The 56396-nt window shown below is 62.7% G+C and carries 58 protein-coding genes and 1 tRNA gene (2 of these 59 only partly in view); 29 read left to right on the top strand and 30 right to left on the bottom strand.

Features of this window, described 5'->3' with window-relative positions; translation table 11 throughout:
• Positions 1 to 632: the end of an excinuclease ABC subunit UvrB gene (gene uvrB / locus AB433_RS04070; protein ID WP_047820035.1), read on the top strand. Its footprint begins 1555 nt before the window's first position; only the last 632 of its 2187 coding nucleotides appear in the window; the start codon falls outside the window, past its left edge; the stop codon is at positions 630 to 632.
• A 62-nt stretch (positions 633 to 694) separates the two neighbouring features.
• On the top strand, positions 695 to 1282 hold the full coding sequence (locus AB433_RS04065) for a hypothetical protein (protein WP_156170664.1): 588 nt from the start codon (positions 695 to 697) through the stop codon (positions 1280 to 1282).
• Between the two features lie 8 nt (positions 1283 to 1290).
• On the opposite strand, the gene AB433_RS04060 is transcribed toward AB433_RS04065, so the two are convergent.
• The 6 genes from AB433_RS04060 to tsaD all read right to left on the bottom strand — a co-directional run bounded on the left by AB433_RS04060 (position 1291) and on the right by tsaD (position 6498).
• The gene (locus AB433_RS04060; RefSeq protein ID WP_047820033.1) at positions 1291 to 1908 is read right to left on the bottom strand and encodes a hypothetical protein; all 618 of its coding nucleotides are present in this window, start codon (positions 1906 to 1908) and stop codon (positions 1291 to 1293) included.
• Positions 1909 to 1910: 2 nt separating this feature from the next.
• A complete protein-coding gene (locus AB433_RS20345) occupies positions 1911 to 2075 on the bottom strand; it encodes a hypothetical protein (RefSeq protein ID WP_156170663.1) in 165 nt (54 codons plus the stop codon).
• A gap of 11 nt (positions 2076 to 2086) precedes the next feature.
• Positions 2087 to 2815 carry an OmpA family protein gene (locus tag AB433_RS04055; protein WP_245626576.1) on the bottom strand — a complete coding sequence of 243 codons (729 nt, stop codon included), beginning with the start codon at positions 2813 to 2815 and terminating at the stop codon, positions 2087 to 2089.
• A 43-nt stretch (positions 2816 to 2858) separates the two neighbouring features.
• Entirely contained in the window at positions 2859 to 4343 is a 1485-nt protein-coding gene (locus tag AB433_RS04050) for a lipopolysaccharide biosynthesis protein (protein ID WP_047823266.1), read from the bottom strand.
• A 68-nt stretch (positions 4344 to 4411) separates the two neighbouring features.
• Positions 4412 to 5434, bottom strand: coding sequence for an NAD(P)H-dependent glycerol-3-phosphate dehydrogenase (locus AB433_RS04045; RefSeq protein WP_047820031.1), 1023 nt, complete (start codon positions 5432 to 5434; stop codon positions 4412 to 4414).
• Entirely contained in the window at positions 5431 to 6498 is a 1068-nt protein-coding gene (tsaD, locus tag AB433_RS04040) for a tRNA (adenosine(37)-N6)-threonylcarbamoyltransferase complex transferase subunit TsaD (protein ID WP_047820030.1), read from the bottom strand. The genes AB433_RS04045 and tsaD overlap by 4 nt, the downstream gene beginning before the upstream one ends.
• Positions 6499 to 6550: 52 nt before the next feature.
• Between tsaD and hemC the strand changes: the two genes are divergently transcribed.
• From hemC to AB433_RS04025, 3 genes are read left to right on the top strand one after another with little or no spacing between them, the layout of a single operon-like run.
• On the top strand, positions 6551 to 7495 hold the full coding sequence (gene hemC, locus AB433_RS04035; protein ID WP_082134782.1) for a hydroxymethylbilane synthase: 945 nt from the start codon (positions 6551 to 6553) through the stop codon (positions 7493 to 7495).
• A complete protein-coding gene (locus AB433_RS04030) occupies positions 7492 to 8175 on the top strand; it encodes a uroporphyrinogen-III synthase (RefSeq protein ID WP_047820028.1) in 684 nt (227 codons plus the stop codon). The genes hemC and AB433_RS04030 overlap by 4 nt, the downstream gene beginning before the upstream one ends.
• An 11-nt stretch (positions 8176 to 8186) precedes the next feature.
• Positions 8187 to 9149 (top strand): hypothetical protein, encoded by a 963-nt coding sequence (locus AB433_RS04025; RefSeq protein ID WP_047823264.1) that lies wholly within the window; start codon positions 8187 to 8189, stop codon positions 9147 to 9149.
• On the opposite strand, the gene AB433_RS04020 is transcribed toward AB433_RS04025, so the two are convergent.
• The gene (locus tag AB433_RS04020; protein WP_047820027.1) at positions 9146 to 10372 is read right to left on the bottom strand and encodes a UbiH/UbiF/VisC/COQ6 family ubiquinone biosynthesis hydroxylase; all 1227 of its coding nucleotides are present in this window, start codon (positions 10370 to 10372) and stop codon (positions 9146 to 9148) included. The two genes, AB433_RS04025 and AB433_RS04020, sit on opposite strands and share 4 nt — an antisense overlap.
• 176 nt (positions 10373 to 10548) lie before the next feature.
• Between AB433_RS04020 and AB433_RS04015 the strand changes: the two genes are divergently transcribed.
• The 3 genes from AB433_RS04015 (at position 10549) to aroQ (ending at position 13657) form a co-directional block, all read left to right on the top strand.
• Positions 10549 to 12609 carry a protein-disulfide reductase DsbD family protein gene (locus tag AB433_RS04015; protein WP_047820026.1) on the top strand — a complete coding sequence of 687 codons (2061 nt, stop codon included), beginning with the start codon at positions 10549 to 10551 and terminating at the stop codon, positions 12607 to 12609.
• Positions 12610 to 12753: 144 nt separating this feature from the next.
• Complete coding sequence (locus AB433_RS04010; RefSeq protein WP_047820025.1) at positions 12754 to 13155, top strand: response regulator; 402 nt, start codon at positions 12754 to 12756, stop codon at positions 13153 to 13155.
• A gap of 70 nt (positions 13156 to 13225) precedes the next feature.
• Positions 13226 to 13657: a type II 3-dehydroquinate dehydratase gene (gene aroQ, locus AB433_RS04005; RefSeq protein ID WP_047820024.1), complete on the top strand. Its 432-nt coding sequence runs from the start codon at positions 13226 to 13228 to the stop codon at positions 13655 to 13657.
• On the opposite strand, the gene AB433_RS04000 is transcribed toward aroQ, so the two are convergent.
• From AB433_RS04000 to cysD, 3 genes are read right to left on the bottom strand one after another with little or no spacing between them, the layout of a single operon-like run.
• Entirely contained in the window at positions 13654 to 14400 is a 747-nt protein-coding gene (locus tag AB433_RS04000; RefSeq protein ID WP_047820023.1) for a 3'(2'),5'-bisphosphate nucleotidase CysQ, read from the bottom strand. The genes aroQ and AB433_RS04000 overlap by 4 nt on opposite strands.
• 2 nt (positions 14401 to 14402) lie before the next feature.
• Positions 14403 to 16331 (bottom strand): sulfate adenylyltransferase subunit CysN, encoded by a 1929-nt coding sequence (cysN, locus tag AB433_RS03995; protein ID WP_047820022.1) that lies wholly within the window; start codon positions 16329 to 16331, stop codon positions 14403 to 14405.
• Entirely contained in the window at positions 16331 to 17272 is a 942-nt protein-coding gene (gene cysD, locus AB433_RS03990; RefSeq protein ID WP_375782396.1) for a sulfate adenylyltransferase subunit CysD, read from the bottom strand. Before cysD ends, cysN begins: the two co-directional genes overlap by 1 nt.
• A gap of 202 nt (positions 17273 to 17474) precedes the next feature.
• Here cysD and AB433_RS03985 point away from each other — a divergent pair, with 202 nt between their 5' ends.
• The 4 genes from AB433_RS03985 to AB433_RS19315 are packed head-to-tail and all read left to right on the top strand — an operon-like array spanning position 17475 to position 23737.
• Positions 17475 to 19313 (top strand): hypothetical protein, encoded by a 1839-nt coding sequence (locus tag AB433_RS03985; RefSeq protein ID WP_047820020.1) that lies wholly within the window; start codon positions 17475 to 17477, stop codon positions 19311 to 19313.
• Complete coding sequence (locus AB433_RS03980; protein WP_047820019.1) at positions 19306 to 21219, top strand: glycosyltransferase; 1914 nt, start codon at positions 19306 to 19308, stop codon at positions 21217 to 21219. Before AB433_RS03985 ends, AB433_RS03980 begins: the two co-directional genes overlap by 8 nt.
• On the top strand, positions 21216 to 22733 hold the full coding sequence (locus AB433_RS03975) for a hypothetical protein (protein WP_047820018.1): 1518 nt from the start codon (positions 21216 to 21218) through the stop codon (positions 22731 to 22733). The genes AB433_RS03980 and AB433_RS03975 overlap by 4 nt, the downstream gene beginning before the upstream one ends.
• Positions 22730 to 23737 (top strand): response regulator, encoded by a 1008-nt coding sequence (locus AB433_RS19315; RefSeq protein ID WP_053058969.1) that lies wholly within the window; start codon positions 22730 to 22732, stop codon positions 23735 to 23737. The genes AB433_RS03975 and AB433_RS19315 overlap by 4 nt, the downstream gene beginning before the upstream one ends.
• 44 nt (positions 23738 to 23781) lie before the next feature.
• Here AB433_RS19315 and AB433_RS03965 read toward each other — a convergent pair whose 3' ends face one another.
• Complete coding sequence (locus tag AB433_RS03965) at positions 23782 to 24768, bottom strand: aldo/keto reductase (protein WP_047820017.1); 987 nt, start codon at positions 24766 to 24768, stop codon at positions 23782 to 23784.
• 496 nt (positions 24769 to 25264) lie between these two features.
• Between AB433_RS03965 and AB433_RS03960 the strand changes: the two genes are divergently transcribed.
• Both AB433_RS03960 and AB433_RS03955 read left to right on the top strand, forming a co-directional pair.
• Complete coding sequence (locus AB433_RS03960) at positions 25265 to 25705, top strand: hypothetical protein (RefSeq protein ID WP_047820016.1); 441 nt, start codon at positions 25265 to 25267, stop codon at positions 25703 to 25705.
• Between the two features lie 629 nt (positions 25706 to 26334).
• On the top strand, positions 26335 to 27450 hold the full coding sequence (locus AB433_RS03955) for a Gfo/Idh/MocA family protein (RefSeq protein WP_047820015.1): 1116 nt from the start codon (positions 26335 to 26337) through the stop codon (positions 27448 to 27450).
• 467 nt (positions 27451 to 27917) lie between these two features.
• Here the strand turns inward: AB433_RS03955 and AB433_RS03950 are convergent, their stop codons facing one another.
• The 4 genes from AB433_RS03950 to AB433_RS03935 form a co-directional block, all read right to left on the bottom strand.
• On the bottom strand, positions 27918 to 28379 hold the full coding sequence (locus AB433_RS03950) for a DUF411 domain-containing protein (RefSeq protein WP_047823262.1): 462 nt from the start codon (positions 28377 to 28379) through the stop codon (positions 27918 to 27920).
• 64 nt (positions 28380 to 28443) lie between these two features.
• Positions 28444 to 28869 carry a MerR family transcriptional regulator gene (locus tag AB433_RS03945; RefSeq protein ID WP_047820014.1) on the bottom strand — a complete coding sequence of 142 codons (426 nt, stop codon included), beginning with the start codon at positions 28867 to 28869 and terminating at the stop codon, positions 28444 to 28446.
• Entirely contained in the window at positions 28866 to 31199 is a 2334-nt protein-coding gene (locus AB433_RS03940) for a heavy metal translocating P-type ATPase (protein WP_047823260.1), read from the bottom strand. Before AB433_RS03940 ends, AB433_RS03945 begins: the two co-directional genes overlap by 4 nt.
• 783 nt (positions 31200 to 31982) lie before the next feature.
• Positions 31983 to 35591 carry a hydantoinase B/oxoprolinase family protein gene (locus AB433_RS03935; RefSeq protein WP_047820013.1) on the bottom strand — a complete coding sequence of 1203 codons (3609 nt, stop codon included), beginning with the start codon at positions 35589 to 35591 and terminating at the stop codon, positions 31983 to 31985.
• 329 nt (positions 35592 to 35920) lie between these two features.
• Between AB433_RS03935 and AB433_RS21740 the strand changes: the two genes are divergently transcribed.
• From AB433_RS21740 to AB433_RS03875, 12 genes are all read left to right on the top strand, one after another.
• Positions 35921 to 36283, top strand: a complete 363-nt coding sequence (locus tag AB433_RS21740) for a DUF3489 domain-containing protein (RefSeq protein WP_082134779.1) — start codon at positions 35921 to 35923, stop codon at positions 36281 to 36283.
• A 54-nt stretch (positions 36284 to 36337) separates the two neighbouring features.
• A complete protein-coding gene (locus AB433_RS03925; RefSeq protein ID WP_047820011.1) occupies positions 36338 to 36652 on the top strand; it encodes a hypothetical protein in 315 nt (104 codons plus the stop codon).
• Between the two features lie 411 nt (positions 36653 to 37063).
• On the top strand, positions 37064 to 38308 hold the full coding sequence (locus tag AB433_RS03920) for a tyrosine-type recombinase/integrase (RefSeq protein WP_047820010.1): 1245 nt from the start codon (positions 37064 to 37066) through the stop codon (positions 38306 to 38308).
• Positions 38308 to 38838, top strand: a complete 531-nt coding sequence (locus AB433_RS03915; RefSeq protein WP_047820009.1) for a hypothetical protein — start codon at positions 38308 to 38310, stop codon at positions 38836 to 38838. The genes AB433_RS03920 and AB433_RS03915 overlap by 1 nt, the downstream gene beginning before the upstream one ends.
• Before the next feature lie 81 nt (positions 38839 to 38919).
• Positions 38920 to 39135 carry a hypothetical protein gene (locus AB433_RS03910; RefSeq protein ID WP_047820008.1) on the top strand — a complete coding sequence of 72 codons (216 nt, stop codon included), beginning with the start codon at positions 38920 to 38922 and terminating at the stop codon, positions 39133 to 39135.
• Positions 39136 to 39304: 169 nt separating this feature from the next.
• Positions 39305 to 39949 carry a hypothetical protein gene (locus tag AB433_RS03905; protein ID WP_047820007.1) on the top strand — a complete coding sequence of 215 codons (645 nt, stop codon included), beginning with the start codon at positions 39305 to 39307 and terminating at the stop codon, positions 39947 to 39949.
• 1 nt (position 39950) lies between these two features.
• Positions 39951 to 40832: a hypothetical protein gene (locus AB433_RS03900; RefSeq protein WP_047820006.1), complete on the top strand. Its 882-nt coding sequence runs from the start codon at positions 39951 to 39953 to the stop codon at positions 40830 to 40832.
• 3 nt (positions 40833 to 40835) lie between these two features.
• The gene (locus AB433_RS19310) at positions 40836 to 41621 is read left to right on the top strand and encodes a helix-turn-helix domain-containing protein (RefSeq protein ID WP_053058968.1); all 786 of its coding nucleotides are present in this window, start codon (positions 40836 to 40838) and stop codon (positions 41619 to 41621) included.
• 231 nt (positions 41622 to 41852) lie between these two features.
• Entirely contained in the window at positions 41853 to 42251 is a 399-nt protein-coding gene (locus tag AB433_RS03890) for a hypothetical protein (protein WP_053059258.1), read from the top strand.
• Entirely contained in the window at positions 42248 to 43708 is a 1461-nt protein-coding gene (locus tag AB433_RS03885) for a hypothetical protein (RefSeq protein WP_047820005.1), read from the top strand. Before AB433_RS03890 ends, AB433_RS03885 begins: the two co-directional genes overlap by 4 nt.
• Positions 43705 to 44034: a hypothetical protein gene (locus AB433_RS03880; RefSeq protein WP_047820004.1), complete on the top strand. Its 330-nt coding sequence runs from the start codon at positions 43705 to 43707 to the stop codon at positions 44032 to 44034. The genes AB433_RS03885 and AB433_RS03880 overlap by 4 nt, the downstream gene beginning before the upstream one ends.
• Positions 44035 to 44037: 3 nt before the next feature.
• A complete protein-coding gene (locus AB433_RS03875; protein WP_047820003.1) occupies positions 44038 to 44712 on the top strand; it encodes a hypothetical protein in 675 nt (224 codons plus the stop codon).
• A gap of 95 nt (positions 44713 to 44807) precedes the next feature.
• On the opposite strand, the gene AB433_RS03870 is transcribed toward AB433_RS03875, so the two are convergent.
• The 7 genes from AB433_RS03870 to AB433_RS03840 all read right to left on the bottom strand — a co-directional run bounded on the left by AB433_RS03870 (position 44808) and on the right by AB433_RS03840 (position 48615).
• A complete protein-coding gene (locus tag AB433_RS03870) occupies positions 44808 to 44990 on the bottom strand; it encodes a hypothetical protein (protein WP_047820002.1) in 183 nt (60 codons plus the stop codon).
• A 7-nt stretch (positions 44991 to 44997) separates the two neighbouring features.
• Positions 44998 to 45879 carry an SDH family Clp fold serine proteinase gene (locus AB433_RS03865; RefSeq protein ID WP_218916916.1) on the bottom strand — a complete coding sequence of 294 codons (882 nt, stop codon included), beginning with the start codon at positions 45877 to 45879 and terminating at the stop codon, positions 44998 to 45000.
• A 124-nt stretch (positions 45880 to 46003) separates the two neighbouring features.
• Positions 46004 to 46285, bottom strand: a complete 282-nt coding sequence (locus AB433_RS03860) for a hypothetical protein (RefSeq protein ID WP_047820000.1) — start codon at positions 46283 to 46285, stop codon at positions 46004 to 46006.
• A gap of 98 nt (positions 46286 to 46383) precedes the next feature.
• Positions 46384 to 46459 (bottom strand) — tRNA-Lys (locus tag AB433_RS03855).
• 54 nt (positions 46460 to 46513) lie between these two features.
• Positions 46514 to 47005 (bottom strand): 2-amino-4-hydroxy-6-hydroxymethyldihydropteridine diphosphokinase, encoded by a 492-nt coding sequence (gene folK, locus AB433_RS03850; protein WP_047819999.1) that lies wholly within the window; start codon positions 47003 to 47005, stop codon positions 46514 to 46516.
• A complete protein-coding gene (gene aguB / locus AB433_RS03845) occupies positions 46998 to 47852 on the bottom strand; it encodes an N-carbamoylputrescine amidase (RefSeq protein ID WP_047819998.1) in 855 nt (284 codons plus the stop codon). Before aguB ends, folK begins: the two co-directional genes overlap by 8 nt.
• 10 nt (positions 47853 to 47862) lie before the next feature.
• A complete protein-coding gene (locus AB433_RS03840; protein ID WP_047819997.1) occupies positions 47863 to 48615 on the bottom strand; it encodes an SIMPL domain-containing protein in 753 nt (250 codons plus the stop codon).
• A gap of 153 nt (positions 48616 to 48768) precedes the next feature.
• Here AB433_RS03840 and msrA point away from each other — a divergent pair, with 153 nt between their 5' ends.
• Positions 48769 to 49299 (top strand): peptide-methionine (S)-S-oxide reductase MsrA, encoded by a 531-nt coding sequence (msrA, locus tag AB433_RS03835; protein WP_047819996.1) that lies wholly within the window; start codon positions 48769 to 48771, stop codon positions 49297 to 49299.
• A 3-nt stretch (positions 49300 to 49302) separates the two neighbouring features.
• On the opposite strand, the gene AB433_RS03830 is transcribed toward msrA, so the two are convergent.
• Positions 49303 to 50532 (bottom strand): RsmB/NOP family class I SAM-dependent RNA methyltransferase, encoded by a 1230-nt coding sequence (locus AB433_RS03830; RefSeq protein WP_047819995.1) that lies wholly within the window; start codon positions 50530 to 50532, stop codon positions 49303 to 49305.
• A gap of 82 nt (positions 50533 to 50614) precedes the next feature.
• On the opposite strand from AB433_RS03830, the gene AB433_RS19850 reads away from it, so the two are divergent.
• Positions 50615 to 50791 carry a DUF1674 domain-containing protein gene (locus AB433_RS19850; protein WP_082135018.1) on the top strand — a complete coding sequence of 59 codons (177 nt, stop codon included), beginning with the start codon at positions 50615 to 50617 and terminating at the stop codon, positions 50789 to 50791.
• A gap of 22 nt (positions 50792 to 50813) precedes the next feature.
• On the opposite strand, the gene AB433_RS03820 is transcribed toward AB433_RS19850, so the two are convergent.
• The 4 genes from AB433_RS03820 to dksA form a co-directional block, all read right to left on the bottom strand.
• Positions 50814 to 51209 carry a DUF4112 domain-containing protein gene (locus AB433_RS03820; RefSeq protein ID WP_047823254.1) on the bottom strand — a complete coding sequence of 132 codons (396 nt, stop codon included), beginning with the start codon at positions 51207 to 51209 and terminating at the stop codon, positions 50814 to 50816.
• Between the two features lie 68 nt (positions 51210 to 51277).
• Positions 51278 to 52678 (bottom strand): ABC transporter substrate-binding protein, encoded by a 1401-nt coding sequence (locus AB433_RS03815; RefSeq protein WP_156170662.1) that lies wholly within the window; start codon positions 52676 to 52678, stop codon positions 51278 to 51280.
• A 96-nt stretch (positions 52679 to 52774) separates the two neighbouring features.
• Positions 52775 to 53131: a PilZ domain-containing protein gene (locus AB433_RS03810; protein ID WP_053058967.1), complete on the bottom strand. Its 357-nt coding sequence runs from the start codon at positions 53129 to 53131 to the stop codon at positions 52775 to 52777.
• Positions 53132 to 53317: 186 nt separating this feature from the next.
• Entirely contained in the window at positions 53318 to 53776 is a 459-nt protein-coding gene (dksA, locus tag AB433_RS03805; protein WP_047819992.1) for an RNA polymerase-binding protein DksA, read from the bottom strand.
• A gap of 284 nt (positions 53777 to 54060) precedes the next feature.
• Between dksA and AB433_RS03800 the strand changes: the two genes are divergently transcribed.
• The gene (locus tag AB433_RS03800) at positions 54061 to 54411 is read left to right on the top strand and encodes an SEL1-like repeat protein (protein WP_047819991.1); all 351 of its coding nucleotides are present in this window, start codon (positions 54061 to 54063) and stop codon (positions 54409 to 54411) included.
• A 4-nt stretch (positions 54412 to 54415) separates the two neighbouring features.
• On the opposite strand, the gene AB433_RS03795 is transcribed toward AB433_RS03800, so the two are convergent.
• The 3 genes in view from AB433_RS03795 to AB433_RS03785 are tightly spaced (at most 2 nt apart) and all read right to left on the bottom strand, a layout consistent with a single transcriptional unit that may run on beyond the window.
• Positions 54416 to 55558 carry a GNAT family N-acetyltransferase gene (locus tag AB433_RS03795; protein ID WP_047819990.1) on the bottom strand — a complete coding sequence of 381 codons (1143 nt, stop codon included), beginning with the start codon at positions 55556 to 55558 and terminating at the stop codon, positions 54416 to 54418.
• The gene (locus AB433_RS03790) at positions 55555 to 56295 is read right to left on the bottom strand and encodes a glycerophosphodiester phosphodiesterase family protein (protein WP_245626575.1); all 741 of its coding nucleotides are present in this window, start codon (positions 56293 to 56295) and stop codon (positions 55555 to 55557) included. Before AB433_RS03790 ends, AB433_RS03795 begins: the two co-directional genes overlap by 4 nt.
• 2 nt (positions 56296 to 56297) lie before the next feature.
• Positions 56298 to 56396 carry the 3' portion of a RidA family protein gene (locus tag AB433_RS03785; protein ID WP_047819989.1) on the bottom strand. 363 nt of this gene lie beyond the right edge of the window, so the window shows 99 of its 462 coding nt (coding positions 364-462); its start codon lies beyond the right edge, outside the window — the gene reads right to left on this strand; the stop codon is at positions 56298 to 56300.

Raw genomic sequence — 56396 nt, 5'->3', positions numbered from 1 at the left:
TGATCCGTGACCTGCGGCTTGGCGTTTACGACGTGCTGGTCGGGATCAACCTGCTGCGCGAGGGGCTGGATATTCCCGAATGCGGGCTGGTCTGTATTCTCGACGCCGACAAGGAAGGCTTCCTGCGCAGCGAAACATCGCTGATCCAGACCATCGGCCGCGCCGCGCGCAACGTTGACGGTCGGGTCATCCTCTATGCCGATCGCATGACCGGCAGCATGGAGCGCGCGATAGCGGAAACCGACCGCCGCCGCGCCAAGCAGGAGGAATACAACCTAGAGCACGGCATCACGCCCGCGACGATCAAGCGCAACATTCACGACATCGTCGCCGACACCGCCAGCAAGGACGGCGTTACCGTCGATACCGGCGATGACGAACGCAACAACCTCGTCGGGCACAACCTGCGCGCCTATATCGAGGATCTCGAAGCCCGGATGCGCGCCGCCGCCGCCGATCTGGAATTCGAAGAGGCCGGACGCTTGCGCGACGAAATTCGACGGTTGGAGAACGAGGAACTCGGTCTGCCTGAAGGCGAGCACAAAGCCCCTCGGGTCGGACGGTCTAATGAGGGCAAACCCGGCACGCGCAAGACGCGCTATGGCAAGACCCAACGGAAGTGGAAGCGCTGAGGTCGTTTATAAGGCTCTGCCCAACCTTTCGCATGGATCGGCACGATGATAGCGACCCTGTCATGACCGGGTCGCTCCTCTCTCGCACCGCCCTGATCGGGCTGATTCTGCTATCCACCGCCTGCTCTTCGGAGCCGGAGCCGCAACAACCCACCGACGGCGCGGTCGCGCGCTTCGACCTGCCTGAACAGGACAAGGGCGAGATGGCCCGGCAGCGCGCCCTGTCCGAAGCGATGCCCGGCAAGATCGACCCGCCCGATGCGAAATGGACGCAGGTCGATGGCGGCGCACGCTATGGCGAACCGGGGAAAACGCCGCTGATTGAAATGACATGCGAGGACGGGATGGTTTCCGTCACCCGCAACGCCGCATCGGACGATGGCGCCAAGGCGCTGCTGGCCTTCGTCGGCTATCGCGGCATTCTGCGCCTGAAGGTTGAGAATGATGGCAAAGCATGGCGCGGTGCCCTGCGGTCCGACGATCCGCACTGGATCGCGGTGACCGGCGGGCCGTTCTATGCCACCGTCGCGGGCGGCGGCAAAGTGATCTCACCCGCCAGCTCGATCGCGGCAGGCACGATCACCAATTGCACGATAGAGCCCGACGCAACGATCAAGGGCGTGGACGAGACCGAAGCGCCTCCTGCCTGACGCGAGCCTTACAGTTTGCCGAACTTTTCCTCGTAACCGGCGGTATCGCCCTCGGCGAGGTACTTGGCCTGTGCCCGCCAGTCGTCGCGATCGATCCGCCCGGCAAAGCGGCCCAGCTGGCCGTCGATCTTCTGTACATCGTCATCCGACCACGCCGCGATCTGGTCGAAACGCGAAATGCCCATGTCGCCCAGCATGGTCAGCAGTTTTGGCCCCACGCCCTTGATCCGCGACAAGTCGTCGGCATCGCCGCCCTCTGCCCCGATCTTGATCGCGACGGCGACGGCCTGTGCGTCTTCCGCCGTATCCGGCATTTGGTCCGCATCCTTGGCGTGCATCTGCTCATCATGAACCCATGCCGCGGCACCGATGGCCTCGCCCATCCCGGCCATGCCTTCGGGCGCGACGGGCGGCTCGTGTTCGTGCGTGACGCCGGTCGTCGCCGAGGGCGCATCGATCAACGCCTGGTTCCGCTTGGCGGGGCCCACGCCTTCGTCCAGCACATCGGGGCGGTGGCTGCGCACACGTTCTTTGCGGGGGCGGGCCAGCAACCACAGCGCGATAATGACGGCCAGCACCGCCACGATCGTGAAGGCGACCCAGTTCGCCTGTACCAGTTCCACCATCGTCAGGTATCCTCTTCAATTGCGGTGCCGCGATAGACCATGCGCGCGGCGCGCATTTTCGTCAGACGGGCAAGGCGCACACGGCGCGAAAAAAAGGCGAGCGCCAATACCAAGACCGCACCATAGACGATCAGCATGGCGACCAGCAATTCGATCCAGATCGGCACCCGCGCCCCCCTTACCCTGCGTCCGGCGTGTCGACCGGGGTCGGCACTTGCGGCATGATCGAGATGACCGAAAATTCAATGCGGCGATTGGCCGGGTCTTCAGGCTCCAGCCCCTCGACCGGGCGAGCCGAACCGTATCCCTCAGACCGCAACGAATCGCGCGGCAAGCCCCGCGCCACCAGCGCATCGCGCACGGCATCGGCGCGTTCGCGCGACAGGCGCAGGTTGACCGCCGCATTGCCCACCGCATCGGAATGCCCCGACACCGCGATGATGCTGCCGCGACAGGGTTTCAACGCCTCCGCCACTTCGTCGAGCAGCAGTTCGCTGCCTTCCTCTATCGCGGCGCTCGACTGGGCAAAACGGATCACGCGCACGTCGAGCAAGGATTCGACATCGCGCTGGCAATGGAACGGGCCGGGCTCGTTCGCTGCCTCCTGCGCGGCGGCACGGGCCTTGCGGTTGGCCCAGTGGACGCCGCCCACGCCGGGAACTGCGGCAACGGCACGGGCGACGCGAGACCGCACGCCATCGTCGAGGTCATCGCCGCCATGCAATGTCGGGTGCCGCGTGGTCCAGCCATTGCGACCGGTGAAGTCGGCGCGGATGCCCTTGCCGCCCTCTGCGGCAATCGCCTTGTCCGCCTCGGCCTGCAACTTCGCGACGATGGCATCGTCGTTCCTGTACGCGGCAAACAGCGCAACGGCGACAACCAAAAGCGCGCCGATGGCGATCTTCACCGCAGGGGGCAGGGAGAGGAGAACATTCATCGCAAGTGCCCCGTTACCGCGCTTCGTTCTCCGGCGAAAGCGGTACCGTCGCCCCCGCCTTCTGGAACAACACGCGATCCTCGGGCCCGAACCCGCGCTTCCATATGATGTAGCCGTAAGTGACGAGGATCGCGGGCACACCGATGGCCAGTTCCGCCCACTCCGGCCCGAAAGTAAAGGCATAGCCGACGACAACCGCCGGACCGACCGCCCATACCAGCGGCCAACGGAAATTGTTGATTCGCCTGTCCAGAATGCGCGCCAGCATCCGCGATTTCACCACCGACGCAAAGCCCAGCGCCAGCATCAGCCCGATCGCGGCCCCGGCCGCCTGAAACAGCTCGCCCAACCCGGCCCGCTGCATCAGGACGATGATCCCGATGGTCAGCGCGCCCTGCACCGCCAGGGTCGCGAACGACACGGCAAGGTTTTTGAGCCGCGCAAGGTAAATCAGCGCCGCCTCGGATACGACCGCCGTCGCCGCGACGACTTCCGCCGCCAGCAGGAAGGCCAAGGCCCCGGTGCCATACACGAACTGCGGCCCGACAAGGCCCATGACCGCCTCGCCCGGAATCCCCAGCGCCAGCCCGATCCCCGCCTGCGCCGCGATGATCCAGAACCCCGCCTGACAGACCTGCCGCGCAATGGCGGCATAGTCCTTGTCCTTAAGCTTGCGCACGATGACAGGGCCAAGGATGGGCTCGAAACTGGTTTTCAGCTTTTGCGGCAGCGAGGCAACCTGCTGCGCGATGTAATAAATGCCGACCGTCGCCGGGCTGACGAACAGGGCAAGGATCGCGATGTCCAGGCGGCGAGTGCCCCATTCGATGGCATCGGCCAGCGCCAGCGGGAAATTGTCGCGCGCGATCTTGGCCAGCGGCACGATGCGCGGGGTCCAGCCATGCGGCAGGCCATAGCTGCGCACCAGCGGCACCAGCGCGGTAAGCATCGCCGCGATGACCGAAAAAAGGTAGGCCAACGCCAGCCCCCCATCCTGCGTCGCCGGAATGTAAAAGAAGACGCCTGCCATGATCGAGATCGACCATGGCTCCACAATCGCACGGCTGCGCACCGTGGCCGCGATGTTGTAACGATAGGCGAGCGCGGCCAGCATGACCTCGGTCAGCCCCAGCATCACGATGCCCAATGGCAGCCACAGATCCCAATCGCTGTTGCGCCCGTTCGGAAACATCGGGTCGGGGAACACGAACAGGATCCCTGCAAAAACCGCGCTGGTGATCAGCGAGAGCAGCAGACCGTCGGCAACAACGTGCGTTTCGTCACGGTCGTCGTTGTTGAGCTCACGCGCCAGCCCGCGCTTCAGGCCCAGCGTCGCCAGTTGCCCGCAGATTTCAATGACGATCAGCGCGGAAGCAAAGCGCCCCAATTGATCCGCACCATAGAGCCGCCCGGCGATGAACAGGAACGGCAGACGCGCGGCCAGCCGCAACAGGAAACCCATGAAATTCGTGCGACCGCCCTTGGCCAGCGCGGCCATGTCGTCAGGCGTATCGCTCCCGCCCCCCGCCACCGGGGAACCACCCGGAGCGGGGGAAACGGGATCGTTCAAGCGTCGCCCTCCTCTGGCAGCGCGACTTCGGTCCGCAGCGGACGGGCGAGCAGCGCATCGACCATCTCGTCGGGGCGGGTCTTGCCTTCCAACAAAGCGCAGACCGCCTCGGCAATGGGCATCTCGATCCCGATTTCGCGCGCAACTTCGCGCAGGACCGGCGCGGTATGCGCACCCTCTGCCACGGTGCGACGGTTGCTCATCAGCGCGGCCGGGTCTTCGCCCTGCCCCAGCGCCTTGCCCAGCGAGAAATTGCGGCTGCTGGTCGACGAACAGGTCAGCACCAGATCGCCCAGCCCGCAAAGGCCCGCCAGCGTTTCCGCCTGCGCCCCCTTGGCAAGCCCGAACCGCAACATCTCCGCATAACCGCGCGCGATCAGTGAGGCGCGGGCGTTCTGGCCCAGCTCCATCCCGTCCACCACGCCGCACGCGATGGCGAGCACGTTCTTGACCGCCCCGCCGATCTCGGCCCCGGTCAGGTCCTCGGAATAATACGGCCGGAATTCGGGCCGCGCGATGGCGTCGGACAGACGATCCCACTGCTCCTCGCCGCCCTCACAGGCGAGCGTGACCGCTGTCGGCAGCCCACCGGCGACCTCATGCGCGAAGGTAGGCCCCGAAAGCACGGCCTGCATCGCGTTCGGCGCGGCGGCGCGGGCGACATCGGCCATCAGGCGGCCGGTGCCCGCCTCGATCCCCTTGCAACAGATCACCAGATCACCCGCGAAATGGGGCATGTCGGTCAACACGCGCCCAAGATGCTGCGCCGGGGTGACGGCCAGCACGATGTCCAGTCCGGCCAATTCCGCCAGATCGCCAGTCGCGCGAATCTGCGGCGCAAGGTGTGCGCTCGGCAAGTAGAGCGGGTTGCGATGATCACCGTTGACCGCCTCGATGACCTCCGGCTCCAGCGCCCAGAGCCGCACATTGCGCCCGTCGCTTGCCAGCATCTGTGCCAGCGCGGTGCCCCACGCACCTGCTCCGATAACGCCTATGGTTGGATTCTTGGCCGAACTCATGCCTTTACCCCCGCACCGCGCGCCGGCTCCGCATCGGGATCGAGCGGCCAGCGCGGCCGCGCCACGAAGTCCAGCGGATCGCCTTCCGGCGCGACCAGTCCCGCCGCCAACCGCTCTTGCCCCGCCCAAGCGATCATCGCGGCGTTGTCGGTGCAGAGTTTCAACGGTGGCGCGACGAACCGCAAATCATGCTCCCGCGCAAAGTGTTCGAGCGCCATGCGCAATGGCGCATTTGCGGCAACGCCCCCGGCGACAACCAGCGCACCGACATCGCCAGCCTCGCCCAAGGCCCGCCGCGTCCGGTCCAGCACGCAATCCAGCGCCGCCTGCTGAAACGATGCTGCAATGTCCGCATCGTTATAGTCGCCGCTCTCCTTTGCGCGTAGAACCGCGCTCTTCAGCCCCGCGAATGAGAAGTACGGCTCTTTCGCCCCCTTCAACGGGCGTGGCAGCGGGACGGCCTTGGCATCGCCCTCCCTCGCCAGCCGCTCCACCGCAGGCCCGCCCGGATAGCCAAGGCCCAAGATTTTCGCGGTCTTGTCGAACGCCTCGCCCAGCGCATCGTCGATGGTCGTCGCGATCCGGCGGTAATTGCCGACCCCGCGCACTTCCAGAATCTGGCAATGCCCGCCGCTGGCCAGCAACAGCAGGTACGGAAAGGTCAGCCCGCGATCCGCCAGACGCGGGCTTAAGGCATGACCCTCAAGGTGATTGATCGCGATCAGCGGCAGCCCCTCTGCCATAGCCAGCGCCTTGGCCGTAACCAGACCAACCATCACACCGCCGATCAGCCCCGGCCCCGCGGTTGCAGCAACCGCATCCAGATCGCCCAAACCCATCCCCGCGTCGTTCAGCACGCGGTCGATCATCGGGGCCAGCACTTCGACATGGGCCCGCGCGGCGATTTCGGGGACGACCCCGCCATAGGGTCGATGCGCTTCGTCTTGCGAGGCGATGGCCTGCGCCAAGATGGTCCCGTCGGCGGCGACAATCGCTACCGCGCTCTCGTCGCAGCTCGATTCTATACCTAGGACAAAAGGGCCGGTTTTTGCGGTCGGCTTCATGGCGGCTTTCCCTGAACGCTTTGCGCCGCTAGCACAAGCCGCGATGCCGTCTATGTCACCAAGTCCCGCCCCCATTCCCGCAAGCCCCCTGCGCCTTGGCACGCGTCGTTCCCCGCTGGCGATGGCGCAGGCGTACGAGGCGCGCACGCGCCTGTGCGCCGCTCACGGATGGCCCGAATCCGCGGTTGAGATCGTTCCCGTACTGGCCAGCGGCGACAAGGTGCTGGACCGTCCGCTGGCCGAGATCGGCGGCAAGGCGCTGTGGACCAAGGAGCTCGACGGCTGGCTGATCGAAAATCGCATCGATTTTTCGGTTCACTCGATGAAGGACGTCGAAACGATCCGACCCGAGCAGATTGCCATCGCCGCGTTGTTACCCCGCGCCGATGTGCGCGACGTTCTGGTCGGCGCGGGTTCGATCTCACAGATACCGCCCGGCGCGCGGGTCGGCACCAGCGCACCGCGTCGGGCCGCGCAGATGTTGAACCTGCGGCCCGACCTGACGGTGGTTTCATTCCGTGGCAATGTCGCGACGCGTTTGGCGAAGTTGCAAACGGGGGAGGCCGAGGTAACGCTGCTCGCCGCAGCCGGGCTTCAACGACTGAACGAATCCGGCATCGGGCGCCCGCTCGATCCGCCGCAATGGCTCCCCGCCCCCGCACAGGGCGCAATCGGGATCGAGTGCCGTGTCGACGACGAAGCGACGCACATGGCGCTGGCCGCCATCGACGATGCACCAACGCGGGCGCAAGTGATGGCCGAGCGCGCACTGCTCTTGGCGCTGGGCGGCAATTGTCACAGCCCCATCGCGGTATGGACGCGTGGCGATGGCGATCTGACCATGACCGCCCGTATTTTCAGTCCCGACGGCGCGGTGAAGGTCGAGGCCGAAGCCACGTTCGCCGCCAAGAGCGACGGTCCGGCTGAATTGGCACGCCAGCTTCTAGCCGATGCGCCGGATGCGGTCGCGGTTCATTTCGCAGGCTCGCAGGCTTGACGCCCATCGTCACGATCCGTCCGGCACCTGGAGATGCCGCCACGGTTGCGCTGGGGCGCGAACTGGGGCTGACGATCGCAAGCTTTCCTTTGTTCGAAGTCGGACCTCTGAAGTGGCACCTACCCGATCCGGCCGGATTCCATGCGGTCTTGCTCGGCAGCGCCAATGCCTTGCGCCACGGCGGACCCGGATTGGCTTCCCTGATCACCCTGCCCGCCCTCTGCGTCGGCGAGGCAACGGCGCGCGCCGCCGAGCAAGCCGGCTTCACGGTTACGCATGTCGGGAAGGGCGGTTTGCAGTCGGTCCTGGCAATTGCGACCGCAAACGGCTGGTCTCGGCTGCTCCGCCTGTCCGGCGAAGCGCACGTACCGCTGGACCTGCCCGCCGGGACAACGCTCGACACCCGCACCCTCTATCGCGTCAACGCCTTGCCTATCGGCGCGGCGTTCACCGAAACGCTCCGCAAAGGCGCAGTCGTCCTGCTCCACTCCGGCGAGGCGGCGGCGCACTTCGCGAACGAAGTCGACCGACTGAATATCCCGCGCCAATCCATCGCCATCACCTGCCTCGCCCCCCGCATTGCGGAGCGGGCTGGCGGCGGCTGGCGCGCCCTTTCCACCGCCAGCCAGCCCGATGACCGGGCCCTGCTGGCCATGGCGTTGCAAATGTGCCAAGCGTGATCGCGGACGAGATGACTGACCCTATGGAAGCGACACCCCCCACCGCGACCGGCACCTATCGCCGCCCGGACCGCAGCGTGAACCGTATCCGCACGATGGCCTCCGCCGTGCTGCTGTCGTTCGTGCTAGGCGGGGCGCTGGCATTCTACCTGGCGTGGTCGAGCGGGTGGCTGAGCGATCCCGAAGACGCGGCACAGGAACAGGCAGCCATTGCAGCCCTGCCCGACGATCCCGAAATGGCCGCTGCCGTGCCGACAGAAACCGCGCTGGCCGCCGGTTCGCCCGCAACAATGGGTATGCGGATCGAGGACTTGGAACGCAGGCTCAACCGGCTGGACTTACAGGCAGAAGCCGCATCGGGCCACGCCGCGCGGGCCGAGGGACTGCTGGTCGCCTTTGCCGCGCGCCGGTTGATCGAACGCGGTGCGCCGCTTGGCTATCTGGAAAACCAGCTGCAGCTGCGCTTCGGCAATGCCCAGCCCAACGCGGTTCGCACGATCATCAACGGCGCGCGCAATCCGGTCACGCTGGATTCGCTACGCCTCGGCCTCGAAACGATGTCTAACGAAGCGGTCCAGGAGCCGGACAGCGCGTCGACGTGGGACCGGGTCCAGTCAGAATTGCAAAGCCTGTTCGTGCTGCGCAAGGCCAGCGCCCCCTCGCCGCAGCCGGTGGCGCGGATGGACCGGGCGCAACAATTGCTGGAAGACGGACGGATCGAGGCGGCTTCGGCGTTGGTCGAACGTCTGCCCAATGCCGAACGCACGGCCCCGTGGCTGGCCGATGCGCGGCGCTATGTCGCGGTGCACGATGCGTTGGACCTTATCGAGACAGCGGCGCTGCTGGAACCGCGCCAGTTGATCAACAGCGAAGGTCGGCCGGTGCGTCAGGGCAGTCCCGCCGCGCCGTCGTCCCGCCCGACTGCCGCCATCCGCGCTAACGATAGCGAAGCGGCGGCGGTCGCGGGCGACTAGTCCTGCAACAGCGCGGGCAGCGTGCCGGACACGCCCCGCGCCTCATCCATGAACCAGCGTTTCAGCGGGGCAATCCGCTCAATCGCGCCCATCCCGGCGCGGCGCACCGCGCTGGCGGTCTTGCCGGGCACGCCGAAAAGCCATGTCAGACCGTCGGTGGCCAGCGCAACCGTAAAGTCGTCCAGCCCGCGCCAGTCCTGATAACGTTTCAGAATCTGCGCATCGCCTGGCTCCAGCCCCAGCCGCATGCCATCGGCGATGACCTCCGCCAAAGCTGCCGCATCGCGCAGACCGAGGTTGAGGCCCTGCCCGGCAATGGGGTGAATGCCATGCGCCGCGTCACCGACAAGCGCCAGACGGTCGGCAATGATTGTCGGCGCGTGGTGAAACCCCAGCGGGAATGACGAACGCGGCCCTTCCAGCTCGATCTCGCCCAGAATGCCACCCATCCGCTTCTGCGCCTCGGCCACGAAGGCCCGCTCGCCCAGCTTCAACCACGCCGGGGCATCTTTTTCGGCTACGGTCCAGACGAGCGCCGAGCGATGCCGCCCGCGATCGTCGTCCAACATGGGCAGCAGCGCGAAAGGTCCGGCGGGATAGAAGATTTCCCAAGCCACATTTCCATGCGGCTTTTCATGCACCAGCCCACAGATCAGCGCGCGGTGGCGATAGTCCCACTTCGCGACCGACAGCCCCGCCTCCTCGCGTGTGGGCGAGCGGCGACCTTCGGCGGCGACCAGCAGGCTACCGGTAAACCGCGCACCATCCTCGCGAATGGCGGCAACCCCGAATTCGTCCCGTTCGCGCGCGACGATGCGGCTGTTGGGGTGAAACGCAATCAGCGGCTCCGCCACGCCCGCTTCGTTCAAAGCGATGCGCAACTGGCGATTGGCGAACATGCGGCCTAGCGAGCCTTCGTCCGGTTCCGGGCGGAAATGCAGTTCACCGGGCTTCAATTGGTCGGAAACGGCGATGGAATCGATGGGACAGCCGAACGGCTCCAGCCGATTCGCCACGCCGATATTGCCGAACAGATTCCAGCTGGCAGTGGAAACGGCAGAGGCGCGCCCGTCGAACCCCGCCGCAGTCTGCGTGGCAGGGTCCGAGGCGTCGAGCACATGACTGCTCACCCCCTTACTGGCCAGCGCGAGCGCAAGGCTCATACCGACAAGCCCCCCGCCCAGAATTACGACGTCGCGCCGGTCTTCGCCTACCCCTGCCATTACCGATGCTCTCCGTAGCTAGTTGGCCGTAGCTTGCTGGCCGTAGCTTGCTGGCCGTACGTTGCTGGACAGTCCGGCGGACCGCCCGTAAACAGGCCACCCAGATGGCGACAGGGCGGGTTCATGGCAAGCCCCGGCGCAATCGCAATACCTGTTCACCCAGCCCCCCGGGTTTCATGCGCACCGCTTTCCAGACCACAGTCATCGCCCGCCTTTTCATGCTGTTCGCGGCGGCCCTGCTTGCCCTGTCGGCGGGTGCGGCGCGCGCCAACAACATGGATACGCGGCTGGTGGTCGAAGCGGCCGCTGCCCCCGGGGAAACCGTAACGATCGCCATCGCGCAGGTGCCTGCCAAAGGATGGCATGGATACTGGTCGAACCCCGGAGACGCCGGGTACGGCATGTCGCTGGACTGGACCCTGCCTGCCGGTTTCAGCGCCGGACAGCCCGAATACCCGGTGCCGCAGCCGCTGGTGATCGGCTCGCTGATGAACCACGTTTACGAAGGGCCATTCGCGGTCCTCGTGCCTATCACGGTGCCGGACAGCGCAACACCGGGAGAAACGGTGTCGATTGCGGTCGAGGCACGCTGGCTCGTCTGCACCGACAAGATCTGCGTGCCCGAACAAGGCAGGTTCGAAGCCGAACTGACGATTGCAAAGGGCGCGGACCGACCCGCCCCGGACCCGCAATTCGCACAGTGGCGCACCGCCCTTCCCTCTCCGGTTGCGGAACAGGGGCGCTACGAACTCGTCGGCGGCAAACTGCGCATGGCCATCCCTGTCGCGAAGGGTGCCGGACTGTTCGAACCGCACCTGTTCCCGGTCGATGATGGCGTAATCAGCTACATCGCCCCGCAAAGCTTTGCGCAGGATGGCGACTGGCTGATTGTCGAAATGGACGCCGCCGACGGGTTCGAGCCCGGCGCGCCGATCAATGCCGTTCTGCGCATGGATGGCGACGGCAGAGGTCTCGCCGTCACGCTTGCTTCCGGCGAAGTGCCTACGGGCGGCATCCCGCTGGCCGGTTCGGGCGATGGCAATGTTGCCGACAGCCTCGGCTGGCTGATCTTTGCCGCGTTTCTCGGCGGAATCATCCTCAACGTCATGCCCTGTGTATTCCCGATCCTCAGCCTGAAGGCGCTTTCGCTGGCCCGCGCGAACAGCGGCGGCGCGAAGGTAGAGGCGCTGGCCTACACCGCTGGCGTCATGCTCGCGGTTCTGGCCTTGGGCGCGGTCCTGCTGGCTTTGCGCGCGGCGGGGCAGGAAGTGGGCTGGGCGTTCCAGCTACAGGAACCGGCGACTGTCGTGATCCTGCTGGTGCTGGCCGCCGCGATTACGGCGAACCTGGCCGGACTGTTCGAGATGACCCTGCCGGTAGGCGTCAGCGGGCATCACGGCGGCGCTTTCCTGACCGGCTTGTTGGCCGCTTTTGCTGCGACCCCCTGCACCGGACCGTTCATGGCGGCGGCCATGGGCGCGGCGCTCCTGTTGCCGGTGCTGGACGCGATGGTGCTGTTCGGGGCGCTGGGGCTTGGCCTTGCCTTTCCGTTCCTCGCCATCGGGTTTGTGCCGCTGCTGCGTAAGGGGCTGCCAAAGCCCGGCAAGTGGATGGTCCATTTCCGCCACGCGATGGCAGTGCCGATGGGGCTGACCGCGCTGGCGCTTGGCTGGCTGGCATGGCGCGTCGGTGGCGAGATGCTGTTGGTACTGGCGCTTGCCGCGACGCTGATCGTCATCGTCCTGCTGGCGTTCGCCGGTCGCAAGCAGAGGCGCGGCGGGCGGGCCATGGCTCCGGCGCTGGCGGCAATTGCGGTGGCTCTGGCGGCTGGCGGAGCCAGCGCCGCGCTGGATCGACCTGAGCCCATTGTCGAGGAAGGTGCGCTCGACGCACAACCGTTCAGCGAGGCGGCGCTGGCCGAGGCGCGGGCGTCGGGCAAACCCGTCTTCGCCTATTTCACCGCCGACTGGTGCGTCACCTGCAAAGTGAACGAAGCCGCCGCTATCGACCGAGAGGCGACCCGCGCCGCGTTTGACAAGGCGGGTGTGATCGTGCTGCGCGGCGACTGGACCCGGCGCGACCCGGCGATCACCCGGTTCCTGCAATCGCAAGGTGCGGCGGGCGTGCCGCTATATGTATGGTATGCCCCCGGCGCGAACGGAGAGGTGCTGCCGCAGATCCTGAGCGTCGATATGCTGGGCAAACTGGCGAGTTCCGTAGCGTCAGGGACACAATAGGTTGCGACAATGCAGATTTTTGCGGAACCGAACGAAACAATTGTCGTTAACGAGTGTTGGAACTGGACATAAAGATCGCATAACCGGATTTTAACCACGCAAAGCGCATAATCGCCGCGTGGTCGCAGGAAGTATTGAGATACGATGGCTGACTGGGGTTACGAGAACGGGCATTTCGAAGCGGGCAAGAGCCCGGTGATCCTGCTTGTCGAGGACGAGATGATCATCGCCTTTGATATGGCGGATCAACTCGCTTCGGCGGGTTTCGATGTCGACGGCCCCTATCCCAGCAATTCCAAGGCCCTGTCCGCGCTGGAAAACGGCAAGCCCGACGTTGCTATCCTCGACGTGCAATTGACCGATGGCGATGTCTATCCCGTTGCCGATCGGCTTCGCGAAATGAGCATTCCCATCGTCTTCCACTCCGGCCATGCCGATCCGGCCGAATTGTCGCGCGATTACCCGCGCGCAGTCGTCTGCACGAAACCCTGCCCCGCAGGCCGTCTTGAAGAGGCGGTGAGGCAGGTCATGTCTGCCCTGGCCTGACGGCACACCATTGCGCTAAAGTCGCGGCGCATCTAAGCCCCAACGCGATGAAACGCACGGGAAGCGGGCATTGGCGACTATCCTTATCCTCAACGGACCGAACCTGAACCTGCTTGGTCAGCGGGAGCCGGAAGTGTACGGCCACGATACGCTGGCCGACGTAGAAGACCTGTGCCGCAAGAAATGCGAAGCTCTGGGGCATGAAGCGGCGTTCTTCCAGTCCAATGCCGAGCATGAATTGATCGACCGGATTCACACCGCACGTCAGGATGCGGCGGCCATCGTGATCAATCCGGGCGCCTTGTCGCACACCTCTATTGCGCTGCGCGACGCGCTATCCGCATTCGACGGCCCGATTGGCGAGATTCACATCTCGAACATCCACGCGCGCGAGGAATTCCGCCACTTCAGCTATATTTCGGCCATCGCCGGTGCCGTCATCTGCGGCGCGGGCATTGCGGGTTACGGCTTCGCCATCGAAAGCGTAGCCGCGAAAATCTAACTCAGTTCGGCGACCAGCTTCAGCACCCGCTCCGCATGTTCGGGGCGGCAGATCAGCAGGTCGGGCAGCGACACGTCCTTGTGGTTGTAAGTCATCGGCGACCCGTCGATGCGGCTGACGTGCAGGCCATGCGCCAGCGCGACGGCGGCAGGGGCGCAGTTGTCCCATTCGTACTGACCGCCGGAGTGCAGGTAGATATCCGCCTCGCCGCGAATGATAGACATCGCCTTGGCCCCGGCGCTGCCCATCGGGACAAGTTCGGCACCGATAGCCTCCGCCACGGCGGCGCTATCCGCGCCGGGACGCGTGCGGCTGACCACCATGCGCAGCGTTTCCGGCGCAGGCGGCAGGGCGTTAACCTGATCGGTGCGCAGAACCTGCGGCACGCCGGGTAGCGCCACTGCGCCGATCACAGGCTTGCCGCCGATAGCCAACCCGACGTGGACCGCCCAGTCGCTGCGGCGCTCACCATATTCGCGGGTGCCGTCGACCGGGTCGATAATCCAGACCCGTTCTTTCGAAAGCCGTTCTTCGGTGTCGGCGCTTTCTTCGCTCAGCACGCCGTCATCGGGTCGCTGCTCGGCAATGGCGCGCATCAGGAAGGCGTTCGCGACCGCGTCACCCGCCTTGCCCAGCGCCTTGCCGTCGATCAGCCCGCTTTCGCGTACTTCGACCGCGATACGACCCGCCGCTTCGGCCAGCCGCGCGGCCAGTTCGGCGTCGTCATCTATAATCGCGCTCATGCTCACCACCCCAGCACGTATTCAACGATCTTGTCCGCCGCTTCCTCGGCGGTCATGGTCGTCGTGTCGATGCGCAGTTCCGGGTTCTCCGGCGCTTCGTAGGGGCTGTCGATGCCGGTAAAGTTCTTGAGCGATCCTTCACGCGCCTTCTTGTAAAGGCCCTTCACATCGCGATCCTCGGCCACCGACAACGGCGTATCGATGAACACTTCGACGAACTCGCCCTCGGCACACATGTTGCGCACCATCTCACGCTCGGCCCGGAACGGGCTGATGAAGGCGGTGACGACGATCAGGCCCGCATCGGTCATCAGGCGCGCGACTTCGCCGACGCGGCGGATGTTCTCGATCCGGTCGGCGTCGGTAAAGCCAAGATCCTTGTTGAGCCCATGGCGCACGTTGTCGCCATCCAACAGGAACGAGTGCCGGTTCATCCGGTGCAGCCGCTTTTCGACCAGGTTCGCGATGGTCGACTTGCCCGAACCCGAAAGCCCGGTGAACCACAGCACCTTCGGCTCCTGGTTCTTCAGGCCCGCACGGCTTTCGCGTGTGATGTCCAGCGCCTGCCAATGCACGTTCTGCGAACGGCGCAGGGCGAAATTCAACATACCTGCCGCGACGGTCTGGTTCGTGATCTTGTCGATCAGGATGAATCCGCCCAGCGTCTTGTTCAGGGACCCCGCTTCCTCGCGATAGGGCATGAAGGTCAGCGGCTTGTCGGTCACCAGTTCGGTCACGCCGATGGCGTTCAGGTCCAGCGTCTTGGCCGCCAGATGGTCCATCGTATTGACGTCGACCGCGTATTTCGGCGCCTGCAAACTCGCCGACACGGTTTGCGTCGCCAGCTTCAGCCAATAGGACCGACCCGGCAACATCGCCTCGTCGTTCATCCAAACGACGGTCGCTTCGAACTGGTCGGCGGTCTGCGGCGGGCTGTCGGCAGCGGCGATCACCGACCCGCGCGAACAATCGACCTCATCCTCCAGCGTGATGGTGACGGATTGCCCCGCCTGCGCCTCGTCCAATTCGCCATCGAAGGTGACGATGGATTTCACCGTGCTGGTCTTGCCCGAAGGCACGATGCGCACGGCGTCGCCCGGCTTGACCGAGCCGCCGCTGATCAGGCCCGAGAACCCCCGGAAATCGAGGTTGGGGCGGTTCACCCACTGTACGGCCATGCGGAACGGCTTGGCCAGATCGTCGTCGGCAGAGACCTCTACGTTTTCAAGGTGCTCCATCAGGGTCGGCCCCTCGTACCACGCGGTCTTGTCAGACCGGTCGGTAACGTTGTCACCCTTGAAGCCCGAGATGGGGATCGCGGTGAAATCGGTGATGCCGATCTGCTCTGCGAATTCGCGATAGTCGGCCACGATGTCGAGGAAGGTGGACCGGTCGTAATCGACAAGGTCCATCTTGTTCACCGCCAGCACGATGTTCTTGATACCGACAAGATGCGCCAGATAGCTGTGCCGCCGCGTCTGGACGAGCACGCCCTTGCGCGCATCGACAAGGATCACGGCAAGATCCGCGGTACTCGCGCCGGTAACCATGTTGCGCGTGTACTGCTCGTGCCCCGGCGTATCGGCCACGATGAACTTGCGCTTCTCGGTCGTGAAAAAGCGATAGGCGACGTCGATGGTGATGCCCTGCTCACGTTCTGCGGCAAGACCGTCGACCAGAAGCGCGAAGTCGATCTCCTGCCCCTGCGTGCCGACGCGCTTGCTGTCCGCCTCCAGCGCGGCAAGCTGATCCTCGAAGATCATCTTGGAATCGTAGAGCAACCGCCCGATCAGCGTCGACTTGCCGTCGTCCACCGACCCGCAGGTGATGAAGCGCAGCATCGTCTTGTGCTGATGCGTCTCAAGGTACTTGTCGATATCCTCGGCGATGAGGGCGTCGGTCTTGTAGACGGGGTCTTTAACGTCGGTCATCAGAAGTACCCCTCCTGCTTCTTCTTCTCCATACCGGCACCGCCCGCATCCTTGTCGATCACCCGGCCCTGACGTTCGGACGTCGTGGTCAGCAGCGTCTCCTGGATCACTTCGGACAGCGTCGCGGCCTCGCTCTCCACCGCGCCGGTCAGCGGGAAACAGCCCAGCGTGCGGAAGCGGATAGAGCGGTCGGTCAGTTCGGGCTTATGGCCCAGCACCTTTTCCAGCCGCTCGATATCGTCGGCCATGAACAGCTGGCCTTCCCACTCAAACGTCGGGCGCTTGGCCGCAAAGTAAAGCGGCACGATCTCGATCTTGTTCAGCTGGATGTATTGCCAGATATCCAGTTCGGTCCAGTTACTGATCGGGAAGACGCGGATGCTTTCACCCTTGGCCTTCTTCGCGTTATAAACGTTCCACAACTCGGGCCGCTGGTTCTTGGGGTCCCAACCGTGGCTGGCGGTTCGAAAGCTGAACACACGCTCCTTGGCGCGGCTCTTCTCCTCGTCACGCCGCGCGCCGCCGAAGGCCGCGTCAAAGCCATAAAGGTCGAGCGCCTGCTTCAACCCTTCCGTCTTCCACATGTCGGTGTGCAGCGGGCCGTGGTCGAACGGATTGATCCCCCGCTCCTGCGCCTCTGGGTTTTGATAGACGAGCAGTTCCATGCCCGCATCTTGCGCAGCCTTGTCGCGCAAATCGTACATCGCCTTGAACTTCCACGTCGTGTCGACATGAAGCAGCGGGAACGGCGGCGGCGAAGGATAGAACGCTTTCTTCGCAAGGTGCAGCATCACTGCGCTGTCCTTGCCGACCGAATAGAGCATCACCGGCTTCTCGGTCTCGGCAACGACCTCGCGGATGATGTGGATGCTTTCAGCCTCCAGCCTTTCAAGGTGCGTGAGGGCGCGGGTCATTTGGTTATCCTGTTTCGGGTTCGGCAGGGGAGCGCGAAGATGCAACCGCCGTCTGTGATGATTTCTAGATCATGGGGGCTAACCGACGCCGCCCTTGCCCGCATCAAATAAAATCTTGCGCGCGAAAAAACCGCGCTTGTCGGGAAATGGGTCCGCGCCGGATGCGCTTGCGTTACCGCCTGCGGGTCGCGCCGCCTAGAATGCCTCATGTCAGCAACAGGGTATTCTCATGGGCGGAATCGTCAGCATTTGCCGAACGGGGGTCGCCCTTGCCGCAATCGCCGCCTGCGCGATTCCGGCAGGGGCCGATGTGCGTGCAGGCGAAGCGCGGGCCGATGTCTTGGTACGAACCATCCCCTTCGCGGTGGCCGAGATGGACGACCGCCAGCCGCGCCAGACCCTGCACCTGCCGGTCGGTCCGGCAAACGGCCTACACGCGATAGAACTGATCCTGCCGTGGCAGTTCGACCGACCCGCCTCGCCCGAAACCGTCCTGCGTATGGTCGTGGCCGGACGTATCGTCGCGACAATACCGGTTGCCGGTCGCACAACGGGTGTTGCGCGGGTTTCGGTGCCGGTCGATACTGTGCGCGAGGGGGTGGTCGTAGCCGAATTCGCCTTGTCGGATCCGAAGGCAGCGGCCCAATGCCTTGGGACTGAAGCCCGCAATTCGCTCCATATCGGACCTAATGCGCGCGCCGAGGTGGCGTTGGACCGCAGCACGGCGGGCGATCCCGCCAGCCTGATTGCCCACGCCCCCTTGCCGCTTGTCCTTACCCTTCCCGACGAGCCTAGCGAGGGCACCGTTGCGACCGCGCTGCTGCTGGCGGCAGAGCGTCCGACGCGGTTCGCGAAGAGCGGTCCGGTCGGCCCCGACTGGCAGGAAACGCGAATTCAGATAGCCGCCGCGCCCAAGGGCAAGGTCGATCTAACAATGGCGGTTCCCGGGTCCGCCCCGCTCCGCATCGAGGCGCAATCCCCGGAAGAGATCGCGCAACTGTTCACCCGCCCGAGCAAAGCCGACAACGCCAGCGCAGTCGCAACGCTGCCCTTTTCAGCCATTGCGGCCGACATCGCGCCGCGACCGATATCCGACCGTGGCGGCTGGATGCTCTCCCTTCCCGCTACCGGCTTGCCCCACGGTCGGACCCTGTCGCGCATCGTTGCCGACGTCCGGCTGGACGGCGGGCCGCGCGGCGATCCTGCGGTTGTGACCGTTGCGCTGAACGGCACGCTGATCGGCAGCAAGGTGGCCCGCCCCGGCAAGGCTACGCGGCTCGACCTCGAAGTGCCGGACAATCTGGCGACGACGGTGAACCGGATCGACATCAACGTCCTGCGCGAACACACGCGCGAAGATTGCCTTGGCGGAAGCACGATCGCCACCCTGCTTCCCGAAAGCCACATCGCTCTGGGCGAGGCGAAGCCCGCTGCCGATTTCCACGACCTGCCCTCGTCCGTTGCAGACGGGGCGAAGCTGGTGTTTGCAGCGGCCCCTTCGGCAGCAGATGTCGCATCGATCGCCGGACTGCTGCGTGGGTTGCTCTCACCCCATGCGCGGCTTGCGGTGCGCTTTGGCGACTTGCCCGAAAATGGCCCGGCCATCTGGGTCTCTCACACCCCACCACCCGGCGCAAAGCCCCCGATGCGGCTGAGCGGCAGGGCCGAGCGCATCCGCGATGCCGATGGCGAAGTCGTGCTGCCCGATGCGGTGATAGACCGGTTGACCGTGGCGCAACTGGTCGAAACCGGGGACCGCCCGATCCTCTGGATCCGGCCCGGTCAGGATTTCGCAGGCCTCGCCAACTTGCCGCAAGGGGCCGAACTGGCCTTTGGCAATGTCGCGATGTTCGATGGTTCACAGCGCGTATTCGCGATGCATTCGATGCGCGAACGGATCGTGAAGATAGAGCGCGAGGGCGATTTCGATCCGGCCCGCTGGATGGAAGGCCATCGTATCTGGTTGGTGCTGCTCGCATGGGCTGCAATTTCCACGCTGTTCGGCTGGCTGCTTCTCCAAACCCGCAAGGCCCGCCGCGACGACACGATCAGAGGCCTCAATGCCTGAGCTTTCCGAGACCGATGCTTGGACCGGCGACCACCTTGTCGAACAAGGCATTATCGAGCTGGACGAGCTGGACACAGCCAGCACGCTGGCGCGCAAGTGGCAGATGCCGCTGCCCGATGTCCTGCTGGCGCGGCGTTTTGTGGATGGGCGCACGCTCTATCGCTCGCTGGCCGACCGCTTTGGCCTCTCACATATCGACCTGATCGACGAACCGCCCGATCCCGGCCTGCTCCAAGAGGACGAGGTCGACGCCTACATGCGCGAATTGACCGTGCCGTGGCGCACCCGGCCGGGCCTTGGCGGAAAGCGCATGATCGTCGCCACCGCCCGCCCCGGCCCTGCCGCCATGCTCCATATCCGCCGCCGCTGGGGGCAGTCGGTCGATGTCGTTATCACTTCTAAACGCGCGCTACGCCACGCAGTGCAGGCCGCATTCTCTCAGCGTTGGTCACACCGCGCAGTCTATGAACTGGACGAACGCGATCCGCAGATGAGCGCGCGGACGGTGTTTACCGCGGGCCAGCTCGTCTGGCTCTGGGCGCTGGCCAGCCTGTTCGCGCTGGGCGCCATCATCGCGCCGATCGCGACGCTGATCGCGCTGAATGCCTTGATGAGCCTGTTCTACCTTGGCAACTTCGCGTTCAAGGGCTTTGCCATCTGGGCGGGCGGCACCGACCTGACGGCACAACGGCGAGAGATCGACGCCGCCATCGGCCTGCTGTCTGACGAAGACCTGCCGATCTATACCGTGCTGGTCCCGATGTTTCGAGAGCCCGACGTACTGCCGATCCTCGCGGGTGCCTTGCGCAACCTCGACTATCCGGCGGCGAAGCTCGATATCAAGATCGTGCTGGAGGAAGGCGACGAGGAGACCATTGCTGCGGCACAGGCGCTGCGGTTGGAGGAGATTTTCGAGATCGTCCTCGTCCCCCCATCGCACCCGCAGACCAAGCCCAAGGCGTGCAACTACGCCTTCCGCCTCGCCCGCGGCGAATTCTGCGTGATCTATGACGCAGAAGACAAGCCCGAGCCGGACCAGTTGAAGCGCGTCGTCGCAACGTTCGCCCGCACCGGGAAAGATGTGGCCTGCGTGCAATGTCGGCTGAACTACTACAACCGCAACGAGAACTGGCTGACCCGGCTGTTCACGCTGGACTACGCCTTGTGGTTCGACCTAATGCTGCCGGGGCTGGAGAAGCTGCGCATCCCGATTCCGTTGGGCGGGACGTCGAACCATTTCCGCACCTCTGTGCTGCGCGAACTGATCGCGTGGGATCCGTTCAACGTCACCGAAGACGCCGACCTCGGCATTCGCATGACGCAGAAGGGCTATACGACGAAGTTGGTGGAATCGACCACGTTCGAGGAAGCCAATGTCAGCGCGGGGAACTGGATTCGCCAGCGGTCTCGCTGGATCAAGGGGTACATGCAGACCTTGTTAGTCCACTTGCGCCGCCCCGGCGATTTCGCGCGGCAGGTCGGCCCGCTGGGTGTGCTGGGCTTTGCGATGTTCATCGGCGGCACGATGCTGTCCGGCCTTCTGAATCCGGTGTTCTGGGCTGTCTTCGCGGTCTGGGCCGCGACGCAGGCGGCGGGCTTCGACATCTTCTTCCCTCCGGTGCTGCTCTATATTTCGCTGTTCAACCTGTTGCTCGGCAACGGGATGCTGATCTTCCTGATGATGCTGGCCCCGTTCCGGCGCAACTGGCTTGAACTGACCCCGTGGGCCTTGACCGTTCCGGCCTATTGGATCCTGCTGTCCATCGCGGCGTGGAAGGGGCTGTACCAGCTGCTGACGAAGCCGTTTTACTGGGAAAAGACCACGCATGGCCTGTCGTGCCACACCGCCCGCGAAGTGGCCGAGGCGCTGGGACCGGACGGCAGGATAGCGGGATCCATCCGATGAACGCCACCGCATGGCCAGCCCCGGTCCGCGAGCCAGCCACTCATGTCGCGCCGCGGCTCCCCCATATCGACGGGCGCAAGGGGCGCGATCAGTTCAACACGATCCTTGCGCTGGCATTCGCGGCGGCGCTGCTGGGCTTGCTCCTTGCCTTGCGGCAGGCCGGATACATGTCGCTCGCCACGCTGGAGCTTTGGGGCCGCGCGCTGCTGGCGACGGAAGGTACGATCCGTGCCCCATCGGTCGCCGCCGCGCACCCGCCGCTACCCTACCTGTTCGCGCTGACCGGCAACCTGTTCGCATCGGGTTTCGGGTCGGCATGGCCCGTGATGATCACCGCGTTGTTCTTCGGCCTGATGGTAGCGGGGTGGAGCCGGGCCTTCCGTACGGAGGGCTTTCACGCCGGGGCCGCCCTGTTTGCGATCGTGCTGTTGGCCACCAATCCGATCCTGTTGCGCAGTCTGGCCGAGGGGCCGGGATGGGCGGTGATGCATTGCGGACTGTCGATGCTGGCCATCGGGCTGTTCAACTTGCGCCGCGATCACCGGATTACCGACGTTATTCTGGTGGCGCTGGCCCTGCCGGTCATCATGCTGTCCGATCCGATCGGTATCGTCATCGTCGTTGCCGCGATCCCGGCCATCGCGCTGTGCGTGCCGGATGCGCAGATGCGGCGTTCCCCCATCGGGGTGATGCTGACCATGTTGTTTCCCGGGGCGTTCGTGTTTGCGGGGTTCGGCTATACCAACTGGATATTCAACGGCGATCCCTGGGCGTTCCTTGGTGGGTTCACCGCGCTGCTGACCGCGCCGCCGGTTTCGGAAAAGACACTTTCGCTGGCGTTGTCGGGGTTGGTCGCCACCGCGCCGATCATTTCCGCCATGATCGTGCGTACCCGGCGCCAGCGGGGCGTGCGGCGTGCGGCGGTGGGCGTGACTGGGGCCATCGTGCTGGCCGCCATCGCCGCTTGGGCGATCCGCATGTGGCCTTCCTCGGTCCAAATGGCGGCGCTGGGTATCCCGCTGGCGATGGCCTCCGCCACCCGTTGGCCGCGCAACCGCGACCGTGGGGAGAAACCGATCCTCGCCCTGCTCGCGATCGGCTGGACCGGCGGGGCCGTGCTGGTCTGGGCCGCGCCCGACGCGGAGAGCGAGCGGATGCGCGCGGCCCTGACCGGATCGCCGGTGCCCGCCGCCGATGCCGAACTGGCCGCGCTGGGCATGGCATTGCAAGGCCATGGCGAGGTGTTGTTCGATGCAGAGGCCGCCCCCGCCGCCATTGCCTATCGCGGAGGTGCGGGCGGGATCGACGGGGCGTCGTCCATGCGGTTCCGTATCGACGGGCTGCGCCAGACCTCGTTCGCCCCCGTGCAGGTTGTGCGCAGCCACCGCGCGCCGCAGGGGGCCGATGCGATGGGCCGCACGTTCCCGCACCTGCACGAACATGGACTTCCCGGATATCGCCTGCTGCATGACGGACCGCAGTGGCGCGCATGGATCAAGGACAGCGAACAATGAACAGCGTCACGCCCCTTCATCCCTTTGACGGACAGCAAGCGACCGGCCCGCGTATCCTGATCGTCGACGACGACCCCGATGCGGCGCAGATCACCGCAAGCCTGCTGACCGCCGGGGGATCGTATCGCATCACTTGCGTGGAAAGCGCGCAGGCGGCCTACAACGCGCTATCCCTTACCGGCGGCGGCAATCGCGAGGCGCGCATGGAATGCGATCTGGTCATCATGGACATCCTGATGCCCGACGTCGACGGGATCGAGGCGACCGCCGCCATCCGCACCAGCCCGCGTGGCGCGTTCCTGCCGATCCTGATGCTGTCGGGTCGGCGCGACCTCGATGCGCTGGGGCAGGCGTTTATGGCCGGGGCCAGCGATTTCGTGACCAAACCGATCGAGCCGGTGGAATTGCAAGCCCGCGTCCGCACCCTGCTACGCTTAAAGCGAGAGCAGGATCGCAGGCAGGCGCGTGAACGCCAGCTGGTTACGTCTAATCGCGAGCTGCAAGAGGCGGTGCTGGACGGCACCTTGATCGACGGGGCCGACGGCCTGCCCTCACGCGCATGGGCAGAAATGCTGCTGCGCGATGCCCGGATGCGCGGCACGCCGATGGCGGCTGCGCTGATCCAGATCGAAGAGCTGGACGCCTATGTCGCCCTCCACGGCGTGCGCGGAGCAGAACGGCTTGCCGGGGAAATCGCGGCGCGGCTACGCACAGTGCCCGCGCCCTTGGGCGTGACACTGGCGCATTGGGACGAAGGGCGCTTTATCGTCTTCTCGCCCGGTCGGAACGAGGCGGAGCGGCTGGAAAAGCTGTGCGTCAATATGCAGCACGCGGTGGAATATCCCGCGATCCCGCACGGCAACGCCCTGCACCACGATCGCGTACGGGTTTCCACCGCCAGCGCGTGGCGCCCGGCGGCGACAGTTGTCGACCTGCCCTCGGCCCTGATCGCCAGCCTTGCGGAGGAGAATTTCCGGGGCAAGCGCCACGTGGCGCTTGCCTGACCGGGCGGGCGGCATAATGCTCATCACCGCCTGCCGGCGCGCTTTCAGAAATCCTCTGTATCGATAAATCCGCGCAGCGATTCCGGATAGCGGTGGCCGGATACGGTCGCCTGGTTCACGATTTCGCCAACCCTCTCCAAAACATCGGGCGCAATTGTCAGCGAATTGGTACCGCTATTCTCGACCATATGCGCAGCATTCGACGTGCCGGGGATCGCGTGCAGATGCGGTGCGCGCGACAAGACCCATGCGAGCGATAGCTGCGCCGGGGTCACGCGCGCCTCTGCCGCCAAGGCGTTGAAGGCGCGGATCAGGTCCATGTTGCACGGCCAGTTCTCCGCACTGAACCGCGGCATATTGCCCCGCAAATCCTGTCCGGTCAGGATCAGCGGATCGCCCAGTGCATTGGCCAATGCACCGCGCGCCACTGGCGAGAAAGCGACAAGCGCAATGCCCAGTTCCCGCGTCGTGTCCAGAACGCCCAGTTCCACGTTGCGCGTCCACGGGGAATATTCGGTCTGAACCGCAGCCATCGGATGCACCCCGTGCGCTTCGCGAATGTGGGCGGCGCTCCATTCAGACACGCCATAGGCGCCGATCTTGCCCGCCTCCATCGCCCGCACCATCGCACCGACGCTTTCCGCAATCGGTACTTTGGGGTCGAGCCGATGCATGTAGTAAAGATCGATGCGGTCCGTCTTTAGACGCTTCAGGCTGGCATCCAGTGAGGCTACGATGGCATCCGGGCTGCAATCGATGCCGCGACGGTCGCCCTCGACCACGATCCCCATCTTCGATGCCAGCAGGAAATCGTCGCGACGATCCATGATCGCCTCGCCCAAGATTTCCTCACTGACCCCGCCGCCATAGATATTCGCGGTGTCGAAATGATCGTAACCCTCGTCCAACGCCTCTCGAAATAGCGAGACCGCATCTTCGCGCGAGATGGGCGAACCATAGGCCCATGTGACATTCATGCAGCCAAGCCCGATGGGATTTACCGCGCGTCCGGCAAGGGTTCGTTTGATCATAAACCGTCCATTCCGCTGTTAAAGGCAGGTGGCGGGTTCGCCGAACGCGAAAGAGCGGTCAAGAGGGAGCACGTGAAGCCGGAATACCAAAAGGCGCGGTGATGATCGCAAAAGTGGTGAATGGCGCGGTCCTGACCTAACCGGTCTCACCCCTGATTTCCCCGTTTAACAGGGAAAAATTCAGGGAATCTGACAATTTTTCACGCCGATCTCCGCCGTCAGGCAGTACTGAAACCGAAGAACTCCGCCATTTCGTGGGCCAAATCCCCTGCGCGAGAAACAGGGAATTCCTCGTGCCGGAACAACGAACAGGAATGCCGGTAACAGGGAACGGTCGCGCATATGTCAGCGATCGGTGTCGACAATTGGCGGGGTACCGCGAGGGGGATTATCGCCGGCTAATCCGGGTCGGCCAACTCCGCGTGGAGTAGAACCATGGCCCAGCCGTCCCGCTGTGTAAGCACCTGCTCACTCAGCACTTCGACCTTGCGATGATGTGCTGGCCGACAACAAGCTCGCGCTCAACGCCGGGTGGGACAAGGAAATCCTCGCCATCGAGTTCCAGGCTCTGGTCGATCTCGAGTTCGACATCGAGCTCACCGGGTTCAGTCTCGCCGAAGTCGATTTCGTAATCGAGGAAGCGGGCGAGGCTGGCCGCGACGCAGCCGACGATGCGGTTGTCATAGCTACCGGCCCTGCGGTCTCACGCCGCGGCGCCATTTGGCTTCTTGGACGGCATCGACTTCTGTGCGGCGATGCCCGCAGTGCGGTCGACTTCGAAGCACTGATGGGGAAGCGCACGTATTCGACGCTGATCTCTCCGACCCTGATCTTGCTCGAATTCAACATATGTACTGGGAGCTCTTGCCAACCGGTTCGAAGGACCGCGTACTGGAGCGACTGGTGTCACGAAAGTCGGGCAATCCTGCGCGGTTGAGGGTCGCAAGAGAAAGACTGGAGGACCTTGACCGCCTCGGTCATGACGGCTTCATCGTCGGCACAGGTAAATTTGCGGGAGACTTTGGAGCGAAATTCGGGGATCGCCTCGTCGCACTGGAAAATCTCGAGTACGGCAATGCACTCTACTTGTTCAAAGCGGATTGGGAGAGGCTCACACAGCTGAGCCGGACAAAGTTGGCCAAGCTTAGAGATCCCTTGGTACACCGTTTGCCCCACTTGCCGGGATGGCAATCCGCAATTCGGAAGCTGGTTAGGCGATGATGACCGCTTTACTCGCTACTCTCGGTCTTTCCGTCCATCACGCGGAAAGTCTGCTACCAGTCAGTCAGCCTTCGTCACGAGTGTCGGCTACGGGGTGGGAAGCAGCTACTTGAGTTTGCCAAATTGAACATAATTCTTCGGACATTAGCGATTTGACAGATTCTTGCGTCGAGAGCTCGATTAAATCGCCATTGGCAACTGGTCGGACGTTTCACGAACGTATTATTCGTTCGAATCCAGCGGGTCGGAAATCACAAGCGTAATGATCATTAGAACGTGTTTTTGCGACCCCAATCAAGTTGTAGCACTACCGCCAATGCGCAAGGCAATAACGGTTAATCGGTTATGACTGATAAATTGCGGGTAGGGATAATCAGCGCGGCATGGGGCGTTCAAGCCCACCTTCCGGCCTGGCGAAGTCTTGATGATGTCGAAGTTGTTGCAATCTGCACCTCGCGGCAAGAAACGGCTGAAGCTGCGGCGGCAAAGACCGGAATCAAGAAAGCCTATGGCGACTATCGCGAGATGGCGCGTGATCCTGAAATTGACATCATCGACGTTGGCACCAGACCCAGGCTGCGCCACGAGATGGTTACGGCCGCGCTAGAAGCGGGGAAGCATGTTTACGCTGGCATGCCATTCGGCATGAACGCGTCTGAAGCGCAAGACATGTTCGATCGTCAGCAAGGCAAAGGCCTCGTCGGCATGGTGGATGCAACCGTGCAGCCAACGCCAGCCGGCCGGCTAATGAAGGAGAAGCTTGACGAAGGCTTCATCGGAGAGGTGAGCGGTATCAACTGCAGCTTCCAAGTGCAGCTGTTCACCGCAAAGTCGATCAACGTACCGGATTACGCTTGGTTCGCGGATGCGTCGCAAGGCGCTTCGGTTTTGCGAAATATTGGCGGACATGCGCTTCATGCCCTCGTATCTTTGTTCGGTCCAGTAACCGAGGTAATCGGCACTGGGAGCACAAAGCTTGATTCATGGCCGACGAGCGATGGGTCCGTCATCAAGCCGGAAGTGCACGATAACGTCTTCCTCCTCCTTCGTCTGGCGAGCGGAGTGGATGCGCAGCTCAACGTATCGTGGAACGCCGCAAACGCGCATGGGTTCAACCTCGAGGCATGGGGCAGCAAGGGGCGGCTGACACTGAAGGCTCCAGGGTTCCCCCAAGCATTCAGCACAACCCTCCACTCTGGTCCAGTCGGGACCTACCTCGATGAGCCAGATGCTCTCGTGGAGATACCGGAACGGCTCATGACGATCCCATGCGGTACCGTCAGAGCAGATACTGAGCAGATTGGTGTCTTCACCCTTGCGGCGATCTTCCGGGATTTTGTGGACGCAGTGCGATCAGGGAAGGAAGCCAGCCCTAGCTTCAAACAGGCCGCTCACGTTCAAAAGATCATAGATGCGACGGAACTATCCTACGCGCAACGAGCGTGGATCCCAATCGGTTAATTAGTTGTCCTGGCGAACTGGAGTAGCAATCTTAAGAGTAACACATAGAGATTTATTAACCAGTATATATTAAATAAATAAATATCATAAAAAGTCCATCTTTGTTCAGAGAAGTAAGAAGATAAGTGAAACTAGATTTCAAATAAAATCTGAAGAAGCGCACTTATAGAGGAGACTTGGCGCAAATCCGTGCGTCCGCAATCGGTTCGTTACCCGACCAGCCGCTTTTGGTCAGAAAGCCCGGATAGCTGCCAGTCCGCTAAGGGGGCGAGTGCCGCGAAGCGCTTATATCCAAAATGGGGTGGAAAGCAGCCATCCCCTCGGTTTCGGTGGAATGCCACCTTCTGGGCCGGCAACAGACCGTCCGGTTTCGGCGGCCGGGCCGTAGAAAACCGACATTCCACATGCGAGCCGTAGGGGCTGTCCGCTCCACAGGCAGACTTCGCCAGCTGCGGACAACGGGCTCCCTACTGATAGGTTGCGAAAACTCTCTGCCCGAAATCACCGAACGCAATAACCTTATAGGGCTGGGTGCGCCCGCCCATTTCCATGCCCGGTGAGCCAAGCGGCATTCCCGCGACAGCCAATCCCCTGACGCCTTCGGGCCTTTCCCGAAGCAGCCGTCTGATGTCGGCAGCGGGAACGTGGCCTTCGATAACGTAGCCTTCCACTTCCATCGTGTGACACGATGCCAGATCGGCCGGAATGCCGCGATCGGCCTTCACTTGCGTCATCGGGACGTCTTCCCGCATTACGACCTCTGCCTGCATGTCTGCCCGGATGTGCTCGGCCCATTCGTGGCAGCAGCCGCAACCGGGATCGCGGAACATGACGTATGGTGCTGCCTGCGCGGCCACGGTGCAGGCTGCCAGGGACAAGGCAAGCGCCGTCGCGGGCAGGCGGGCCATTGCGGACTTAAAAGCGATCATCGTGTTTTCCTTTGCGGCATTTTCGCAACTGCCAGCCCGATCAATCACGGCAATCGGACAGGAGTCAATTATCCTTGGCTGAACTGGCATGAACGGCCAGCGTCTCTCCTGAAATCGTTTCGATGATCGGGCAATCCGGCCGATCGTCGCCATGGCACGTGCGGTCTAGATGGAGCAGGCTAGAGCGCATCGCGGCCAGCGCGTCCACCTTGCGGCCAAGTTCGTCTGCCTTCGCCAGAGCCAATGCCTTGACTTCGGAATTGGCGCGACGCTCGTCACTCCACAATTGCAGCAGGTCGCCGATCTCCTCGATGGAAAAACCCAGATCCCCAGCGTTGGCGATAAAGCGCAGCCTTTTCAGGTCCACATCGGAATAATCGCGATAACCACTGTCACGACGTGGCGGTGCCGAGATCAGGCCGATCTTCTCGTGATGCCGGATCATCCGCTGCGAAACGCCAATCCGCTGCGACGCATCGCCAATGTTCATAGCTGAGCCGCCTTCAGTCGGAGGGCATTGCCGATCACGCTGACGGAGGAAAGCGACATCGCGGCGGCCGCGATCACGGGGGAAAGCAGGATACCGAAGTGCGGGTACAGCACGCCCGCCGCCACAGGCACGCCCAACGCGTTGTAGCCGAAAGCAAAGACGAGGTTCTGGCGGATGTTCGACATCACCTTGCGGCTGAGCGTATGAGCCCGGGCAATACCGGTCAGCTCGCCATTGAGCAGGGTGATTCCAGCACTCTCGATCGCGACATCGGTGCCCGATCCCATTGCGATACCAACGTCTGCTGCGGCGAGTGCCGGGGCATCGTTCACACCGTCACCGGCCATGGCGACGACATGGCCCTGTGCACGCAAGCGTTCGACTACCGCGCTCTTGCGATCGGGCAGGACATCGGCCTCCACTTCATCGATACCCAGAGACCTTGCCACCGCCTCTGCGGTCGTCCGGTTGTCCCCAGTGAGCATCAGGAGGCGGATGCCTTCGGCGCGAAGGGCCTTCAACGCATCGGGTGTAGTCGCCTTGACCGCGTCGGCGATGGCGATGATGCCCGCGACCTTGTGGTCAATGGCAATCAGGATTGCCGTTGCGCCATCCTGCCGCAGCAAGTCGGCATCGCTGGCAGCGGGTCCGGGATCGACGCCGCGCTCGATCAAGAAAGTGGCATTCCCAAGCAGAACCCGACTGCCTTCGATCGTACCCATGGCCCCCTTGCCGGTAGGGGAATCGAAATTCTCGACCTCAGGTGGGTCGATACCACGCCGCTCCGCTTCGGCTATGATTGCCAGCGCCAGCGGATGTTCCGAGGCCTGCTCGACGCCTGCGGCGAGCCGAAGCACGTCATCTTCCGACAGGTTACCAAGCGGAACAACGCGAGTCACCGACGGCTTGCCCTCGGTAAGCGTGCCGGTCTTGTCGACGACCAGCGTATCGACTTTCTCCATCCGCTCCAGCGCCTCGGCATTCTTCACGAGTATGCCTTCCTCTGCACCACGGCCCACGCCGACCATGATCGACATAGGTGTCGCCAGACCGAGCGCGCAGGGGCAGGCGATAATCAGCACAGCCACCGCGGCAACGAGCGCGTGGGCAAGGCGCGGCTCTGGCCCCCAGAGGCTCCACGCGGCGAAAGCGATCAACGCAACGCCGAGGATCAGCGGCACGAACCAGCCCGCCACCTGATCGGCCAGCCGCTGGATCGGTGCGCGTGAGCGCTGGGCCTGGGCCACCATCTGCACGATGCGCGAGAGGAGCGTATCGCGGCCCAGCTTTTCTGCGACCATCACCAGCGAACCGGTCGTATTGATGGTGCCGCCGATCACCGTGTCACCCGCTTGCTTGGATACGGGCATGGATTCCCCCGTCACCATGGACTCGTCGATGGCGGAAGCACCCTCGGCCACTGTGCCGTCGACCGGAATTTTCTCACCCGGCCGGATACGCAGACGATCGCCGACCTGCAGATCCTCCAGCGGGACTTCCTCATCACCGTCCGCGCCAATCCTGCGGGCGGTGTGGGGCGTCAGGCCGAGCAGGGCCTTCAGGGCCCCGGACGTACGTTCGCGGGCGCGAAGTTCAAGGACCTGGCCCAGCAGGACCAGCACGGTGATGACTGCCGCTGCTTCGAAATAGACCGCGACGGTGCCGTCGTGGGCGCGGAACGCATCGGGAAACAGTCCGGGTGCAAGGGCCGCAACAATGGAATAGGACCACGCCACCCCGGTCCCCAACGCGATCAGGGTAAACATGTTCAGGTTGCGCGAGATGACCGATGCAGCCGCCCGCGTAATGAACGGCCAGCCTGCCCATAGAACTACTGGTGTCGCCAGAGCCAGTTGCACCCAGACCGAGACGTCTATCGGAACAAGATGGTGGATCACTGGAAACACATGGCCGCCCATTTCCAGCAGGAACACAGGTATGGTCAGCGCCAGACCGATCCAAAACCGCCGTGTCATATCGACCAGTTCCTCGGTCGGACCGGCATCGGGATCGACCATCTCCGGTTCGAGCGCCATGCCGCAGATAGGGCACGATCCCGGATGATCCTGGCGCACTTCAGGATGCATCGGGCAGGTCCAGATCGCACCGTCGGTCAAGGCTGGTTCGTCAGCCGCTCCGGTCAGCCAGCGAACTGGATCTTCGGCAAATCGCGCCTGACAGCGGGCGCTGCAGAAATGATAATCTTGCCCCGCATGCGTAGCGTGATGCGTCGTCGTCTGCCGATCGACCTGCATTCCGCATACCGGATCGGTGACTGTCGCGCTGCTTACCGCTGCGTTATCGTGGTTACAGTGCTGATGCTCGTCCATCGGCTTAATCTCCTTGCCGACCACTCATGTAGGGCCTGACATGATGTCAGGGTCAAGACGGCAATTGGAATCGCTCGGCTACCTTTCTGGCGTCCGGACTGCCAGCGCTAGAGTGCTTTGACGCAAAGTTCAGACTTCATCGACGGGTTTGAGCACCATGTTTAATCGACCGAGCAGCTGCCAAATCCCCAATAGACAATTCGGCTGCTACTGTCCTTGGCGAAAGGGGAGAGACTGCAACCAACGTCAGTCGCATGGCTTCAGGTTGGAGGCGAAGACTGTTGGACCGACGAGGTCGCAGCCGCTTGGCCTATGATTGAAGCTCAGGTTATGACCGCTGATTGGCACGCAACCAAAGATCCATGGCATGCAGTCAACTCCAGCAGCCATTGGCGTAAGGGCGGACATCCAGAACGTGCCATTTCCCTGACCGAAGAAGCTCTGATTACGGATTCAGCATCAGCTCCCAAGTTGCGAGCCGCTTTGGCAACGACCAGAGGAGCAGCCTTCGGGCATTCTTACTTGAACAGGACCCCGCGCGCTTTTCGTGGTTGCGAACCAAGCGAGTTACCGTCCGTAAGCCTGCTCGTGCGCTGTAAGACACCGCGTGGATGCCCGTCAGGACCGCCGATTCTTTTTCGTCGTCTGGACAGTCAACCGAACCGTCACGGGAAGCTATTGAGCCGAATTCAGACAGTCGGCTTTTTGTGATTAATTGCTGGTGCAGGCACTTTCAAAAACCGAACCGCTTCTCACATCCTTCGCGCCTGGCGATCGCTAATTTCAAGTGGGACCATAACCGCCGCCGCCGGGGGTATCGATGACGAAGACGTCGCCGGGCGTCATTTCGGTGCTCTCGGTCGAGGCAATGTCTTCCACCGTTCCGTCGGCGCGGATCACCCGGTTGCGACCCGGCTGACCAGGCGATCCGCCTTTCAGGCCAAAGGGCGGCACCACACGGCGGTTCGACAGGATCGTGGCGGTCATGTCCTTCAGGAACCGGATACGCCTATGAACACCATCGCCGCCAGAGTGCTTGCCCTTGCCGCCGGATCCGCGCCGGATCTCGAACGCCTCCAGCAGGACCGGGAAGCGCCATTCCAGCACTTCGGGATCGGTGATCCGGCTGTTCGTCATGTGCGTGTGCACCGCCGAGCTGCCGTCGAAATCCGGGCCTGCGCCCGCGCCGCCGCAGATCGTTTCGTAGTACTGGCGTGTTTCGTCACCGAACGTGAAGTTGTTCATCGTACCCTGCGCTGCGGCCATCGCGCCGGTCGCGCCATAGAGCGTGTCAGTGATGACCTGGCTGGTCTCCACGTTGCCCGCCACGACCGCAGCAGCGTGGTGGGGATGCAGGATCGACCCGTCGGGGATGACGATGTTGACCGGTTGCAGGCAACCGTCGTTCATCGGGATATCCTCGTCGATCAGGGTGCGCAGCACATAGAGCACGGCGGCACGGCAGATCGCCGGGGGTGCGTTGAAATTGGTCGGCTGCTGCTCGCTGCTGCCGGTGAAGTCGATCACCGCGCGGCGCTTTACCCGGTCGATGGAGATCGCGACACTGATGTGCGAACCGTCGTCCAGTTTATATGTAAAGGCTCCGTCGGGTAGACGGTCGAGCACGCGGCGCACCGCCTCTGCCGCATTGTCCTGCACATGGCGCATATAGGCCAGCACGACATCGAGGCCGAAGTGCGCGCACATCTTGTTGATTTCCGCCGCACCGCGGGCACAGGCCGCGACCTGCGCGCGAATGTCGCCGACGTTGCGGTCGGGATCGCGGGCGGGATAGCGTCCGTCGGCCAGCGCCGCGCGGAACTCGGTTTCGCGCAAGCGCCCGTTTTCGACTAACAGGAAGCTGTCTAGCAGGATGCCCTCTTCCTCCAGCGTGTGGCTGTCGGGCGGCATCGAACCCGGTGTCTTGCCGCCGATGTCGGCATGGTGGCCGCGTGCGGCGACATAGAATGAGCAATCGCCTTTCTCGTCGAACACGGGCATGACCACGGTCAGGTCGGGCAAGTGGGTGCCGCCGTTGTAGGGGTTGTTGACGACATATACGTCGCCCTTGCGCAGCCCCACGGTGGCCATCGCCTTGTCGCGGACGGAGCGTACGGAATCGCCCATCGATCCAAGGTGCACCGGCATGTGCGGCGCGTTGGCGATCAGCGCGCCGGACCCGTCGAAGAGTGCGCAGGAAAAGTCGAGCCGTTCCTTGATGTTGACCGATAGCGCCGTGTTCTGCAGCGCCTGTCCCATCTGTTCGGCAATCGCCATGAACAGGTTGTTGAAGATTTCCAGACGCACCGGATCGAGTGCGGTGTTGGCCTGCGCATCGGCGGACTGAAGCTCTGCCACGCGGGTCAGCACCAGGTCTCCGTTGGCGCGGCGCACCGCCGACCAGCCGGGCTCGACAATGATCGTTGCCGTCGAATCGTAGATGATGGCGGGGCCGGTTAGCGCCTGCTCGATGGCAATCGCATCACGCGGCAGGAGGCGGGCATCCTGCGGATTGCCAGCCATATAGCTGGCAACCTGTCGGTCCGGCGCATCGGCGACGGTCTGCCCGTCGTTCGAGATTTCCGCCTTCAGCGACGGGACGACCAGCTCGACCATCGCGGATTCGATGATCAGCGGCACCTTTGGCGTGGTGAAGGTAAAGCGCTGGTGGTATTTTGCCTCGAACGCCTCACGGATTTCGGCGACGGTCCCTTCGGGCACTTCCATCGCGGTATCGGTTCCGGCGTAGCGGACCGAATAGCGGCGCTCATACGTTGCGCGGCTCAGGTCGAAACCGTCGGTCTCGACATCGGCGCGGCACTCGTCCTGCAACTCATCCAGAATGGCGCGGGTATCGTTCAGCGTGGCTTCGCCCAACTCTTGCTCGACCGCGCGCTGGCGGACGAGGCGCTGATCGGAGAGGCCGATGCCAAAGGCGGAGAGAACGCCCGCCATCGGGTGGACCAACACGCTCCGGATGCCCAGCGCATCGGCGACGAGGCAGGCATGCTGCCCGGCGGCACCGCCGAAGCAGGCGAGAACATAGTCGGCCACGTCATGCCCCTGCGCGACCGAGATCTTCTTGATCGCGTTGGCCATCGCGTCGACCGCAATGGCGAGGAAGCCTTCGGCCAGTTCTTCTGGCGTGCGGGCGGGCAGACCGGCGACCTTGACCTCTTCGGCCAGCGCTTCGAACCGTTCGCGCACGACGACGGGATCGATCGGCTGGTCTCCGTTCGGGCCGAACAGGCTCGGAAAGCAATCGGGCTGCAACTTGCCGAGCATGACGTTGCAGTCGGTAATCGTAAGCGGGCCGCCACGGCGATAACAGGCCGGGCCGGGGTCCGCGCCCGCGGATGCAGGGCCGACGCGCAGGCGGCTGCCGTCAAAGCGGCAGATCGAACCGCCACCGGCGGCGATGGTGTCGATGGTCATCATCGGAACGCGCAGGCGCACACCGGCAACAACGGTTTCGAGCGACCGCTCAAGCTCTCCAGCATAGTGCGACACGTCAGTCGAGGTACCGCCCATGTCGAAGCCGATGATCTTTTCGAACCCGGCAATGCGGCTGGTTTCCACCATGCCGACGATGCCGCCGGCCGGGCCGGACAGGATCGCATCGCGGCCACGGAAATTGGCCGAGCCGACCAATCCGCCGTTCGATTGCATGAAGGCCAGCGGCACGCCTTCGCCAAGCGCGCTTTCGACCTGGCGGACATAGCGCGATAGCACCGGCGACAGGTACGCATCGACCAGCGTGGTATCACCGCGCCCGACGATCTTCATCAGCGGGCTGACGAGGTGGCTGACCGAAATCTGGCTGAAGCCGATGCGTTTCGCGATTTGTGCAATCTGCGTTTCGTGTTCGGGATAGCGATATCCGTGCATCAGGACGATGGCAGCAGCGGTGCAGCCATCGTCGAACGCTGCCTGCAACTGCTGCGTGATGTGATCGGTGTCCAGCGGGATCAGGACGTTGCCGTCAACGTCGCAGCGCTCTTTCGCCTCGATCACGCGATGTTCAAGCCGGTCGGGCAGCTTGATATCTAGATCGAACAGGCGCGGGCGGTTCTGGTACCCGATGCGCAGGACATCGCGGAAACCCTCGGTGACGACCAGTGCAACGTGCTCGCCCTGCCGTTCCAGCAACGCGTTGGTGGCGACCGTCGTACCCATCTTCACCGCGGCGATGCGGTCCGACGGCAGTTCCTCGTTCTGCGCCACGCCCAGCACGTCGCGGATGCCCTGAATGGCCGCATCCTTGTACCGTTCGGGGTGCGACGACAGCAGCTTTTTCGTGCTCAGCTCGCCCGCAGGGGAAAGCGCCACAAGGTCGGTGAACGTGCCGCCGCGGTCGATCCAGAAATGCCAGCCCGTATCAGTTTCAGCCATGGATCAGTTCCAACAGGTTCGCAGAGGTGTCAGGACATGACAACTTAATTACCCGCCCTCCTACCAATACGGTATCAGCGATGCCTACCTCCGGGCCAGGTGCGTTTACCCGCTAGCGGCCCTTCCCTCAACGGCAGCTCTTAGGAAAAGATGACGCTCTATTGAATGGCGAAGATGAGGGCGCAAATCCGTCATTCGAGTCCGATTGCACATTCCATTCGACTTCGGGGGCAAAGCAAGCATTGCTGTCTGTACTGAATCGCCTCTCGAAGCGGCGATGACCCCCGGCGCATGACGCGTACCGGGGCCTAAGGTGGTGAGGCGGCAAGATGTCGTCTCACCACCTCAGGAGAACGACCATAGTCCAAACCGCCACCAACCTATCGAAGGATTCCAAACCTCGCCGGCCGCGCCGAATGGCGCGTGCCCCCAAGCCACGAGACGGAGGCGAAGAGGCTGCCGCATCTGAAGCTGCCGCTCCCGCAACCGTTAAGGCTCTGACCAAGCGGATGACCAAGGCCGAACTGCTGCTTGGCCTGCTCCGCCGTAGGGAGGGTGCTACGCTCGAGCAATTGGTCGGAGCCACCGGCTGGCTCCCGCATACGACCCGTGTCAGTCAGCTCCGAAGATGCTCGCGCTTCCTTCAGCGCATCAGCTCTCGGCGCAGCTGCAGATCTGAATGGCATGCCTGATCGAACAATCGACATCGTCATGCCGACCCAACAGCCAGGTATGGTCACGAGGCAATGCTCCGCCTCGAGCCGACCGGCAATGCATCGACCGAAAAGGATGAACGGCTGACCGAACTTCTCGCCCGGGCATTCGCGGCACGCGAGCAACTCCTCCAGATGGACCAGTCAGAAACCGATGCGCTGCCAGTCGAAAAGCTCCGCCACATCCAGCGCGTTGCCCGCATCAGCTATCTCGATCCGACCATCATCCGGTCGATTCTCGACGGCAGCCACGCATCGCATCTCGGCGCCCGCGATCTTTGGCGCATGGGCGACATGCCCCTTTTCTGGGCCGAACAGCACAAGGCGCTGCACATCTCCACCAACTGATGCCACCCCAACAGTGGGTCGCTTTTTTGGCCGCAGAGAATCTGTGCCAGAATCTCGCTCAAATGGGAGGTCAGTGCGTCTCTGTTTTGCCGATGCAACGATTACACGAGTGCAAAGCCGCGGAAACTCGGGGAGAATCCCGGCGCCGCGACAGACGATGGCAGACTGCCGGAAAACTGGAGACTGCGTGGTGAGCCCTGCTGGGTTCGAACCAGCGACCTACTGATTAAAAGTTCCTTTTTTGCTCATCTGCTAACCCATTGATTTTGATTCATAACCGCCCGTGTCCGCAGATAAGTGACGGATTTAAGCGGTTTATTGCTTGACTTATCAGGACGCCGGTGGACATTATGCGCGCATTAGGTGCCGTTATCTGGACGGACACAATGCGGACACGAGAGCGAACTGACAATGGCCCAGCGGCTAACTGATACGATAGTCAAAGCCCTACCCCTCCCTGCGAAGGGCAATCGGATCACCTACGATACGGAGGTGCGCGGGTTTGGAGTTCGGACGACGGCGGCGGGTGCGCGTTCATTCGTGCTGAACTACCGGACTCGTTCAGGCCGCGAGCGCCGCATTACGATTGGGGGCTTTCCTGACTGGAAAACAACAGTTGCCCGCGAAGAAGCCAAAGAGCTTAAGCGGCGCATCGACGTTGGCGACGATCCAATGGCTGAGGTCGATGCAGAACGCGCGGCCAAGACCGTCGCCGATCTGTGCAAGCGGTTTGAGGATGAACACCTTCCGAAAAAGCGCCCAGCCACCAAGCGCGATTACGAGGCGCTAATTGCTCGCCATATCCTGCCCGCGCTCAAGCACGTGAAAGTCTCCGAAGTGACCTTCGCCGATGTGGATGCCCTGCACCGCAAGATTACCAAGTCGGGCGCGACCTATGTGGCAAACCGGACTGTTTCGGTGCTGTCGAAGATGTTTTCTCTTTCGATCAAATGGGGCTGGCGCACCGATAATCCCGCAAAGGGCATCGAGCGGAACAGTGAGGAAAAGCGGCACCGCTATCTTTCCCCTGCTGAATTGGCTTCGTTGACCAAGGCGCTGGCCGAACACGACGATCAGGACGCGGCCAACATCGTTCGGTTGTTGCTCCTGACCGGCGCGCGCAAGGGTGAGGTTCTGGCCGCGCGCTGGGAACAGTTCGACCTTGATGCTGGCGTCTGGACGAAGCCCGGCAGCACCACGAAGCAGAAAACCTTGCACCGCGTCCCCCTGTCGGCCCCTGCCCGCCAGCTTCTGGACGATATGCGCAAAGCCGCAGCGAAGGATGCGGAATACCTGTTTCCCGGTCGCGACGAAGGCCACAGGCAGGAAATAAAGCGACCGTGGCACAATCTGTGTGTTGCATCTGGAATCGTGACGATCACGACCGAAACGGACGCCAAGGGCAAGGAAAAGACCATCGTGACGCCATCGGCGCGCATCCACGACCTGCGCCACACTTACGCCAGCGTTCTGGCTTCGAGCGGCATGTCTTTGCCGATCATCGGCGCGTTGCTGGGCCATAGCCAACCCGCCACTACGGCCCGTTATTCGCACCTGATGGATGATCCGCTGCGGCAAGCAACCGAGCGCGTCGGTGCGATTGTTATGCCATCCAACGAAGTTGCGGAAGTCGTGCAAATGAAGGCAGCGAAGTAGTGAAATACTCCGACATCGAGTTGCCGGACTCTTTCGATCCTGATGCAGCCATCGCCTTAGGTGATGCAAAGCTCGGAGAAACGGAGCATTTGGCCCGCCATATTGAAGCTGGTGGCGTTATAGATGATGCCATTCGTATATTTCTGGCGGCACACCTTCGCGGCGAAATCAAGCGAAGGCCGGGAAACCAACGAACAGCGTCACAGATCCGCCGCGAAGTTAATATCGCGCACGAAGTCTACACCGTGGCGAAGCATTTCGGGGTTTCGCGATATAGAGCGGCTGAGGCGTATCTGTTCCTGAATCCGGAAATCAATGAAGAAACGCTCAAATCATACTTGAAGCGCCATAAGGACATGGCCGTTCGCAAAAGCGATCAAGAAATAGCAGAGTTTGCGCGCCTATTCGACGAGGTGCAAAAACGAGCAGGTTGGTCAGAAAGTCAAATTTCTGAGCAGAAGCGACTCTATTCAGAAAACTCAAACGCCATGCTGGATCGATACGAAAAGGCTTTTCGAGAGATGGGGTGAGCAAACCGCTCAAAGCGCACCTTAAAACACTGTCAGCTTTCTGACCAATGTTGGCCGACCTTCAAACGAAAGGCGGCAACGATGACAATCGATATACCGAACGACGAACTCATTCTGGATGCTGAATTGGCGTCCCGCTGGGGCGTCACCACGCGCACTCTCGCGCGCTATTCAAATCAGCCAAACGGATTGCCCTACTGGATGGTGGGCGGGCGCAAATATCGCGCCGTTCGCGCATCCGCAGAGTGGCTCGCCAGCCGTGAACGCAAACCCAATGCGCGGAGGGCTGTCCGGTGATCCAAACGCAAAACCCCCGCGCCGAGCAGGGCGCGAGGGCTGGAATGTCCATTGCGGCGGACACCCTCAGCCTTAGCCCACATCGCCAGAAAATCCAAGCAAATGCCACCATGGCAAACCGCCTAACATGGCTGATGCGCCTCGCCCCCTATTTCGAGGAGGCACGGCTATGAACCTCCCTCAACTGTCAAACAGGGCCATCGCTCTTGCTCGGGATGATCTTGAAGCGATTCTGCAGGGCCTCACCGCGATGCAGGAAGTCAGCGGGCGTGCTGCCGCCATAATTCTGGAACGGCTCAACGAGGCCGACGGCGATCCCGACACTGAAGACGATGACCCTGCCGAAAGCGACGGCACCGACCAGGACTTGGCTTGGCTGGAATGGCAGAATATGCACCCGTCCACCCGGTCGGGACCGAACCGCACCGCCGGGCACGAAGACGCCGAAGACGATGACCCCGACACAGGCGTCGAGGATAACCCGCTGGGGATCGATCCTGAAGAGGATTGCTGCCCTGCTGGCGATGACCGGATAATGAGCGGCGCTGTCGTTCGCGGCGGCGGGTTCTATGTCGAGACCGGCGCTGGCGATGAAATCGACGCAGAGCGCGAGCAGATGCAGGACGATGTGCCGATGCTCGCAACTTATTCGCTCGACTACAATCTGTTCAGCGACGAGCGCCAATTTCTCGGCATCGGTAACCTGACGGCCAGCTTCCGCACAAACGGCGGAGAGGTGTTGTCGGCGGATACCGGCAAAACGCTGGTAACGAAAGCGACCGACGATCTGCGCAAGCCCGGCGATCCTGCCTGACATGGCTTATCAGGCGGGCCAGATAAAGCGCCGTCGTCGGACGCGCGCGCAGGTCGATCAACTTGATAGCCAGATCATGGACGTTCTGCGGGCTGACCACCCGCAGTCCGTTCGCCACGTCTTCTACCGGATGACCAATCCGCGCTTGCCGGAACCGGTCGAGAAGACCGACAACGGCTATAACCAAGTTCAACACCGGGTTGCAGAACTTCGGCGCTCCGGTTCGCTGCCTTATGGCTGGATCAGCGATTCCACCTGTCGCGGCTATCACGTCGCAACCTATGACGATGAGGCACAATTCCTGCGCGCGGTATCGCGGCAGTACCGTGCCGATGTTTGGCGCGATGCTGATGTCTATTGCGAAGTCTGGTGCGAAAGCCGGTCCATCGCCGGTGTTATTCAGGATGACTGCGAACGCCTTGCGGTGAGCCTGTACCCGGCGGGCGGTTTCACATCGATGACGCTGGCCTATCAGTCCGCAGAGTACATCCGCGCCTACTCTGCCGGGCGACCGGCGGTGATATTCTATATCGGCGATTACGATCCGGCAGGCGTTCTGATCGATCAGGACATTCACCAAAAGCTGATCGAGCATTTGGAAGAGGATGTGCGGATAGATTTTCGCCGCATCGCCATCACGCCCGAACAGATCCACGATTACGACTTGCCGACAAAGCCCAGAAAGGCGGGTGACAAGCGCGCTCGCTACATCGAACACACTGTCGAGGCGGAGGCGATGCCTGCACACGCACTGCGCAAATTGCTGGCTGACCACATTGAAAGCCTGTTGCCAGTCGATGCCGTCAAGACCGCATTGATCGAGGAACAGTCCGCCCGCGACTATTTCGACGTGCTGGCCGGTCTGCGCGAGCGGGAGGGCTGATAGATGGGGCGGGATCGCTCGACCTATATCGACAAGCGGAAACATGTCCGATCGTTCAAGAAACAGATCGATACCGAGGCTTGGCGCGCGCTCAGCGGCTCAGCGGTAAAAGTCATGCTGGCGATGGGCCTGTTCGAAAATGGCGACAACAACGGCGAATGGTTTTTCAGCGACCGAACCGGCGCAGAGATGACGGGGCTATCGCGAAATACTGTTCGCCGCGCCATTGCCGAGCTGATCGAGACAGGTTTCCTCTATTGCAGTGAACGGGGCGGCTTCAGCCGCAAAACACCCCACGCGGCCAAGTACGGGTTCACATGGCTTGCAGGACCAACGGGGCCGAACCGGGCACCGTCGCACGCCTATGAAAAATGGAAACACGAAAATTCGCGGGACCAGTTTCTGACACAACCGGGCTCAATTTCTGACATTGGATTGGAAACACTGCCTCTTACTGGCTCAGAAACTAAGCCAGATGAAATGGAAAAACCTGTCAATTCCGCCAATTCGTATTTCTCAGATATTGAGCCACAAACAGTTAGCCAGGGGGAAGGGTCTGATGGTTTGGAAACAGAGCAACGGAAACAAGCCAATCCTGATACGCGGGCCGAATTGGACGCTTTGCGAACATCCACGCTGAATCACCTGAAACGCAATGAGGTGGGCGAGCAATCGCGGCTTGCTGATGGGCTGGGCATACCGCAAGGCACCCTGTCCAAGTTCATCAACGGCGGCAATCTGCCAAGCAAATACCGTGAATTGCTATCCGACGCGGTGATGGTGTTTTGATGTAGCTATGATCGGGCTGGGAAACGGGCAGACAAATTCAACAGCTTGGCACGTTTTTTGCTTGGCCAATGGGAAATTATGATCCGGCTGCCTAGCCGACGCTCGCCCAGACACATCATGCCACTGTTTCCTTATCAGTGGCCATATCGTGACATATTCCTTGAAATAGCTTGATTTTTATATCTCTATGTGCGTTCGTGTCCGCATAAGGTCCGCACGTTGGAGGCAATCTTGCCCGCTGATACCGCCGCGATAGACGTTCCCAAGCCACAGGCCCGCACCCGCGTAGGCAACGGCTCGACTGTCCTTGCTGGCGTCGATGGCCGGTCAGCCACGTTCCGGCGCTATCGCGAGGTTCTGGCCAGCCTCGTCACCGACATGGGCGGCGACCCTTCGGAGGCACAATCGCAGCTTGCCCGCCGTGCTGCCTCGCTGGTGTGCTGGTGTGAGGAACAGGACGCAGCCGCAGCCAATGGCGAAGAGTTCGACGTTAAGGCCTATACCACTGCCAGCAACACGCTGCGCCGCTTGCTGGGCGATCTGGGCCTAGAACGCACCGCCCGCAACATCACCCCTACGATTGTCGAGTATGCCGCCCACAAGGCCGCTGAGAAGGCGGGGGCGGCATGATTACCTTCGCGGAGGCCTGCACCGATCCCAACCTATTCGGCCCTTGGTTTGAGGCGGATAGCTGGGCCGCGTGGCGCGTGGTGGACAAGGCATTGTTCGGCGAACCGCTCGACGCAGACGAACTGGCCACCTTCACCGAGTTGACCGGCAGGACCGAGGCACCGACCGAACCGGCAGAGGAAGCGTGGTTTGTCTGTGGGCGCAGGTCCGGCAAGGACGTGAAGGCCGCAGCCCTTGGCGCGTTCCTTGCCACGTTCGGTGCGGAACAGCTTGGGTTTCTCTCCCGTCTGGTGAGGGGCGAGCGGGGCGTTGTGCAAATCCTTGCCGTTGACCGCGATCAGGCCCGCGTCTGCCTAGGCTATCTCCGCGCATACTTTGAGCAGCCTATCCTTGCCCAGATGGTGGCCAAGTCGATGGCGGACGGGCTGGAACTGACCAACGGGCTGGGCATCGAGATAACCACCAACGATCAGCGCCGGGTGCGCGGGCGGACTGTGGTTGCCGTAGTGTTTGACGAGGTGGCATTCTGGCGCAGCGAGGCTACCGTGAACCCGGACCTTGACGTTTACCGTGCGGTGAAACCTGCAATGGCAACGATCCCCGGCGCGATGCTTATCGGCATTTCGTCACCCTACGCGCGGCGCGGGTTGCTGTGGACGAAGTACCGCAAGCACTACGGCAAACCGGGCAAGGTGCTGATCGTACAAGCTCCTACGTGGCGCATGAATCCGACCATCAAGCGCGATGGCGATTTCCTGACCGAAGCGTTCAACGATGATCCGGCATCGGCGGCGGCAGAGTTCGGCGCGCAATTCCGTGTCGATGTTGAGGCCTTCGTGACGCGCGAGGTTGTGGAAGCCTGCCTGTCACCGGGCGTCTATGAGCGCGCGCCCGTCAACAATACGCGCTACGTGGCCTTCGTGGACCCCAGCGGGGGCAGTCAGGACAGCATGACGCTTGCGATTGCCCATGAGGAAGGGGGCGACGACCGCGTTGCTGTTCTGGACGCTGTACGGGAGCGCAAGCCGCCTTTCAGCCCTGAGGCGGTTGTGGGCGAGTTCTGCGACCTGCTGAAACAGTACGGCATCCGAAAGGTGACGGGCGACCGCTACGGCGGCGAATGGCCGCGCGAACAATTCCGCAAGCACGGCATCGAATACGATTGCAGCGAGGCGGTGCGCAGCGATCTCTATCGCGACCTGTTGCCCGCCCTGAACAGCCAGCGGTGCGACCTGCTGGATCACGACAAGTTAGCCAATCAGATTGTCGGCCTAGAGCGCCGCGTGGCCCGTGGTGGCCGCGAAAGCATCGACCATGCGCCCGGTGGGCATGACGACCTTGCCAATTCCGTCGCCGGGGCGGTGTGGCTCATTCTCCAAGCAAAGAAAACAGTCGGACCTTGGATTGCGACCCGGCGCAGCAATCGTCCCGCTCAAGAAAGGTTCTACATCCAATGAAAACTGCACTGACCAATATCAATCCGATCCGCCGTTTCACCGCTTCGCAGGCTGGAAATCCTGTCACGCGCGACGAGTTCGACGAGTTGTCCGAAAAGGTCGATGGCATCCTGTCCGAAATGGACGCGGTGTTCTCGCCCGACAATCTGAAGGCAGCAATCGGCGAGGCGATCAAGCCGCTTATGGAGGAACTGGACGCCAAGGCTGCGCCAGTGCCCGCGACGAACCGGCGCAATGTGCCTGGAGCATTTCAGCTTCCGAAGTCGGAACAGCCTACATCGAGCAAGGTTGCACCCGGCTTTACGCTCCCCAAGGCGGAGGGCTGACCGATGCTGGCAACAAAGGAAAAGCCCGACGTGATCGACCGGACGATGACGCTCGATCCCGCCAAGCTTTGGCCCGAACCTGCGGATTGCCCTGATTGGCCGGTTCTGAACGCTGCGCAGATTCAGCACGGGCAGTTCATCACCGGTCGGACATCGGCGGAACAGCGTCTCAACGCGCTTGGCGTGAAGCTGAATGGCGGGAACTTCCGCAACCTACGCGCACCGACGCCCGACGAACGCGAGGTGATGCAGGCTGAGACGTTCAAGGATGGAACGCCGGATAATCCGCGTTGGCACGCTCTGGGCCTTGGCGATCTGAAACCTGCCCACCCAAGTCACCGGAACCTCGCCGAACTGATGGTCGAGGCGGCGCATATTCGCGGTTATCTGCGCAAGCTGGACGTGCAGGAAACAAAGGCGGTTGCCGATCGCGCGCGCCGGGAACGCGAACAGGATCAGGCCCGCGTCGATAGCTACGCCAAACAGGTCGAGCGCGACACGGCGGAACTGGCCGAACTGGCGGAGGCGGTGAAGCGCCACGAACAGCGCCTTGCGGACGAACGCGCATTCCGCCGCGCATCGGATCTGAAACACGCGCTGATTGCAGGCCATTCAAACGCGGTACAGGCCGCAAACCGGCTGGGCATCGAAGCGCCCGCACGGCCCGAACTGGATTAGGTGGGGTGGAGGTCTCCATTCCCCGTGGCACCCCGCCTGCCGGGAGGGCGTGTTTCCATCGCTCTCCCGGTTCCATCCTCTAATGGAGCGACTGATTAACCCCTTGTAGAGTGAGCAATACGCTCCATCAGTGGGATCGAAAATTCCTGTTTGCGGATAACAACCCCAGCACGGCCCATACGATCGCTAAAGGCGCGATTGCTTTCTAGCTGCTCAGCAAATTCGCCCTTCGCACTCTTGGTTTTAAGCGCTTTTTTCACCGCCTTTTCGATGCTCATGATAGCCTCACTGAAGGTGACGATTGAAGATGGTGAAGGTGTTACCGTGTCGTTCCATATATCCCGTTAACGTGTCTGCATAGCGCCGAATCTGATTGTGGAGTTTGCTATCTTGGCTGAAATCTTCAATTTCCAAGCGCATCTCTCCGCGCAATGTTCCCATACCAATCATGCGCCCATGAGAATGCCAGCGATTGTTATCTGAGAGCTTGGTGGCAATCTCTTCAGCTCTAGCAGACCGCTCGTCCGAGGTAACTGGCGTTCCGGGATTGGTCGTACGATGTTCGGTCCAGTTTTTGAACTTGTATTCAGCCAACCACTTTTTCAGCAAATTCACTGAAAGCTCTTTCGCTTGTTCATAAAAGCGCAGCATGGCCAGATCGAGGCTCTGCAACATTTGAAACTCAGCTGGTGATATTGTGCCAAGGGTACTCTTTTGTATCAACTCTTCAACTTTGTCGAGATAACCGAGAGCAGGAACCAGTACCCGATTATCACGATCCGGAACTTGTGGATCGATCGGGCCGAGAGCTGAGGCATAGTCCATGTAGATTTTATCTGCGGCCATGCAGAAAATTGTTCCTGCCGACATGGCGGTGTTGGGGACAAGGGCATAGAAGTTGTCATAGTGGTGACGGATCACTTCCACCATTCGTTCGACGGCCTCAGCCTGCCCGCCCGGCGTTGTCAAACAGAGACCTAGCGTATTTCGCTTTTCATCGCGCTCAGCCAAGCGCTCGACAGAATCGCGAAAAAAGGTGAAATTGCTAGTACGAAGCTCTCCGTAATAATACAGGAGGTCGCAATCTAGGCTCGCTTCGACCTCGGCTTCTGCAATGCCCACCGTATCAAAGATTACGCGATCCAACAGTGGCATAGTGGATGCCATGAATTCCCCCAACAGAACCAATCAGGTTTCGACTGATGCAAGCGAACTCTCTATCGCACAAGAAAATTCACTATGACGCGCCATCCTGTGATGCTGAGCGATAGATACGGCTCCACCAAATTTTCTATTTTTCGTAGTGTGCCCGCACTTTATCTGTGACGAATAGCCATTGCCGCAGCACATTCGTCATCTGTCTATGCGCACCGGCGACCATCGCATCGATCGTTCCGTCGCTGGTTGGCTTAGTTTCGATCCGGTAGGTACCGATCACCCTACCGTCACCATCTACGAACTCGAATCTGTGCGAAGCACCGCTCTCACCGGGAATGGCGTCAAACCCGGCATAGCGAACGGTGGAGTTGGTAAAACCATCGCTCGGGACCAAGTGATCGGGAACTTCGGCCACTACAAACTCCAGATTACGGACACAGCACGGACACGAATTGACAAAGGTCGCGCCTTACAGTCAGAAAGTCATTTTTATTCTTATTTATCAGTTATCTATGGTGAGCCCTGCTGGGTTCGAACCAGCGACCTACTGATTAAAAGTCAGTTGCTCTACCGACTGAGCTAAGGGCCCGCAAAGCGCGTTACGCTTCGTGCGCCGCCCACCTAGGCAGGGGGATCGCGTGGGTCAAGCGGCTTGGTCACGAAGTCGGTGATCGAGTTGCAAAAGCGTCAGGTTCGATATCGGGTCGCGCCAGTTTGGCGCGACTTGCGCGGCGGGGCCGAGGACGAAGGTGCGGCGACGGAATTCGGGGTGAGGGATGGTGATGTGAGGGGTGCACCAGCTACCGCCCGACCACAGCACGATGTCGAGATCGAGCGTCCGGGCCGACCACGCGCTGCCCCGGCGTTTGCGACCGAACGATCGCTCGATCGATTGCAACGCTTCAAGCAGATCTTCGGGTTCGCAATCGGTGCGCAGGACCAAGGCTGCGTTCGCATATTCGCGCAGCGACGGCCCCAAGGGGCGAGAGCGGACGACACGGGACAGGGTCATGACTTCGGCCAATTCCGCAACCGCATCGACAGCTGCGCTCAAAACCCGCTCCGGCGCACCATGTCGAACGTGCCGGACGTTGCTGCCCAGCGCGATTAGGTAATCATGCGCCGCGTCAGACATCCTCCGCCAGGCGCCCGTACAATTGCGGACGACGGTCTCGGAAAAAGCCCATCCCTGCGCGGTGCGTCTTGGCGCGGGCGAGGTCGAGCGTCGTCACCAGCACCCCGCTTTCATCCCGGCCATAGGCGGCGACCAGATCGCCCCACTCGTCGGTGATGAAACTGTGGCCATAGAAGGTCTGGTGCTCGCCCTCTTTCCCGATGCGGTTGGCAGCGATTACCGGCATGCAGTTCGATACCGAATGCCCGATCATCGCGCGCCGCCACATGCGGCTGGTGTCGAGATCGGCGTCGTAGGGCTCCGAGCCGATAGCCGTTGGGTAGAACAGCAATTCCGCCCCCATCAATGCCATCGCGCGGGCGCATTCCGGGTACCACTGGTCCCAGCAGATGCCGACGCCGACGCGCGTTCCGAACACATCCCACACCTTGAAACCGGTGTTGCCGGGACGGAAATAGTACTTTTCCTCGTACCCCGGTCCGTCGGGAATATGGCTCTTGCGATAGGTGCCCATGATCTCGCCAGCGGCGTCTATCATGGCCAGCGTGTTGTAATAATGGTGCCCATCACGCTCGAAAAAACTGGTCGGAACCGCCACGCCCAACTTTTTCGCCAGCGCCTGCATCGCGATCACGCTGGGGTGTTCCGCCGTCGGGCGGGCCAGCGAAAACAGCGCCTCGTCCTCCTCGCGGCAGAAATAGGGGCCGGAGAAGAGCTCGGGCGGCAGAATGACCTGCGCGCCCTCACCTGCCGCCTGTTCGACAAGCGCTGATATGCGGTCGATGTTCTCTTGCTCGTCGGCAGAGCCCAGTGCGCATTGCAGCGCCGCAACGGTGATCTTGGTCATGTCCTCCCGACTATTTCGGGACGAGCGCGAAGTCCACCTGAACCGTTACGGCGCTGGTCGTCTGGCCCGGCATGATTGCTGATGCATCGGCCATGCTTTCGGGGCGCGTGCTCGTCCGGTACGCGGGGGAAACCGGCGGAGGCGGCGGAGCGACAGGCACGGCCCCCTGGAAATAGCGCCCGCCCTGCGATCCGCCCGCATCGCGGATATAGAGCACGCGGCTGATCTCCATTCCCGCTGCCTCGGCGTAAGCTTCCGCTCGTGTCCGCGCGGCCTTGTAGGCTTCGGCATAGGCGGCATTGGCCTGCCCCTCCGGGTCCGACATGCGCAGGTCCGGCCCGCTCATCACGTTGGCGCCCACTTCGGTCACGGCGGTCACCGCCTCACCCGCCTTGGCCATATCGCGCACCGTTACGGTGACGGTGTTGTTCGCGCCGTACTGGCCCTTCCTGTCGCCCCAGTCGATCCTGCGCACGCCGACGCTACGGGTCTGGATGTCGTCTTCGGGGATGCCCAGTTCCTTCAAGGCGGCGACCACCTTGGCGATGCCCTCGGCGTTGTTGGCGCTGGCGGTCTTGGCATTGCTGCCCCAGGTTTCGACACCGGCCATGAACACCGCCTCGTCGGGGCGGGCATCGGCTTCTCCGCTGGCGCTGACGCTCAACAGCGTTTCTTCGTGCGTCACGCCGCGCGCGCTTTCGTCGCTGTTGGCACAGGCGGCAAGAAGCGGCAAGGCGCCTACCAAAATCGCAAGTTTCTTCATCGTATAGCAACCCTCTCCAGGCAAATGGCCTCTCCAACCAACTGGAAAGGGTGGGATACCAACCGCTTGCTGAACCGTTGACGACCGAAACGATGACAAGTGGGCGGGGCGTTCCTATCTGATCAGTCCCGCGATCGAAGGAGTTACGCGCGCATGCAACAGGCTATCGTGGCCGGCGGCTGTTTCTGGTGCACCGAGGCTGTGTACCGCGACGTTCTGGGCGTCAACAATGTTGAGAGCGGCTATATCGGCGGCCAGACTGAGAACCCGACCTACAGAGAGGTTTGTTCAGGCGCGAGCGGCCATGCAGAGGCGGTCCGGGTAACGTTCAACCCGGACATCGTGCGCTATGGCGACATCCTCGATATCTTTTTTGCGACGCACGATCCGACGCAGCTGAACCGGCAGGGCAACGATGTCGGTACGCAGTACCGGTCGGCGATATTTCCGCTGGACGATGCGCAAAAGGCAGAAGCGGAGGCCGCGATTGCCCGCGCGCAGGACACGCACGATACGCCGGTGGTGACAACCATCGAGGGGCCCGCGACCTGGTATACCGCAGAGGATTACCATCAGGACTATTGGGTCAACGATGGCAAGCGGAATCCCTATTGCGTCGCGACGATCCCGCCCAAACTGCAAAAACTACGTAAGAGTTTTGCCGACAGGGTGCGGCCCGAATAGCGCTCAGGCGCGGAAGCGGGCGACGAAGAAGCCGTCCAGTCCGCCGATTTCCGGCAACATGCCCGGATCGGTTCGCAGCCAGCCGTTCGCATCTGGTTGCAGACCGCAAGGCAGTTCGTCTGCCGTAATCGGATGAGGGGTTAGCATGGCCTGTTCCGCCTGCCCTGCCCCTTCGGCCTCCTCCAACGAGCAGACCGCGTAGACCAGCCGCCCGTCGGGGCCGAGCCAGCCGGAGGCGCGGTCGAGCAGGCTCTGCTGCATCCCCGCCATCTCCGCCACATGGTTGTCGGTAATGCGGTGAAGGACATCAGGATGGCGGCGACACGTGCCCGTCGCGGTGCACGGCGCATCGAGCAGCACGGCATCGAACTGCGCTTCAGGGTGCCATTGAAAGGCGTCGATCTGGATGATTTCCGCCGTCAGGCCGGTGCGGGCCAGATTGCGCTTCAAACGCTCCAGCCGCCGGGCCGAGATGTCGAGCGCCGTCACCTGCCACCCTGCTGCGGCGAGTTGCAGCGTCTTGCCACCCGGTGCGGCGCAGAGGTCCAGCACCCGCCGTCCCTCGCCCCGCCCCAGCAGAGTCGCAGGGATTGACGCGGCGAGGTCCTGAATCCACCACGCACCGTCGGTATATCCGGGCAGGCCCTCTACCGCCCGCCCACGCGACAGGCGCAGGATGCCGGGTGCGATGATCGTGGCTTCGAGCCGATCCGCCCACAGGTCGGTTTCCGCCGGATCGCGCAGCGTCAGGTCCAGCGGCGGCGGTTCGGCCAAACCGCTGGCGATCTTCGCCGCCCGCTCCACGCCCCATCGCGCCACGACCGTTTCGGGCAGGGTCGGGAAATCCGGCAGGCTGACCCCGCGCTTCATCAGCGTCGAGAACACCCCATGCGCCAGCCGCCTTGGCCCACCGGCCAGCAAGGGAAGTCCGGTCGCGATCACCGCGTGTGGCGCCGTTTCCAGCCTTAACGCCTGCACCAGCATCATGCGCAACACCGTGCGTACCTTGGCGTCGTCGGGCAAAATCTGACGCGTCGCGCTATCGATCAGCGCATCGCAGTCGACCAGCCAGCGCAGCGCTTCTCCCGCGATCGCGCGGGCCAGCGCGGCGTCCGGCCCGGGCAGGCCCTTGCCCGCCCCGGCGGCACCGTCCAGCGTCTCGCCCCGGCGCAGGACGGCATCGAGCATGCGCAGCGCAGCGCGGCGGGCGGGGAATCCGGCGGGTTCGGCCATGGTCGGCGCGCTATGGTCCGATTGGCGCGATCAGGCAATGGCCCCGTTGCATCGCGCGGGCCAATCGCCCATCTTGCAGGGCATGACCGACCCGATCAAACGCGCCACGCAGCGCCCCGCGGAATTCCAGAAGCCCGCGCACTGGAACAACGATCCCGCGCCCAAGCCCGGTCCGGGTTCGCGGCACGAGGATGAAGAGCGCCCAGACCCGACGCGTTTTGGCGACTGGGAAAAGAACGGCATCGCGATCGATTTCTGATCGCGCAAAGTCCTTGGGCGCCTCAGCCCTCGATCACCTGTGACGCGGGGTGATGCTTGTCGAGGTGCTTGCGGATGATCTTCAGGTTCCTGGTGTTCGATCGGAACAGCAAGTCGAAGGCGTCGCCCACCAAAGGCACCGCACCTATCGCGGTATCGAACGCAACGTTCGCGCCCATGTGCCACAGCTTCCACTTCGGCAGGCCAAGGTTGCGCGCTTCCCACACGATATAGGCGCCCATCGCTGCCGTCACGAAATCACCAACGACCGGCACGAGGCCGATTACCGAGTCCAGCCCAAAGCGAAAGTTCGTGCCCGGCACGACCATCGCACGTTCGAGCATGGCCTCCATTGCTTCTATCCGCTGACGGATCGAAGCGGGGTCGGTGCCTAGCGGCAGCTGGTCGCGCAAATCCATGCGGCGGGCGCGACCGGATTGCCGGGTGTCGGCACGGGGCGGGCTATCGTCGAAGTCGTTCACCAGCCCTAGTTGGTGTCGACGAACAGCTGCGACAAGGGATGGAAGCCCCAGCGATTGATCGCAAAGCCCGCAACCCCGCCGCGCACCAGCGAAAACCGGATCGGCGGCCCGAACGAGATAAACCCGTTCTGCGCCGTCAGCATCGCCTCCGCCTCTGCCAGCAGGGCATCGCGGCGCGGGGCCGCGGTTTCGCCCAGCGCTTCGTAAACCAGCGCGTCGGCATCGGCGCTGCAGACCGCGCGGATCACCGTGCAGTCCAGCCGGTGCAAGTACCATTCGGGCCGGTCGAGATAGGCGACCTCGTCCACCAGCCGCAGGTCCGCGTTTTCATCGGGTCCGACGCGCTTTGCAGCCAGTCCGATCCTACCAAGGTCTGCCGAAAGCCTTCGAAACAGGATGTTGCCGCCCGTGCCAGTGGGCAGCGCAATGGTCAGCGGGGCGACCGCGCCATTGCTGGCCACCCAGCCCGCCACACGTTGCGCAGCAAAGCCCTGGCGCTGTTCGATGCTTAGATCGTCCCACCGTCCCGGCGGTTGCTGTGTGCCGGGCAGGCCCACGGGCACCAGCCGCGTTCGCGGGGTCCAGCCGCCGATCTTGAACGGTGCAATCAGGGCATCGCGGTCGATTGCCATCGCGAGCGCTTCGCGATTGCTCGCCTCGGCCAGAAAACCCTCGCTATCGGCGACAGCCAGCCCGAACAGGCCCGCCACCGGGTCCAGCCGGATCGTGCCGCGCAACAGGCCGAACTCGACATGCGGCAAGGCATCGATACCGCCGCCCAGCATCAACTCTGCCTCGCCCCGCTGAAACCGCTCTACCGCGTCTTTTGCCTTTGCCACGCGAATGTCGAGCGTGCCTGCCGTCCGATCTTCGAACACGGGTTCGGAGAGCGTCAGCAACGGCCCATCGGCGGTCAGGTCCAGCGCGTCGGTCTCACCCTCCGGCAATTTCAGCGAGAGTTCGGGAACGGCCATCAACTGCAAGAATTCAGGCATCGCCGTGCGCAACCGGATTTCAATCACCTGGCTGGTTCGCGCATAAATGCCGTCGATCACGTCCAGATCGCGCGCCAGCCCGGTGCCCTTCATGTCGCGGATCGCGGCAAGCAGCGCCTTGCGCACTTCGGGCGCGGTCGGCGGAGCGGCGTTCGTATCTATGGCATCGGGTTGGCGCTCAATACGGAAGATATAGCTAAGCCCGTCATCGGTCACGATCCAGCGCGCGGCCAGATCGGGGCGAATGCGTCCCTCCGCATCCAAGGCGACAAGGCCGCTGCCGGTGGCTTCGCGCACCAGTTTCGCCGCTTCGCCATAGGGCGGCTCTTCGCTCAGCGCCGCTTCTTCCGAGCCGACTAGGAGTACGTCGAATCGGCCGTCGCCGCCGCCACCGCAACTAGCGGTCAGCACAAGGGAAGTTAGCAGGGCAAATCGCGAAAGGCGTGGCATCGCGCAATCTCTATCAGGCGCGCGAACGAAGGTCAGCAGGTTTGCGTTTTTATCCGCTCAATCGCGGCGATGGTTTTCCAGATCGGCGCGGGGTTCGATGGGCGCATCCTCGTCCGCCAAGGGAAAGCGCACTTCCGATGCGTCGATTTCCTGATCGAAAGCGATGCCGCAACGGTTGCCCGCCGTCCATGCCACGGTTCCTGCAACCTCGCCGATATTGGGAAGGTCGATCCAGACCGTACCGCCGCGCGTGAGCCGCATCGGCCCTTCGGCCATGATGCCCGCGTCGGACACATTGCGCAGCTTCACCGAATAGGGCGCGCCGTCGCGCTCTACGCGCAAGTCGGCGACGAGAAACAGCGAATCGCGTTCGTGCCTGCGGTTGTCCTGTTCCCGCATGGGCCGTTTCGACATGGGTCGTCCCCTGATCACCGGCGCGGGGTGCAAGTGTTGCACGCCCGTTAACCTCGATGCGCAATGATTAACGCCGCAAGGATAACGAAAGGTAAAGAGCGTGCACCGGATATCAGCGCCGAGTTGTGCGCTGTTCCCGATTGGGACAAAAATGTGGCAGCGATTCCGGCCAAAGCCGAAGCGCGACTAGTCGTCGCGCGAAATCTTCTCGCGCCGTTCGTGCGCTTCCTGCGCCTCTACCGTCATCGTAGCGATCGGACGGGCGATCAGGCGGCCGATGCCAATCGGCTCGCCCGTCACTTCGCAGTAACCGTACTCGCCCTCATCAATGCGGCGAATGGCCGATTCGATCTTGGCGATCAGCTTGCGCTGACGATCGCGGGTGCGCAATTCGATCCCCCAGTCGGTCTCGCTCGACGCGCGGTCGTTCAGATCGGGCTCGCGGATCGGGCCGTCCTGCAACTGCTGCAGGGTTCCGGCGGCGGCATTCAGGATCGAATGCTTCCATTCCACCAGTAGTTCGCGAAAGAATTCCAGCTGACGCGGACCCATGTAGGGTTCATCACTGCTGGGCATGTAATCGCCGACCACGTTATTGCGCGCGGTGGCCAGAATATCGATTTCGTTTGCAGCCACTACGCTCATTACGACTCACTCCGACCCCATTGAAGGCCGGCGGAAGGCAACCGACCCATCCATCCCATTGGCGCGCGATATACGGGCGTGCCGATTCGCAAACAAGGGCATTTTCAGCAGTGTCGATAGTCACCCACAGATTAAAACCAGCCGAACGACACTGTCAGAATCTAAAGGGTGCAAATGGACTGAAAAAACAGCCGAAATTGCCGTTAACCAATTGTTGACCATGATGGCCGACCTTGTGCCTGCCCCGCTGGGGATTTTCGGGGCGACAACAGGGGACGATAGATATGGGTTACATTGACCATCTCCATCTCGTCGAATGCGGGCCCGCCATCGATCCGGCGGTGCTGCTTTCAACCGAAACGCTCGTCTGCAATTGCCTGAAGGCCGATCGCAAGGGCGACGACAATGCGCTGTTCGAACTGGGCTGCGCCTTTTCCACCGGCAGCCGAGGGGCGCTCTGCGATCTTGTCGAAGCGCACAAGTGGTTCAACATCGCCGCATCGCGCGGCCATGAAGAGGCTCAGGCCTGCCGCGCCGAAGTGGCCGAGGAAATGACCGCCCGCGAAATCGTGGAGGCACAGCGCCGCGCCCGGGCATTCCTGGCAGAGTTCGCCGCCAACCGCCGCGTCGCCTGACGCGTCAACCTTTCCGGAACGGGGTCATCGCCTGAAGCATGGCCCGATCCGCGCCGATGCCTTGCCGCTCCCGATCAAGGAAGTCGGCCACCGCACGGCGGAACCCTTCGTGCGGGATATAGTGGGCAGAGGTCGTCTGGACCGGCTCATAACCCCGCGCCAACTTGTGCCCGCCTTGCGCGCCCGCCTCTACGCGCGACAGGCCGCTTTCGATGGCGGCGTCGATGGCGCGGTAATAGCAAAGCTCGAAATGCAGGAACGGCACGTCGACCAGCGCGCCCCAGTACCGGCCATAGAGCGCGTCCGGGCCGATGAAGTTCAGCGCCCCGGCGACCGGTCGGTCATCCTCGAACGCCAGCACCAGCAATACCTCGTCCGCCATGCGCGCACCGATTAGCTCGAAGGCTTCGCGCGTCAGATAGGGCGTGCCCCACTTTCGCGCACCAGTATCCTGATAGAACAGCCAGAACGCATCCCAATGCTCGGCGCGGATCGCATCGCCGGTCAGGCTCTCGATCCGCAGGCCTTCCACCGCCTTCGCCCGCTCCTTGCGGATCGCCTTGCGCTTGCGCGACGATAGCGAGGCGAGAAACGCATCGAAATCGGCGTAGTCGCGGTTGTGCCAGTGGAACTGGATGTCGTGGCGGATCATCCAACCCGCCCTTTCGAACAGCGGCACCTGTTCGGGCGCGATGAAGGTGGCGTGGGCGGAGGAAAGACCCTGTTGCTCGCACAACGCCTCAGCCCCGCGCAGCATGGCGAGGGCGAATTCTTCGCTCGCCGCCAGAACGCGCGGACCGGTGGCGGGCGTGAACGGCGCCGAGATTTGCAGCTTCGGGTAATAGCTGCCGCCGGCCTGTTCCCACGCCTGCGCCCATGAATGGTCGAAAACGTATTCACCCTGACTATGCCACTTCAAATACGATGGCATCGCCGCCAGCAATTCGCCGTCCGCATCGGTCAGCGTCAGAGGAGCAGGTCGCCAGCCGGTGCCGGCGCCGACGCTTTGCGAATCTTCCAGTAGGGTCAGGAAGCGGTGAGAAACGAAGGGATTACCGGTCGGATCCAGCGCACCCCAAGCATTTGCATCCAGCGCCCCTACCGAAGGGCCGACAGAGATCGTCGCGGCATTGTCATCGTCGTTCACGCCAGCCCTGCTCCCTCGGCAATGGCAGCATCGGCGTGGAGGCGGGCGCGGGCCATCAGGGCACGGCTGCGCACCGTCCAGGTCAGCAGCGGCAGACCCCGCTCGCGATAGCGCGCCAGTGCGGGATCGGGCAGGTCGCGGATGTCGCAAGCAAGGAACGTCGGTCGCGCATGGGCAACGGAAACCGCCCGCTCGACCGCAAAGGCCAGCCGCGTCTTCTCGCCGCGCCCGGTCACCAATCCGCGTGGACGGCCAGAGAGGTGATAGGAAAACCAGCGCACGATGCGTGGGTCGAAGCTCATCACCGCCGCCGCGCCGTTATAGCCGGACAGCGCCCGCGCTACAGACCGGGCGAGCGGTTTCCACGCCATGCCGCGCTTCGACTTTACCTCGACCAACAGCGGGACGCGCCCGCCAATCTGCGCCAGAAGGTCGGACAGGCGCGGGATCGTCCCGCCGCTATGCAGCGCCACGCCCGCCAGTTCCTTCGCCGACCGGTCGCGAAGCGATCCGCTCTCCGAGGTCAGCCGGTCCAGCGTCCAGTCGTGGAATACCATCGCCTCGCCATCGCGGCTGGCCTGGACATCGCATTCTATCCCCAGCCCGGCCCGGATCGCCCCGTCGAAAGCCGCCGGGGAATTTTCGGTCACATCGTCATGGTGCAGCCCGCGATGGGCATAAGTCCACTCGCCCAGCCAGTCCTGACGGACAGTCGGATGCGCGATGCGACCGATCACGATCAGGCGGTCACCTGCAGGATCGCATCGACCTCTACCGCCGCGCCCAGCGGCAGGACCGGTACACCGACGGCACTGCGCGCGTGGCGGCCCGTATCGCC

The sequence above is a fragment of the Croceicoccus naphthovorans genome (assembly GCF_001028705.1).
Classification (GTDB): domain Bacteria; phylum Pseudomonadota; class Alphaproteobacteria; order Sphingomonadales; family Sphingomonadaceae; genus Croceicoccus; species Croceicoccus naphthovorans.
This window is presented reverse-complemented; position numbering and strand designations above follow the sequence as displayed.

Excerpts from the sequence above, each read along its gene's own strand:
- AB433_RS04050 (WP_047823266.1), bottom strand. The coding sequence starts at position 4,343 with ATGGCCGCGCTGGCCAAGGGCGGTCGCACGAATTTCATGGGTTTCCTG.
- aguB (WP_047819998.1), bottom strand. The coding sequence starts at position 47,852 with ATGACCAAGATCACCGTTGCGGCGCTGCAATGCGCACTGGGCTCTGCC.
- AB433_RS03870 (WP_047820002.1), bottom strand. The coding sequence starts at position 44,990 with ATGAGCATCGAAAAGGCGGTGAAAAAAGCGCTTAAAACCAAGAGTGCG.
- AB433_RS03885 (WP_047820005.1), top strand. The coding sequence starts at position 42,248 with ATGATTACCTTCGCGGAGGCCTGCACCGATCCCAACCTATTCGGCCCT.
- AB433_RS04000 (WP_047820023.1), bottom strand. The coding sequence starts at position 14,400 with ATGAGCGCGATTATAGATGACGACGCCGAACTGGCCGCGCGGCTGGCC.
- AB433_RS03905 (WP_047820007.1), top strand. The coding sequence starts at position 39,305 with ATGAACCTCCCTCAACTGTCAAACAGGGCCATCGCTCTTGCTCGGGAT.
- AB433_RS03880 (WP_047820004.1), top strand. The coding sequence starts at position 43,705 with ATGAAAACTGCACTGACCAATATCAATCCGATCCGCCGTTTCACCGCT.
- hemC (WP_082134782.1), top strand. The coding sequence starts at position 6,551 with ATGTCACCAAGTCCCGCCCCCATTCCCGCAAGCCCCCTGCGCCTTGGC.
- AB433_RS04025 (WP_047823264.1), top strand. The coding sequence starts at position 8,187 with ATGACTGACCCTATGGAAGCGACACCCCCCACCGCGACCGGCACCTAT.
- AB433_RS03865 (WP_218916916.1), bottom strand. The coding sequence starts at position 45,879 with ATGGCATCCACTATGCCACTGTTGGATCGCGTAATCTTTGATACGGTG.
- AB433_RS03975 (WP_047820018.1), top strand. The coding sequence starts at position 21,216 with ATGAACGCCACCGCATGGCCAGCCCCGGTCCGCGAGCCAGCCACTCAT.
- msrA (WP_047819996.1), top strand. The coding sequence starts at position 48,769 with ATGCAACAGGCTATCGTGGCCGGCGGCTGTTTCTGGTGCACCGAGGCT.
- AB433_RS03980 (WP_047820019.1), top strand. The coding sequence starts at position 19,306 with ATGCCTGAGCTTTCCGAGACCGATGCTTGGACCGGCGACCACCTTGTC.
- AB433_RS03900 (WP_047820006.1), top strand. The coding sequence starts at position 39,951 with ATGGCTTATCAGGCGGGCCAGATAAAGCGCCGTCGTCGGACGCGCGCG.
- dksA (WP_047819992.1), bottom strand. The coding sequence starts at position 53,776 with ATGAGCGTAGTGGCTGCAAACGAAATCGATATTCTGGCCACCGCGCGC.
- AB433_RS04045 (WP_047820031.1), bottom strand. The coding sequence starts at position 5,434 with ATGAGTTCGGCCAAGAATCCAACCATAGGCGTTATCGGAGCAGGTGCG.
- AB433_RS03840 (WP_047819997.1), bottom strand. The coding sequence starts at position 48,615 with ATGAAGAAACTTGCGATTTTGGTAGGCGCCTTGCCGCTTCTTGCCGCC.
- AB433_RS03920 (WP_047820010.1), top strand. The coding sequence starts at position 37,064 with ATGGCCCAGCGGCTAACTGATACGATAGTCAAAGCCCTACCCCTCCCT.
- AB433_RS19315 (WP_053058969.1), top strand. The coding sequence starts at position 22,730 with ATGAACAGCGTCACGCCCCTTCATCCCTTTGACGGACAGCAAGCGACC.
- AB433_RS03955 (WP_047820015.1), top strand. The coding sequence starts at position 26,335 with ATGACTGATAAATTGCGGGTAGGGATAATCAGCGCGGCATGGGGCGTT.
- AB433_RS03910 (WP_047820008.1), top strand. The coding sequence starts at position 38,920 with ATGACAATCGATATACCGAACGACGAACTCATTCTGGATGCTGAATTG.
- AB433_RS04010 (WP_047820025.1), top strand. The coding sequence starts at position 12,754 with ATGGCTGACTGGGGTTACGAGAACGGGCATTTCGAAGCGGGCAAGAGC.
- AB433_RS03950 (WP_047823262.1), bottom strand. The coding sequence starts at position 28,379 with ATGATCGCTTTTAAGTCCGCAATGGCCCGCCTGCCCGCGACGGCGCTT.
- cysN (WP_047820022.1), bottom strand. The coding sequence starts at position 16,331 with ATGACCGACGTTAAAGACCCCGTCTACAAGACCGACGCCCTCATCGCC.
- AB433_RS03985 (WP_047820020.1), top strand. The coding sequence starts at position 17,475 with ATGGGCGGAATCGTCAGCATTTGCCGAACGGGGGTCGCCCTTGCCGCA.
- AB433_RS21740 (WP_082134779.1), top strand. The coding sequence starts at position 35,921 with ATGTCGTCTCACCACCTCAGGAGAACGACCATAGTCCAAACCGCCACC.
- AB433_RS03875 (WP_047820003.1), top strand. The coding sequence starts at position 44,038 with ATGCTGGCAACAAAGGAAAAGCCCGACGTGATCGACCGGACGATGACG.
- AB433_RS19850 (WP_082135018.1), top strand. The coding sequence starts at position 50,615 with ATGACCGACCCGATCAAACGCGCCACGCAGCGCCCCGCGGAATTCCAG.
- AB433_RS03945 (WP_047820014.1), bottom strand. The coding sequence starts at position 28,869 with ATGAACATTGGCGATGCGTCGCAGCGGATTGGCGTTTCGCAGCGGATG.
- AB433_RS04060 (WP_047820033.1), bottom strand. The coding sequence starts at position 1,908 with ATGGTGGAACTGGTACAGGCGAACTGGGTCGCCTTCACGATCGTGGCG.
- AB433_RS03940 (WP_047823260.1), bottom strand. The coding sequence starts at position 31,199 with ATGGACGAGCATCAGCACTGTAACCACGATAACGCAGCGGTAAGCAGC.
- AB433_RS04020 (WP_047820027.1), bottom strand. The coding sequence starts at position 10,372 with ATGGCAGGGGTAGGCGAAGACCGGCGCGACGTCGTAATTCTGGGCGGG.
- AB433_RS04015 (WP_047820026.1), top strand. The coding sequence starts at position 10,549 with ATGCGCACCGCTTTCCAGACCACAGTCATCGCCCGCCTTTTCATGCTG.
- AB433_RS03925 (WP_047820011.1), top strand. The coding sequence starts at position 36,338 with ATGCTCCGCCTCGAGCCGACCGGCAATGCATCGACCGAAAAGGATGAA.
- AB433_RS04065 (WP_156170664.1), top strand. The coding sequence starts at position 695 with ATGACCGGGTCGCTCCTCTCTCGCACCGCCCTGATCGGGCTGATTCTG.
- AB433_RS03935 (WP_047820013.1), bottom strand. The coding sequence starts at position 35,591 with ATGGCTGAAACTGATACGGGCTGGCATTTCTGGATCGACCGCGGCGGC.
- AB433_RS03965 (WP_047820017.1), bottom strand. The coding sequence starts at position 24,768 with ATGATCAAACGAACCCTTGCCGGACGCGCGGTAAATCCCATCGGGCTT.
- tsaD (WP_047820030.1), bottom strand. The coding sequence starts at position 6,498 with ATGAAGCCGACCGCAAAAACCGGCCCTTTTGTCCTAGGTATAGAATCG.
- AB433_RS03810 (WP_053058967.1), bottom strand. The coding sequence starts at position 53,131 with ATGTCGAAACGGCCCATGCGGGAACAGGACAACCGCAGGCACGAACGC.
- folK (WP_047819999.1), bottom strand. The coding sequence starts at position 47,005 with ATGTCTGACGCGGCGCATGATTACCTAATCGCGCTGGGCAGCAACGTC.
- AB433_RS19310 (WP_053058968.1), top strand. The coding sequence starts at position 40,836 with ATGGGGCGGGATCGCTCGACCTATATCGACAAGCGGAAACATGTCCGA.
- AB433_RS03820 (WP_047823254.1), bottom strand. The coding sequence starts at position 51,209 with ATGGATTTGCGCGACCAGCTGCCGCTAGGCACCGACCCCGCTTCGATC.
- AB433_RS03800 (WP_047819991.1), top strand. The coding sequence starts at position 54,061 with ATGGGTTACATTGACCATCTCCATCTCGTCGAATGCGGGCCCGCCATC.
- AB433_RS03830 (WP_047819995.1), bottom strand. The coding sequence starts at position 50,532 with ATGGCCGAACCCGCCGGATTCCCCGCCCGCCGCGCTGCGCTGCGCATG.